Raw genomic sequence first — 57,671 nt, 5'->3', positions numbered from 1 at the left:
ATAGGAATTATCCTTTAATATTTTATTATTTTCCTCCACTTTATTGTACTTCTCTTGTAAAAATAATAATAATTTTATATCATCCATAAATAAGCCTCCTTATATTTAATCAATTATATAAAAAATAGAAATAAGCCAAAAAGCCTATTTCTATTTATACTTATAGGGTGAAACAGCTTCATTAGATATAAGTACATTATTACTATATCCCATGAATCTTATTCTATTTTCTAACCATTTTCCTACAATTTTCATACCAGGCCATTCTGATTCAAAATGCCCTACATCTATAATACTTATACCTTCTTCTTGTAAATCACTAACATAATGATAAGTAGTATCCCCTGTAATAATGCAGTCTGCACCTAATGCTTTAGCTTTCATAAGGAAATCGCTTCCACTACCATTTATTACAGCTACTTTTTTTATAATTTGATGATCTTCTCCTGAATATTTTAACGTACATATTTCAAAAGCTTCTTTTGCCTTTTCACATAATTCTTCAAGGGTAGTTGGATTGGATAAATTTATAATTCTACCAATGCCTACCTGTCTATCCCCAGCATTAATGCTACTTGGCTCTATAACATCATAGTTTTTAAACTCTAACAGTTGCATTGCTAAATCATTAATTCCACAATCAGTTGAATCTAAATTAGTATGACTAGAGTATAGATTTATGCCATTCTTTATTATCTCCATAATTTTTCTTCCCTGAAGAGTTTCTGTAGTTATACTACTTGGTTTTCTAAACAATAAAGGATGGTGAGTTATTATTAAATTACAGTTATTTTCTTCAGCTTCTTCAATTGTCTTCATTGTACAATCCAAGGCTACTAGAATAGACTTAACCTCACACTCTGGATCTCCTATCATAAGCCCTACATTGTCATAACTTTCTTTTAAATTTAAAGGAGCATATTCTTCCATTATCTCGCTTATATCTTTCACTTTTAAAGACATAGTAACAACTCCTTTAATCTATAAATTTTATCTTTCACTTCTCTTCTTCTGTTCCTTGCCAATTTAGTATCTTCACTAATAGCATGACATATTTTTTCATACTTGTCTATCTTTTTTACAACATATTCTTTAATTAATGGATGTTTATTATCTATCAGATATTTGCTTATTTCATAGAAAATAGTATCTACCTTTTGAATTTTATTATTATATTTTATTTTCATTATCTCATAATATTTATTTTCATCTATACATAGGTCTTCCTCTAATATTTCGTAACCCTCTGTATAAATATGTTCTCTTAATATCTCTGGATTTTGTACTGGCTGCACAATAAGATAATCTAAGCTTTTGAATACGTCCTTACTTTCTTCTATAATATCTCTTATAAGATTTCCTCCCATACCTGCAATTATTGCTGAATTTACTTCACCAGGTTTTATGGTAGTTAATCCTCCACCAATCCTACATTGAATAAATTTTTCTAATTCTTCTAACTTTATATTTTTTTTAGCCTTTTCAATAGGACCTTTGTTGATATCTGAAGCTATAACTTTATTGCAAATTTCCTTTTGAATAAGATAAATTGGTATATATCCATGATCTGTACCAATGTCTGCACAACAGTTACACTTTTCAACCATATCTGTAATAGCTTTTAGTCTTATACTTATATCCATACTTTGCCTCCATTCCGATATTCATTACTGGAAATTAAGTAGTACTTTTATTTGCATTATAAAAAATAAGAGTGAGGAAGCTAAAGATACATAAATAAATTTGTAAGCAGATTTTTTATCATATTTTGCATAAAAATAAGAAGCATAATACATACAAAATAAAATAGCCATATTTAATACTCCATAGGTCATTTGCTTGAATGCAAATTGCTTTCCTGTTCCAATCTTTACAGGATTAAAATTAGCATCAAAACTCAAAGGCATCTTCTCTGGCAGCTTATTATATAAATATAACACAAATGGATGTAATGTAAGAATTATAATTATTACTGCTACAACTATCAACGGTATAAAAAACTTCTTATCTTTATATAAATTTATATTTTTATTTGTGGAATAATTCCAACTTCCCTGCTTTATCTTTTTACCATTTAATATATTTATAAATTTATCTCCATCTATGGGAGATATTCCATAGGTTATATCCTGAGTTTTTAAATATATTATATTTTTATTACATGTTACATACATTTTTGCAGTTCCTATTTTATCAATAATAGATTTACCTAATGCAAAATGATCTTTTCCATGTCCATATAATTTTACTCCCTTAATTTCACCTTTACTTTGGGAATAGCCCTCTATATCTTTAAAAAATATTTTTTCTTTCTTCAATCCAAATATACTACTAATTTGAATATATTCATCAGCTATATTGTATTCTAAGGAAATATACATGAAAATATAATGTAATTCATATATATTTATAACTATAAAGGCTATCTTAAATAAATTTGAAAACTCATAAGAATTTATAACAATTACCATTAATATTATAAATAGATTATATAATATGGTTTCTCCAATAATATAAGGTAATCCTTGCCCCTTTATAGACTTAAATTTTTCCATACTATCACCTTCCCCATATATTTATAATTATATATGGTTTTTTTATTATAGAATAAAGCACCAAAAGGTGCTTTTATTAATCTAAATAATCTTTTAATTTTTTACTTCTACTTGGATGTCTAAGTTTTCTTAATGCTTTAGCTTCTATCTGTCTTATTCTTTCTCTTGTAACATTAAATTCCTTACCTACTTCTTCTAAAGTCCTTGCTCTGCCATCGTCTAATCCAAATCTAAGTCTTAATACCTTTTCTTCTCTTGGAGTTAATGTATCTAAAACATTTATAAGTTGCTCCTTTAGCATAGTGAATGCTGCTGCTTCTGCTGGCGCTGGAGCATCATCATCTGGTATGAAATCTCCTAAATGGCTATCTTCTTCTTCTCCAATCGGAGTCTCAAGAGAAACGGGTTCCTGAGCTATCTTCATTATTTCTCTTACTTTATCTACTGGCATTTCCATATGTTTTGCTACTTCTTCTGGTAAAGGCTCTCTACCAAGTTCTTGTAATAACTGTCTTGAAACTCTAATTAACTTATTAATAGTTTCTACCATATGGACTGGTATTCTAATAGTTCTAGCCTGGTCTGCTATCGCTCTTGTTATCGCCTGTCTAATCCACCATGTAGCATATGTACTAAATTTATATCCTTTTCTATAGTCAAACTTTTCTACAGCTTTTATAAGTCCTAAATTTCCTTCTTGTATTAAATCTAGGAATAACATTCCTCTTCCAACATATCTTTTAGCTATACTTACAACTAATCTTAAATTTGCTTCTGCTAATTTCTTTTTAGCCGCTTGCTCTCCCTGTTCTATTCTTTGAGCTAAATCTATTTCTTCTTCTGGGGATAATAGAGGAACTTTTCCTATCTCTTTTAAATACATTCTTACAGGATCATCTATAGCGATTCCTTCAGGAATTGACAAGTCTAACTCTTCTTCTTGTACATCACTGTCTTGCATATCACCAATAACATCAATGCCCATAGATTCAAGTACTTCATAAATTTTTTCTATCTGTTCAGGACTTAAATCTACTTCATCTAATTCATCCATTATTTCTTTATAAGTAAGAGTTCCATTTTTCTTTCCTTTTTCAATGAGCTTCTTTACTAATTGCATTTTTCCATTTTTATCTTTCATATTATTGCCTCCCTCCGCCATTACTACATACCACCTAACTCTTTTTGAATATTTATAAGCTCCTGTGCTAACTTTAATGATTCATTAATTTTTCCTTCAGATTCGTAGTTCTTAATTTCATTCATAATTTTCCTTTTTGTCTCCTCTAACTTATATTTTTTTATTTCCTTTATATAATCATCTACTAAAATTTTATAATCACAGTTCTCACTTATTAATTTAATTTCCACTATATTTATCCATTCTTTTATTATGTCAGCATCCTTGAAATTTACCTCAATCAATTTTCCTATTTCATCTTCACTTGCCTCTAAATTTTCCAATACTAATTCAAATATATCTTTAGATTTTTGTGAAATAAATGTTTCTTCATTTAAAAATTGTAAGGCATAATCTTGTATTTCTTTTTTATTAATAATTAATTTTAACAGTTCTCTTTCTGCCTTTACATATATTGGTTCTACATATAATTTATTCCCAAAAACCTCATCACTATTCATATTTTCATAATTTTTGTCATGTTTTTGCAAATTATTATTCATAAGATCATATAATGCTTGATCCTTGATTCCTGTTTTCTCTGATAACTTTCTTATATAAATATCTTTTTCTACAGGTGTTAACTCTTTAATTATATCTACAGCTGCCTCCGCATATTTAACAATATTTTGAGGATTATTTAAATCTATTCCCTCAGCTGCCTTTTCTATTCTATAATCTATCAATTGAGTAGAACTTTTTACCAGACTAATAAAGGCCTCTTTACCATGACCTCTAATATACTCATCTGGATCTTTGCCATCAGGTATAGTTAGTACTCTTACATCGAAACCCTCTTCCTTTAATATATGAAGTCCTCTTAATGTAGCTTTTTCACCTGCTAAATCTGCATCATAAGAAATTATAACTTTATCTGCATATCTTTTTAGAAGTTTTGCTTGACTAGATGTAAGTGCTGTTCCTAAAGAAGCTACTGCTGAATTTATTCCATTTTGATGTAATGATATACAATCCATGTAACCTTCCACTATAATAAACATTCTATCAGTATTATTTTTAATAGCGAAATTCAATCCATAAAGATTTGTTCCTTTTTTAAAAATGTTTGTTTCAGGAGAATTTAGGTATTTAGGCTTAGAGTCATCTAATACTCTTCCTCCAAATCCTATAACCCTTCCTCTGTAGTCAAAAACAGGGAATATAATTCTATTCCTGAACCTATCATAAAAAGAACCCTTTTTGCTCTTTATAATAAGTCCCGCTTCTAACATATCTAGTTCAGAATATCCTTTTCCTTTTAGAAATCTTAAAAGCCCATCCCAACTATCTAAAGCATAACCTAATCCAAAATTATTTATTGTTTTCTCTGCAATCCCCCTAGCTAATAAATAACTTCTTGATTTCCTATCTTTTCTTAAATTAGAAAAGAAATATCTAGCCGCTTCCACATTTATTTTATATAATTTTTCATTTGGATTCGTACCAAAGCCACTCTTATCCTTATATTTTATATCTATATTAACTCTATCGGCTAGTATTTGTACCGCATCCCCAAATGATACATTTTTAGTTTTCATTACAAAACTTATGACATTTCCAGCTTCACCACATCCGAAACATTTGTATATTTGTTTATCCGGAGTTACAGTAAATGATGGGGTTTTCTCATGATGAAATGGACATAACCCTGTGTAGTATCTACCTGCTCTTTTGAGTCTAACGGTTTCAGAAACTACATCTACAATATTATTCAATTCTTTGACCTTTTGTATGACATCTTCCGATATCAACTAAACATTCCACCTAACTTATTATATTATACTATTAAATTATTATAAATTTAAATAAAATGCGCCTTAATTTTTACTTTTTTTTAACCGAATTAAATATATTCGACAAATATTAATATATTCCTTCTTACATTTTAATTTTTTTATAAAAATTATATTTAACTATAATATATATTCTTTATAAAAACTAAATATCCTTCAAAATTATAATTTTTTATAAGAATATATGCAAATATTATTCTGCCCATATTGCCATGAAAATTATTCTAAATAATATTAATAACCCTCCACTTTCTAAGATATTCTATATTTTAGATATTCTATATTTTAGCTAAAACTCCTTTTTATTCACCGAAATTTTGATTTTGGATGTTTTTTTATAATTATATGTATATTATAAAAACATTTATAATATGATTATAAAGAGATAAACAAGTAAGGAGTGTTAATATGCCTTATGCGGCTGAAACATATAGTCTTAATTTATTATCTGAAGAAAACGTAAAAAAATACGTTCTTCCTCAATATGGTTTGGAAAATTCTTCAGTTAATCAAATAAAATTTAAAAATACAGATAAACAAAGAGCAGTTTATAAGGTTGATTATAATAATAATAGCTTCTGTTTAAAAAAAATATATTTTCCTTTAGATGAACTTCTATTTGTATATTCTTCAATTGAGTGGTTTTACAGATATGGTATAAATGTACCTAGAATATTACCAACCCTAGATAGAAGTAGATATGTTAACTATAGTAACATGTTATTTATCTTGACACCTTGGATTGATGGAATAAAATGTAACTATGACATAGAAGAACATGTATTTCTTTGTGCTGAAAACTTAGCAAAAATGCATTTTTGTTCAAAAAACTTTGTTCCTCTTAAAGGAAGTTCTCACAGAACAGGATTTAATGATCTATATGTATCTACTGAAAAGCACTTTGGTCAATTACTAAATTGTTCAAATTTAGCTTTTAAGCATAAAGACAAATTTTCAAGAAGGTTTTTACAACACTTTGATGAAAATCTAATCATGGCAAGATCAACATTATCAGTAGCTAGTACTATTAATAGCAGTAACCTTAAAAAAGCATTATGTCATTTAGATTATGTTAATAAAAATATTATATTTGATGATAATAAAAATATATGGGTAATAGATTTTGATAAATGCAGAATAGACCATTGTGTCCATGACATTTGCTACTTTATGAGAAGATTATTAAGAAGAGATAAAACTCGTTGGAGCCTTAAATTAGCTGTTGATTGTCTTAACTATTATGAAAAAATAAGGCCACTAAATCTTGATGAATACAAATATATTTTAGTTTATCTATGTTTTCCTCAAAAGTATTGGAAAATATCTAGAGATTATTATAAAAACATAAATAAATGTAACAAATCTTCCTTTATTAAGCTCCTGGATAAAGCTGTAGAGAATGATAACTATCAATTAGATTTTTTGCACAAATTTAGTGAATACATTGAAAATAAATTTGATACAAATTTAAACTTATAAAAAACACCCTGCCTTTTAAGCAGGGTATTTTTTAATTTTATATATATTATTTTCTAGGATTTTTAACTTGTGCTTGTGCTGCTGCAAGTCTTGCCACTGGAACTCTAAATGGTGAACAAGACACATAAGATAATCCTGTATTGTGGAAGAATTCAACTGATGATGGATCTCCACCATGTTCTCCACATATTCCAAGTTTTATATCTGGTCTTGTAGTTTTTCCAAGATCGCAAGCAATTTTAACTAATTTTCCTACTCCATTCTGGTCTAACTTCTGGAATGGATCAAAATCATATATTTTCTTATCATAGTAATCAACTAAGAATTTACCAGCATCATCTCTTGAGAAACCAAAACTCATCTGAGTTAAATCATTAGTTCCAAAGGAGAAGAATTCTGCTTCCTTTGCAATCTCGTCTGCTGTAATAGCAGCTCTTGGTATCTCAATCATAGTACCTACTTTATAAGTTAATTCAGCTCCTGATGCTTCTATTACTTCATTTGCTACACTTACAACTATGTCTTTTACGAATTTTAATTCTTTTAATTCTCCTACAAGAGGAATCATTATTTCTGGTACTATATTGTAGCCTTTTCTCTTCTTAACATCTAAGGCAGCTTCAATTACCGCTCTTGTTTGCATTTCTGCAATTTCTGGGTAAGAAACAGTAAGTCTACATCCCCTATGACCCATCATTGGATTAAATTCATGTAATGATTCTACTGTAGCTTTTAAGTGTTCAAATGTAATTCCCATATCCTTTGCTAATTCAGTTATATCTTCATCTTCTGTTGGTAAGAATTCATGTAGTGGTGGATCTAAGAATCTTATAGTTACTGGTCTTTCTTCCATTGCTTCATATATACCTATAAAGTCTTCTCTTTGCATTGGTAATAGCTTTCTTAATGCTCTTCTTCTCTGTTCTTCTGTTTCAGCTACTATCATTTCTCTTACAGCTGGTATTCTATCTTCATCAAAGAACATGTGCTCAGTTCTGCAAAGTCCTATACCTTCTGCCCCAAATCTAACAGCTTGTTTTGCATCTCTTGGAGTATCTGCATTAGTTCTAACCTTTAGAACTCTTATTTCATCTGCCCAATTCATAAATGTTCCGAAATATCCGCTTATTTCTGGATCTACAGTCTTTATAGCCTGACCGTAAACATATCCTGTACTTCCGTCTAAGGAAATATAATCTCCTTCTTTATAAACTGTTCCGTCTACTTCAAAAACTTTTTTTGCTTCACTTACTTTTATATCTCCACAACCTGCTACACAACAAGTTCCCATTCCTCTTGCTACAACTGCTGCATGAGAAGTCATACCCCCTCTTACAGTAAGTATACCTTCAGCTGCTACCATTCCTTCTATATCTTCTGGTGATGTTTCAAGTCTTACTAAAACAACCTTTTCTCCTAATTCATGATGAGCTTTTGCTTCTTCAGCGGTAAAATATACCTTACCACAAGCTGCTCCTGGAGAAGCTGGAAGCCCTTTTGCTATTACTTCAGCGTTTTTTAATTCTACTGCATCAAAGTTTGGGTGTAATAGTGTATCTAGTTGCTTCGGGTCAACTTTAAGTATTGCCTCTTCCTTAGTTATAAGACCTTCATTTACCATATCTACTGCTATCTTTAAAGCTGCCTGAGCAGTTCTCTTACCATTTCTTGTCTGTAAGAAATAAAGCTTTCCTTGTTCTATAGTAAATTCCATATCTTGCATGTCTTTATAATGTTTTTCTAGCTTTTGTGCTATTGCCATAAATTCATCATAACACTGCGGTAAATCTTCTTTTAATTTTGTTATAGGTTGAGGAGTTCTTATACCTGCAACAACATCTTCTCCTTGAGCATTTATTAAATACTCTCCAAATATATTGTTTTCTCCAGTAGCAGGATTTCTAGTAAATGCTACTCCTGTACCTGAAGTTTCTCCCATATTTCCAAATACCATGCTTTGAACATTTACAGCTGTACCCCAGCTTCCTGGTATATCATTTAATCTTCTATAAACAATGGCTCTTGGATTATCCCAAGATCTAAATACTGCTGTAACAGCTTCAATTAACTGATCAGTTGGTTCCTGTGGGAAATCCTCTCCCATTTCTTTTTTGTATATTGCTTTATATTTTTTAACAACTTCTTTTAAATCTGATGCTTTAAGGTCTGTATCAAACTTTGCTCCTATAGATTCTTTTACTTCGTCTAGTATATCTTCAAACTGTCTCTTATCTATACCCATAACAACATCTGAGAACATTTGGATAAATCTTCTATATGAATCATACGCAAATCTTTCATTGCTTGTTAACTTTGCTACTGCCTCAACTGTATTGTCATTTAAGCCTAGATTTAATATAGTATCCATCATACCTGGCATTGAAACCCTTGCTCCAGATCTTACTGATACTAACAATGGATTTTCTACACTACCAAATTTTTTGTTTGTACTATTTTCTAATTCTTCTAATGCCTTATATATTTGTTCTACTACTTCTTTAGATAGCTTCTTACCGTCTTCATAATATTTTGTACATGCCTCAGTAGTAACCGTAAAGCCTTGTGGAACAGGTATACCTAAATTAGTCATTTCTGCTAAGTTAGCTCCTTTTCCTCCAAGTAAATTTTTCATTGATGCATTACCTTCGTTAAAAAGATATACGTATTTGTTTTTTTCCATAATAACATCCCCTTTGTTATTTATTGTCTCCATTTTTATGTAAAGAGTAAAAACTCATTACTGCGACTTAAGAATTTTCTCCCATTTTCACTAATAACTTAGTGATATTGGTTTTAGAAATTTTTCCTATTATTTTAAAGGCATCCTTTTTATCAGTATCTGGTTCTTTTGTTACTACAGGCAAACTATCTATTTCATGTTCTATAATCTTAATTGCTGCTTCATAAGCACTTTCTTCTCCATCAACAACAACTATATTAGGCATTCTTGTCATGATTATTCCTACTGGAACTTTATGCATATCAGTTCCACCCATGGCAAACTTTAAAAAATCCTTTCTAGAAGTTGCTCCCACTAAAAATCCATTATTCTCAACAAACAATGTTCCAACATCATTTAGAAAAAGATTAAGTATAGCATCATATACAGTGGTAGCCTCGTTAACTACCACAGGTTGAGACATTATATCCTTCACTTTTATCTTTCTAATATAATCATATATCAAGCTATAAGAGGGTTTCTTTGAATATATGTATCCAACCTTTGGCTTAGCCTCTAATATACCCGTCATAGTTAGTATCGCTAAATCAGGTCTAAGTGCAGCCCTAGTAACACTTAATTGTTTTGCTAAATGTTCACTAGTTATAGGTTCCTGCTCTTTTACTAATTTAATAATTTCTTCTTGTCTTTGTGATAGTTTAATTTTCTTCACCCTCTTTCTCAAAAAGACTATTAATTTCTAATTCCTCTTCATTATAGCATCATATTGCACGATATAGTATAGCACTTTTGTCTTTATATGCTTATTTATTTACATTATTCTATTTATATATGTTTTTTTCTTTCTTATACTATATCAACCTTGTTTTTTTGATTTTTGTAACATTATACAATTTTACAAATTAAAATTAGTGCAATATGCCAGCAGTACAAAATATTATAATTACCCTATTAAAAAAATAAATATTTTTAAAAAATTATGTTAATTCCCCTTTATTAAATTTTACCAAATTTCCAATTTTTATTCAATACGTTTTGACTATAACAACCTAAAAGTCAGCAGATACTTTATATCTGCTGACCCAAATATATCGATATACTATTTATTCTCTTCTTTTTCCTTATCTTTATCTTCATCTTTGTCTTCTTCATCAAAATTTACTGTATAAGTAAATGTATTTTCTTCGCTAGTATCAACATTCTTATTTGAGGAAAACTTCTCTTTAACTGAAGAGGTTGTAGTTTGAACCTTTTCTTTAACATCATCTACTGTAGTTTTAATTATTTTATTTACTACTTCTACTGTTCCATCAGCTTTAGTAATTTCTACAGTAACTTGAGTTAATGCTGCAGCAAATAATGCTATAGCTATAACTGGACTAGCAAATAATGCAACTACTGTTACTGCAACACCTGCATTTACAGGTATATCTGCAATCACTTTGTCTTCTTTTTTCACTTTTATTCTAGTTACATTTCCTTTTTTTATTAATTCCTTTATCCAAGCTATGAATTCTTCCTTTGTGGCATATAACTCGTCTGTAGAAGACTTTTTATTTTCTTCAATATATATTAATGCATCTACCACATTTCCATTTGAAATTTCTAAGGCTTCCTTTGCCTCTGCATAGCTGACCTTTGTTCTTTTTCTTATAAGATCAATTTTTTCTAAAGTTATTTCACTCATTTTCTCAACTCCCTTTTAAAAAATTAAGTGTTTCTAGGCTTTTTGGTTTTTTAAAATAATTTTGCGAAATTATTGTGTTTAATACTTTATAAATCTCTTCTTTTAGTCCATCAGGTATAGTAACTCTATAGCTTTTTTCCAAGGGCAGATTATTTAAATATCTAAGTATATTATAAGTCGCATTACTTATATTAATACCATTTATTCTTTCACAATTTTCACAAATCCCCCCCAAATACTGCAAACTCATATAAGTTGATGAATTTAATTTATTTCTGCAAATACAACATTTATCTAAATTTAATCCATATCCAGTAGCATTTAATACCTTTAATTCAAAAATTCTAGATAAAGTTTCTAAATCACCTACTTTATTTTTCATAAAATAAAAAGCTGATATAAAATCTTTAAATAATTCTCTATTACTTTCTTCCTCTGTCATAGCAATATCAATTAATTCGCAAAAATATGATGCATAAGTTATAGTTTCTAAATCATCCAATAAGTTTTGAAAGGAATCTATTATTTCTCCCTCATTTAAAGTATACATACCTTTTCCTTTATATATGACATAATTCCCATAACAAAAAGATAATGTATTTGAAAAAAGTTTACTTCTATTTTTTTTAGCACCCTTTGCTATAACGGAGATTTTTCCTAATTTTTCACTAAAAAGCCATACAATTTTATCAGATTCTTTATAATCCTGAGTTTTTATTACTATTGCTCTAGTATCATAAGTAGCCAGAAAATCATCTCCTAACTTAGCACAAGAATACCCTTACTTATATCCTAATTCCTTTAATAATGAGCTACTATCTCTCCAATCCTTTTTCACTTTAACCCAAACTTTTAAATTCACTTTGCAATCTAAAAACTTTTCAATATCTTCTTTAGCATATTGAGATATCTTTCTTAGCATGGTTCCATTTTTTCCTATTATTATTCCTTTATGAGAATCTTTTTCACATAGCATATCTACATTTATTTCATAGGAACCATTATCTTTTTTCTTCATGGTTATTATGTCTACAGCTATACCATGAGGCACTTCTTCACTTAATAATCTTAAAGCTTTTTCTCTTACTATTTCTGCTACAATAAATCTTTCTTTTTGATCTGTTATCATATCTTCAGGATAATATTTAGGTCCCTCTGGAAGATAATTTTTCATAAGTTCTATTAGAGTATCTACATTTTTACCATTCATAGCTGAAATAGGTATACATTCTTTAAACTGAACTTGATCTGCATAATTCTTTAAAGTTTGAGCTACTCTATCTTGGGTATTCTCATCTATTTTATTTACTACTAAAAATACTGGTACATTTGTATTTTTAAGTTCTTCTAATATATAAATATCTCCTCTACCCTGATTTTCCTCTGGAGTAGTCAAAAATAGTACTAAATCAACATCCTTTAAAGAATCCTCTGCCACTTTAACCATATACTCTCCAAGCTTATGTCTTGGTTTATGTATACCTGGTGTATCAACGAATATTATCTGATAATCTTCTCCTGTTAAAATAGTTTGTATATTATTTCTAGTAGTTTGAGGTCTACTTGATACTATTGATAATTTCTCGTTCATTATTTTATTTAGTAATGTAGATTTTCCTACGTTAGGTCTACCTATTATTGTTACAAATCCTGATTTAAACATATATCCTCCTTATTTTTGCAAATCTTTTTTAGTAAAAGCTGCTGGAAGTATTTCTTCAAGTGTTTTTACTACATATTCATTTTCATTTTTCCCAATTATAATTTTAGTATCCTCAGTGGCAAATTCACTTATTACCTGTCTACAAATGCCACATGGAGCAGTTAAGTCATCCGGACTACCTACCACTGCAATAGCCTTTATTTTAGTTTCTCCTTCAGATACTGCTTTAAATATAGCTGTTCTTTCTGCACAGTTAGTAGCACCATAGGATGCATTTTCAATGTTGCAACCTGTATATAGCTTATCATTGCCTGTAAGAATAGCTGCACCAACTTTAAATTTTGAATATGGCACATATGCCTTTTCTCTTGCGCTTAATGCCATTTTTATCAACTCTTCACAATCCATCTCTTTCATTAATAAACCCTTCCTTTCAAAGAGAGTTTAACCATTTGTCTTGTAAATAAAATTATAACATTAATTTCATGCTTTTCAACCTAATATATTTAAACTTATTATGCAATTATATTCTATCCAAAAATTTTAAATAATAATACTGTAAGTACAGTTCCAAATACAGCACCTGCTATTACCTCTATTATAGAATGAACTTCCGAATCTACCCTGCTTTGTGCTACTATAATAGCTAAAAAATAGCTAAGTATTATTGAAATAGTCTCTTCAGTTAAAAGAGCTATAGTGGTAGCAATACAAAAAGCTATTGCACTATGTCCACTAGGCATACCACCTTTTAGTGGAGTACCTTCACCATATATAGCCTTCACCACTAATGTAGAAATACATACTATAAATAATATTATAAAAATCATATACGGATCTGAATTCTTTATTTTATTCATAACCATAAAATTTATGTACTCTAACCTCTTCCAAAATACAATATATCCTACAGCTAATGCATTTATAGCTGTAATGAGTACTGCAGCTGCTGCTACATTTTTAGCAATTCTAGCTAAAGGGTGATAGTAATTAGTGGTAGTATCAATAGTACACTCTATTGCTGTATTAATAAGTTCTGCAGTTATTACCATGGTAATAGTAATGAGTAATATTAATAATTCCATTTTGCTTATATCATAAAAGAAACAAGCAGTAAGAACCAACAGAGCTGCAATCATATGTATTCTCATATTTCTTTGAGTTCTTACTGCATATACTATTCCTTCTATGGCATAATTAAAACTATCCAATAATTTTTTCATTTTCATAGAAACACCTGCTTTTAATAAAATTATCAAGTGATCCTTAACTTCAGTTAAAGCTAGCTTTCCCTTACAATATGAAATTTACTTAATATATCCTCTTCTCTTTTTCTCATTATACTTTTTTCGTCTTCCTCCATATGATCATACCCTAAAAGATGTAATATAGAATGAACTGTTAAATAGCAAACCTCTCTTAAAAAAGAATGGCCATATTCTTTTCTTTGTTCTTCTGCTCTTTCTAAAGATAGTACTATATCTCCTAAAACTAATTTATCCTCGTCTAAATCCTCTGGTCCAAATTCATAACCTATATAAACATCCTTATATACCTTTCCTTCAGGATACTCTAACATTGGAAATGATAATACGTCTGTAGGTTTATCTATATCCCTATTTTCCCTATTTATATTTCTAATCTCTTCATTATCTACAAATATTACACTGACTTCATAATCTATTTCTACACCTTCTTCTTTAAGAGCATAATCTATTATGTTTTCTATTGTACTTTCTAATTTCTTTGTTATCTCAATATTATTTTGTCTATCATCTATATATATCATTTTTTATTATCATTCCCTTCGCTTTTGTTCTCCCATTTATCTGTTGGATATTCAATCCTCTGATGATATATTCCCATAAGCACTTTAATAAATGCTTCTCTTATTTTATCTAAATCCTTTAATGTTAAGTTACAATTATCTAACTGTCCCTCATTTAATCTAGCCTTAATTATATTATTTACCATTTCCTCTATTTTACCCTTAGTTGGTTCATTTATAGATCTAACAGCTGCCTCTACACTATCAGCTAGCATTATAATAGCAGCTTCTTTAGTTTCTGGTTTAGGTCCTGGATATCTAAAATTCTCTTCATTTACTTCTTCTGGATTATCACTAGAATTTTTCATAGTTATATAAAAATATTTCACTAAAGTAGTACCATGATGCTGCTCTATAATATCTATAATAGATTTAGGAATTTTATATTCCTTCGCTAACTCTACACCATCTTTAACATGAGCAGTTATTATAAGAGTACTTAAATTAGGATTTATTTTACTATGTGGATTATCATTTCCCAGCTGATTTTCCTTAAAGAAATATGGCCTTTTTATTTTACCTACATCATGGTAATAAGAAGCCACCCTTGCAAGTACAGGATTCCCCCCCACTTCTTCTGCTGCAACTTCTGCTAAATTGCCAACCAATACACTATGATGATACGTACCTGGAGCTTCCATTAATATTTTTTTAAGTAATGCATTATTAGGATTAGAAAGTTCCAATAGCTTTATTGTGGTAACTATATCAAATATACTTTCAAAGAAAGGTAAAAATCCTATAGTAAGAACTCCTGAAATTATGCTTCCTAAAAAAGCAAATGATGCTTTTTTAGCTACCTCTATAGTATTATTACTTAATAAAAAACCTGCCGAAAAAGTCATTATTACATTTACTACTGCTATACTTAATGCTGAATATAAAATATCATTTCTCTGTTGCATTCTTTTTAATATTATAGAACCAACCATAGCATTTATTATAGCTAATAAAGTTATTTCCACATTAAACTCAACTGCACAGCTAATTAAAATGCAATTTAGACCATTTATAACTAAAGATACCCTATTATCTATTAGAAGAGTAAATAACATAGGTACACAGGCTAAAGGTATTAAGAACGGTACTATACCTAAAACCCTTGCAAGTAACACCGAAATACAAGTTAAAATATTAATCAGTGTTAACTTACTTGTATCATTATAAATTTCTCTATAATATTTTTTTATATAAAACCACTGTAACGCTAAAATGAAAAGTATCAATGTTCCTAAACTAACATAAATATACCATTCAAATTTGTCTTGTGAATTTAAAAGCCCTAATTTTTCTAAAATATCTATTTGTCCCTTTGTTACAGGTTCTCCTTCTTTTACTATAGTCTGATCCTTTTTTATAAGTACCGGTGCTTTTCTCTTAGCCTCATTTTGAAGTTCCTCAGTTTTTTCTTTGTCATAAAAGAAATTAGGTTTAATTTGACCATATCCTATATTAACAGCTAAATCTTTTAAAGCTTTTTTAGGAAGTTTTGAACTATTAACTTTTAATAATATAAATTCCTGAGCTTTCTTTATATCTTCTGTACTTTTATTTCCAACATTCTCATTAATATTGATGCTTTCATATAATTGTGACATAGTTTCAGTTAAGAAAACATTTAATGTTTTCAAGTCTTCTTTTGAAGAATTCAATAAAATAAGATAATCCTCATCAGATAAGCTTAATTTAGATTCCGCCTTTAATTTATTTACCTTTTCCTTTATGTCTGTAGTAGAATCCTTAATTTCAGATACTTTTTGAAATAAACCATTTATATTATCTATTACATTTATTTTAACCTCAGTGTTTTTATTATATTGAAGAGGTACAGACTCAATAGCTTGCTGTATTCTCGCTTTAGTAGCTACATCATCTACTATTTCACGTGGAGCTTTAATATCAACTTTTGCTATGTCCCCTTCTTTTAAATTAAATTTCTGTGTCACTAAAGAAGTAATTAGTACACAATAAATAAATATAAATGTAATTAAAAATAAAAGTATCTTATTTTTACTATTGTTTTTACACATCTTATCTAAAGTAACTTTTCTCATAAAAATACCATCCTTCTACTCCCTATACTTTAGCTTTGGTTCATTTCTTCTGGAAGCGCTATATTTTCCTCCGCTACTACTAAAACTCTAACTTTAATTTTATCCCCATCTACACTATGATCTATTATTTTATCTATTATTTCTATATTCTTATCAAAACTTAATGCAATATTATCTATTAATTCTTTAGACGTATTATTTATAAGCTTATCTTTATCTAAATTACATACTTTTTCCTTTATCTCATAATAGGTTTCCAGTACTATTGGACCTTTATTATTTTCTATTTTATCATATTTGGTAAATTTATTCATAGATTTTTTTATATATACTTTCTTTTTTCCAAAGTTAATGTAAATATTTTCTAATTTATTCCCTGTTCTTTCTCTTTTCGTTTCTGTAGTTTTAACACTTCTAGTTTCTTCATAAAATGTTCTTGCTATAACATGCCCCTTAGCATGAACTTCATATACACTATCTTCTTTTCCCTGTTCCCCTTTTACTAATAGATCTCCCTTTTTTACTATGTCACCTTTTTTTACTATTGCTGTACCAGCAGTGGTATATACTCTAACTACTTCTCCATCTTTTTTGGCAACTAGGTTACAAGGATCATTTTCCAATATAATATTAGGTGGTGTTTGTCTTTCTGAAGCAACAATTTTAAGTATTGATCCTTCAATTCTTACCCTTATCCACATTATACTATCATTACTTTCCATTAGTTTTTCTTCTAAAGAAAGCACATTTATTTTTTTCTTAGGCATTCCTTCCTTAACTCCATAAGCTAATAGCTCCCTTCTTATTTCATAAGGCGAAAGTGCTTTTTCTGTTTCTATATCTATTTTCCATATATATGTTGAAAGATAATAAAGTATAAATACAAATACAGCTATTCCAAGTACCATAGCCGTTCTTCTTCTTATTTTTAGCATAAAAAATGCTAAACCTTTTCTATTGATTATCTTTATTTTAGCGTCTGTTTTTTTTGCAATTTGTTCTATTTTACCATAATCCCTTAACTTTATATCCATAACAACAGTGGTAAAATCTTTTTTTCTTACATTGGTTACATTAACATTATTTTTCCAAAGCAGATTAATAAATTTTTCAGGCATAAAAGATTGAATTTCTAGGGTTATAATACTTCTTCTATATTTTTTTAAATCTATTTTACTCATTTCCCTCATACACCACCGATTGAAATTTTCCTTTCAAGGTTATTGTACTTCCCCCTAGAAAAAGTATCTCAAACTCTCGCCCATATATAGACACCAAACCTACTCTTGAATTTATTTTAATCTGCTTCTCATCAAAGACAATTATGCCCTTATGATTTTCAATAATTATTTCACTATTACCAGTTATAACTATTTTAGGTAAATCCATCACTACGTCTCTTGGTAAATCTAGCTTTTCTGCTAAATCACTTTTGGCCTTATCTAATTTCTCCTCCAAATTTACACCTTCAAAAAGTACTTTCATACTAATTTATGAATTTACAGCAAAATAAATGACATTGTAAAATGCAAAAAATATATACTGTTAAATAAAAAATAAAAAAAGACTGAGTTGCCTCAGTCTTTTAATTTATTAATCATTATTAATTATTCAAACTTTGTTTTACAATTTGGCTTACAAGTTTCCCATCTGCTCTACCTTTTAATTTAGGTACAACTATAGCCATTACTTTTCCCATATCTTTTATGCTATTCGCGCCCACTTCATTAATTGCCTGACGAACATATTCTGTTATTTCATCTTCTGTTAATTGCTGAGGAAGGTAACTTAACAAGATTTCTATTTCCGCTTGAGCCATCTCAATTAAATCCTGTCTGTTTCCTTTTTCGAATTCAAGCATAGCTTCACGTCTTTGCTTAACTTCCTTAGCCAAAACTTCAATGATTTCTTCATCATCAAGTTTTCTTCCATCAGTTTTTTCTACTAAAAGTACTGCTGCTTTAGCCATACTAATAGTACTTGCTTTCACTTTTTCTCCTGCCTTTAAAGCTTGCTTCCAATCTTCTTGCAGTCTTTCTTTAAGGGCCATAATTCAGTACCTTCTTTCAAACAAAATTTTATTCTTATTTGAATTTTCTCTTTCTTGCAGCTTCAGATTTTTTCTTTCTTTTAACGCTTGGTTTTTCATAGTGTTCTCTTTTTCTTACTTCTGAAAGAACACCAGCTCTAGCGCATTTTTTCTTAAATCTTCTTAATGCGTTTTCTAATGATTCATTTTCTCCAACTCTTATTTCTGACATTGATCTCCCTCCCTCCGCTAGCTCAATTTAATAAATAAATTAAACAGGCAATACTGGGTACATAGCACATAGTTTATTATATAATATTACATTGGATGCTGTCAACAATTTCATTAATTGTTTTACTTTATTTTATTTTAACCTGGTGGCCATTGAAGAGATCTTCCACCTAAAAGGTGGAAATGAATATGAGAAACTGTCTGTCCCCCATCTTCTCCACAATTAGTTACTATTCTATAACCACTATCAGCTATACCTAGCTTTTTCACAATTTCTGTGGCTACCATAAATACATGAGAAATAATCTTCTCATCCTCTTCTTTTAATTCATTTAAAGAAGATATATGCTTTTTAGGTATAATTAGAACATGGGCTGGTGCTTCTGGACTTATATCCTTAAAACTCAACACTAATTCATCTTCATATACCTTTTCAGAAGGTATCTCACCACTTATTATCTTACAGAAAATACAATCGTTCATTATCTCACCTCCTTAAAAGAATATATGTAAAAATTTCCATTAATATATATTCCACAAAACGCACTATTTTCCTTTTAAAATTTATATGTACTATACATATAAGACCTTTTAACATATTGTTAATTTTTACATTGTTCCACTATATTACCTATACTGATTTCTTCTTCTACACCTATTATTTCTGTCTCTAAAATTTTACCTTCTATACTTTCTTTAGAATTGCTCATAACTTTTATATAATTAGGTGTATATCCTTCATAAAATTCTTCTTTATCCCTAACTTTTTCTTCATATAATACCTTTAATTTAGTATTTATAAATCTACTCATAAATTCTTTTTCTAATCTTTTATTTAATTCTATAAGTCTACTACTTCTCTCTTCTTTAATGTTTCCGTCTACCTGCTCTTTCATTTCAGCTGCTTTAGTTCCTTCTCTTGGACTATATTTAAATATGTGCATTTTAGAAAGCTTAATTTTTTCTAAGAATTTATATGTAGTATTAAATTCTTCTTTAGTTTCACCAGGGAATCCTACAATTATGTCTGTAGTTATAGACACATCCTTTACACTATTTCTTAATCCTTCTACTACATTATTATATTCATCTGTAGTATAATGTCTATTCATTCTTTTTAAAGTTTCATCACATCCACTTTGTAATGATAAGTGGAAATGAGGACATAATTTTTTTAATTTAGATATTCTTATTATAACATCTTCTGTAAAAAATTTAGGACTAATAGAGCCTATTCTTACTCTTTCAATACCATCTACCTTATCAACTTCTTCTAATACCTTCATTAAGTCCCAATTGCCTTCTAAATCAACACCATAGGATGAAATATGTATTCCTGATAATATAATTTCTTTAAATCCATGGGAAGCTAATCTATTAACTTCTTCTATTATTTTATCTGGTGATTTTGAACAAACAGCTCCTCTTGCAAAAGGAATTGCACAATAAGAACAAAAACTATTGCATCCATCCTGTATTTTTAAGAAAGCTCTAGTCTTATCCTGATATTCTTCAATATTTAATTCTTCAAACACATTGTTTCTTAATACATCATCTACATGAATTATTTGCTTCTTTTCTCCCATGCATTTTTGTACTAATTCTACAATTTCCCCTTTGTTTCTTGTACCAATAACTACATCAACTCCGGGAATTTTTGCAACCTTTTCTGGTGCAATCTGAGAATAACAACCTGCTACAGCTATAACAGCATTAGGATTGCTTCTCCTAGCTCTTCCTATCATTTGTCGTGATTTTTTATCTCCCATATTAGTAACTGTACAAGTATTTATAACATACACATCTGATTGCTCATCAAAATGCACTACTTCATAACCACTTTTTATAAATTTTTCTGTCATGGCTTCTGTTTCATACTGATTTACTCTGCAACCTAGAGTTGTAAAAGCAACTTTCATTAGATATTTCCTCCTAAATCTCCTAATTCATACATAATTAAAGAAGTACCTACAAATCCTGCAGTTTCTGTTCTTAGAATTCTTGGACCTAATGTAACTATAAATGCTCCCATATTTTTTAATATATGAATTTCTTCTTCTTCAAATCCACCCTCTGGACCTATAATAATTCCTATTTTTTTTATTTTGTCTTTATCAATATTGTTTATCATATTTCTTATTCCAAGACCTTTTTCATTTTCGTAAGGTACTACAATTAAGTCCATGCCTTTTAGCTCTTGTAATAATTCTTCAAATTCTATAGGAGTATTTATCTTTGGTATTATAGTTCTCTTAGATTGTTTGGAAGCTTCTAAAGCAATTCTTGACCATCTATCTATTTTTTTAAATTCTCCTAATTCATTTTTCACTACAACTCTATGAGTTATAACAGGAGTTATTTCTCTAACCCCCAGCTCACAGTTTTTTTGTACTATCAAGTCCATTTTGGCTGATTTAGGTAATCCTTGAAATAAATAAATTTCTATATTGCTTTCATTATTTATATCTAATTTTTCTTTTAATCTTACTTTCACCTGCTTTTTATCTATAGATTGTATTTCTCCTAAAAATTCTTTACCATTGCAGTTATTTATGCTTATAGTAGTGCCTTCTGTAAGTCTTAGAACTTTATATATATGTTTTACATCATCGCCTTCGATTATAGCTTCATCTCCAAAAATACTATCTTGTGAAATAAAAAACTTATGCACCATTCACACTCCTTAACTTAGTTTTGAAACAACACAAACCCATTCACCATCTGTATTTACTTCTACTATCTGGAATCCACATTCCTCTAACTTTTTAACTACATCTTCTTTTCTGTCCTTAATTATTCCTGATGATATAAAATATCCATCCTTTTCTATAAAGTTTTTAACATCTTTAGCTAGTAATATTATTATATCCGCAATAATATTAGCAACTACAATATTAGCCTTGCCTTCTACAACTTCCATCAAGTTACCATGGAATATTTCTATATTATCAAGATCATTAAATCCTATATTTTCCTTTGCTGAAGTAACCGCTACTGGATCCAAATCTACTCCTATAACCTTTTTTGCTTTAAGTTTTGCCGCAGTAATAGCTAAAATTCCTGATCCTGTTCCTATATCAAAAACAGTAGAATCTGGAGTGACATACTTTTCTAATGCCTGCACACACATCCTTGTAGTTTCATGTGTTCCTGTTCCAAATGCCATTCCTGGATCTAATTCTATAACTATTTCATCATCCTTCTTTTCATAGGATTCCCATATAGGTCTTACTACAATTTTTTCACCTATTTTAGTTGGCTTATAATACTTTTTCCAGTTATTTTCCCAATCTTCTTCATTTACCTTGGCAAAAGTAACTAAACCTTCCCCTTTGTCTAATCCAAACTCTTCCAACTTATCTACACTTTCTTTTATGTATTTAAAATATTGTTCAAATTTATCATCTTCTTTAAAATAGCCTTTAATAATGGCTCCTTCTTTTATATTTAATAATGTTTCATCAAAATAATCCCAATCTCCTGGATGTTTCTTTTTAAATTCTATATCTTCTGGATCTTCTATAGATACACCTTGTACTCCTGTATTATATAAAATAGCTGATACAGCTTCTACAGCTTCACTACTGGTAACTATAGTAACCTCTAACCAATCCTTTTCATTATTCATCAAATATACCTCCAAGCCTAAAGTAATGAATTTTTATCTTTTACTGTTCAATTATACATTATACCCTATAAAGTTTAAAACAATCAAACAAAAAGAACTTGTTTCCATAAGGAAACAAATTCTTTTTTACTTAAAGTTTTTCTTTATTTTCTTAAAAAAACCTTCTTTTTCGGAATCTTTAATTTCTCCACTAGCTTCCATATAAGCAATTAAAGCTTCCTTTTCTCTTTGATTTAATGACTTAGGAATGTCTACAATTATATTAACATATTGGTCTCCTCTTCCTCTGCCATTTACATTAGAAACCCCTTTTCCTTTTAATCTAAATATAGTTCCTGGCTGAGTTCCTGCTGGAACATCATATTTTACATCACCATCAATAGTTCTAACCTTAAGCTCAGTTCCTAATGCAGCTTTAGCAAAACTTATATGTGCATCAACATAAATATCAAAGCCTTTTCTCTTAAATAACTTATCTGGAGCTACTCTTATATTAATATATAAATCTCCTGATGGTCCTCCATTAGTTCCAGCTTCTCCTTGCCCTCTCAAAGGAATTATATTTCCATTGTCTACTCCTGCTGGAATATTTACTTTTATCTTTTTCTGCTTTCTTACATTTCCTTTTCCTTTACAATCTGGACAAGGATCTGAAATAACAGTTCCCTTTCCACCACAAGCATCACAAGTATTTACACTTACAAAGCTTCCAAGTGGTGTATTTCTCTGAACTTTAACCTGTCCTGTACCACCACATTTTGAACATGTCTTTGGATGACTACCAGCCTTGGCTCCTGTTCCTCCACAAGTTTCACATTTTTCACTTTTTGTTAAACTTATTTCCTTCTCCACACCAAAAACAGCTTCTTCAAAGGTTAAATTAATTGTATACTCAACATCTGATCCCCTTTGAGGTCCATTTCTTCTTCTGCCTCCGCTAAAGCCGCCACCAAAGAAACTATCAAATATATCCCCAAAACCTCCTAGGTCTGAAAAATCGAATCCACCAAATCCACCATCGAATCCTGCACCATTAAAATCAGTAGTACCAAATTGATCATATTGAGCTCTCTTTTGTGGATCTGAAAGTACTTGATATGCCTCATTTAGTTCCTTAAATTTTTCTTCCGCTTCTTTATCTCCAGGATTTCTATCTGGATGGTATTTTAATGCTGACTTTCTAAATGCCTTTTTTATTTCTTCGTCACTTGCTCCCTTTTCTAATCCAAGAATTTCATAGTAATCCTTTTTTGCCATCCTTTCACCACCTAATTTAATTTAGTTAAAAGTTGACAGTTGACAGTAAATTTATTTAACTATCAATTCTCCACTTTTAACTCTTAACTTAAAATTAAGGGAAGAGTCTTCCTCATCCCTTAATTTCTACATTATCATTATATAATATTTCAAAGAAATTCGTTAATAAATAATTATTAAATTATAATTATGGATTACTTATCGTCTTCTACTTTAAAATCAGCATCTACTACATTGTCATCTTTTGGGCCATTATTTGCGCCTTGGTTTGCTCCCCCCATGTTGTTTGGATCAAATCCTGCGCCTTGAGCTCCTCCAGCTTGCTGATACATTTTTGATGAAATTGCATAGAAAGCTTGAGTTAAATCTTCAGTAGCCTTCTTTATTGCTTCAGTATCTGTTCCTTCTTTAACAGCATTTAAAGCCTTTAATTTTTCTTCTACAGTAGCTTTATCTTCTGCTGATACCTTATCTCCTAGCTCTTTTAATGTCTTTTCAGTTTGGTATGCTATCTGATCAGCATTGTTCTTAACTTCTATAGATTCTTTTCTCTTCTTATCTTCTTCTTCAAATCTCTTAGCTTCATTTACTGCCTTTTCAATTTCATCGTCATTTAAATTAGTTGAAGCAGTAATAGTAATATTAGCTTCTTTTCCTGTTCCCTTATCTTTTGCAGAAACATTAACTATACCATTAGCATCTATATCGAAAGTTACCTCTATCTGTGGAACTCCTCTTGGAGCTGGAGCTATTCCTGATAAAGTAAATCTTCCTAAAGTCTTGTTACCCTCAGCCATCTGTCTTTCACCTTGAACTACGTGAATTTCAACAGAAGTCTGACCATCTGCAGCTGTTGAGAAAACTTGACTCTTTCTTGTTGGAATTGTTGTATTTCTCTGTATTAATGGAGTAGCAACTCCTCCTAAAGTTTCAATACCAAGAGTTAATGGTGTAACGTCAAGAAGTAATACGTCTTTAACATCTCCTGTTAAAACTCCTGCTTGAATTGCAGCACCTACTGCAACACATTCATCTGGGTTAACACCCTTTGAAGGATCTTTTCCAGTAAAGTTCTTAACAGCTTCTTGAACTGCTGGAATTCTTGTAGAACCACCTACTAATAAAATCTTATCTATTTCATTTATTGAAAGTCCTGCATCCTGAAGAGCTTTTTTCATTGGCTCTATAGTAGCTTCTACTAAATCATGAGTTAATTCATTAAATTTAGCTCTTGTTAAATTCATATCTATATGCTTTGGACCTGTAGCATCAGCTGTAATAAATGGTAAATTTATATTTGTCTGCATTGATGATGATAATTCAATTTTAGCTTTTTCAGCAGCTTCTTTTAATCTCTGAAGAGCCATCTTATCATTTCTTAAATCAATACCATTTTCAGCTTTAAATGTATCAGCTATATAATCTATTACTTTCTGGTCAAAGTCATCTCCACCTAATTTTGTATTACCATTTGTAGATTTAACTTCGAATACTCCGTCTCCAAGTTCAAGTATGGATACATCGAAAGTTCCTCCACCTAGGTCATATACAAATATCTTTTGATTAGTATCCATTTTATCCATACCATAGGCAAGAGATGCTGCTGTTGGTTCGTTTATTATTCTTAAAACTTCAAGTCCAGCTATTTTACCAGCATCTTTAGTTGCCTGTCTTTGGCTATCATTAAAATAAGCAGGCACTGTTATTACCGCTTGAGTTACTGTTTCTCCAAGGTAAGCTTCAGCATCAGCCTTTAATTTTTGAAGTACCATAGCTGAAATTTCCTGTGGTGTATATTCTTTTCCATCTATATTTACTTTATGATTTGTTCCCATATGTCTCTTTATTGAAATTATTGTCTTATCTGGGTTTGTTATTGCCTGTCTTTTAGCAACTTGACCTACAAGTCTTTCACCATTTGCCTGGAATGATACAACTGATGGTGTTGTTCTTGCTCCTTCTGAATTTGTAATAACTACAGGTTCTCCACCTTCCATAACTGCTACGCATGAATTTGTAGTACCTAAGTCGATACCTATTACTTTTGACATATAAACTACCTCCTTATAGTTACTTTAACTATATGTTTAATATATATTAAATAGATTTTTTCTATTTAAAGACTAATTAGCAACTTTAACCATACTATATCTTATAACTTTGTCTCCTCTTTTGTATCCTCTTTGGAATACTTCAACAACAACATTTTTTTCGTAACTTTCATCATCTATATGCATAACTGCATTATGGAAATTGGGATCAAATCCATCTTCTACTGAAATTTCTTCAACCCCTAATTTTTCTAAGGAATCATTAAACTGTTTAACAGTCATTTCCACACCCTTTTTCAAATCATCTATACTTCCATCAGCAGCTAATGCCCTTTCTAGATTATCAAGTACAGGAAGCATTTGTTTTAAAACATCTTCACAAGCATCTGTGTAGATTCCCTCCTTTTCTTTAGCTGTTCTTTTCCTATAATTATCATACTCAGCTACAGTTCTTACTAACCTATCTTTTAGAGTTTCTAATTCATTGTTTAATTTTTCATCTTCATTTTTCAAATTTTCATTTTCATTTTTTAATTTTTCATTTTCATTTTTTAAATTTTCCATAGCATTTATGTCATTATCCTCACTATTGATTTTTTCAAATTCTTCATCTTCATTTTTTTCTGCCTGGGCTAAAGTTTCCTCTTCAACTTTTTCATCTCTTAAATCTTTTTCCAGACAATCATTTTTATCTTTTTCCATTTTCTCTATGCCTCCATTCTCGCTTTTATTATTTTTTACCATATTCTTAACCCAACGTTAAAATTCATCATCATATCCGTCATCTAAAACATTATTTATTTCATTAACTATTTCTCCCAATATAGATACAACCTTAGAATATGGCATTCTTGTTGGACCAATAACCCCTATACTTCCAAGAGGCTTATTTTTTAAACTATATACTGCTGATATAACAGTACAGTCCTTAGCATCTTCTACAAAGTTTTCTTCTCCAATTTTTATAGTTATACTATCACTACTATTTATTAGATCATTAACTTTATCTTTGTTATCAACTAATGATAAAAAGTTTTTAGCTCTTTCTATGTCATTGTACTCTGGATAGTTAAATATATTTGTAGTACCTTCTAAATATATATCAAAGGTATCTATACTATTTAAGCTTTCATAAAGTGCTGGTATTATGGCATTAAATATATCTTCATATCCTCTTAGATCATTTTTTAAGTTATTTATAACTTCTAAGTTTATTTCTTCTACAGTTAAATTATTCAATCTTACATTTAAGATATTACTTAATTTAGCTAAGCTATAATTATCTATGCTTTTCTTTGTTCTTATTACATTATTTCTTATAATATTGGTATCGGTTATTATTACAGATAAAATATTATTAACATCAATGTTAATAAGTTGAATTGACTTAATACAACTTTTTTTACCTGAAGGTGATTTAACTATTGAAGTAAGTCCTGTCAATTCTGCAAGAATAGATGTAGCTTGTTTTATAACCCTATCCATTTCATATAATGCTGAATTCAATATATGTGTTTTTATTATGTTCTCTTCTATTGGAGACAATTTATGCAATTGCATAAACTTATCTACATAAAGCCTATATCCCTTATCTGATGGTTTTCTACCAGATGAACTGTGTAGTTGTTCAAGATATCCCATATCTTCTAAATCTGCCATTTCATTTCTAATTGTAGCAGAACTTATGCCTAGATCATACTTTTTTGCTATGGTCCTGGACCCTACAGGCTCAGCTGTATTGATGTAATCTTGTATTATTGCCTGAAGTATTCTTATTTTTCTTTCATCCATTTCCATATAATCACCTCATTTATTAGCACTCACTCTTGTTGAGTGCTAACTACTATGATTAAAAAATATCATTCTATTTTATATTTGTCAAACCTATTTAAATAGTAATATCACTATAATTTATTATTTAAATTTGTTTTATTATACTTTTTTCATAATATCTTACTAATACTCCATATATCTATAGCTTTCTATTTAGATTCCTCTAATATAAAGTCACACATAACACTATTAGAAACCTCTATCCCTCTTGGTGATAAGCATATTCTCCCTTTATCCATTATCAAGAGATTATTTTCTAAATATTTATTTATTGTATTTTTATATACATCAATTATATTTTTATTAAATCTTCTTTTAAACTCATAAGTACTTATGCCTTTTATCTTTCTAAGTCCCATAAACATAAATTCTTCCATGTCTTCTTTTAAAGAATTTTTATGCAAATCCATTTTTATATCTTTATCATTATTCATAGTTTCAATATATTTTTCAACACTTTCTGTGTGCCTATATCTAGTCCCATCAATATAGGAATGTGCTGCTGAACCACATCCAATATACTCTTTTAAATCCCAATATATAAGATTATGCCTACATTCTCTGCCTTCTTTTGAAAAATTGGATATTTCATATTGGCTATAACCCCTATCTTTTAAAAATTTAATACAATATGAATACATATCTCTTTCTATATCTTCTGTTGGAACATTTAATTTTTCTTCATCATATAACTTATTAAAAATAGTTCCCTCTTCTATTATTAAACTATAGCAAGATATATGCTCTGGATTTAATTTAACAACTTTCTCCAAGGTTTCTTTTAAATCTTCCATGGTTTGATCAGGAAGTCCAAACATTATATCTATATTAATATTATCAAAACCCTCTTCTCTAGCTTCATTATAAGCTTCTATAAAATCTTTAATCTCATGTATTCTTCCTAACTTTTTTAGCAATTTATTTTGCCAAGCTTGTAGTCCTATACTTAATCTATTTACTCCCATACTTTTTAAAAATCTTAACTTTTCCTTATCCACAGTACCTGGGTTCATTTCCACAGAAAACTCAATATCCTCCACTTTATTCAATTCTTTAATAGATTCTTTTATTATATTCCATCCTTCCATATTCAAGTATGTAGGTGTACCTCCACCTATAAATATAGTCCCTATTTTCCTATGTGTTATACTTTTTATTTCTTTTGCCAACGCCTTTGCATAATCTAACATTAAACTTTCCTTGCCGCAAAAAGAAGGAAAATCGCAATATAAACATTTTTGCTTACAAAAGGGTATGTGAATATATAACCCAACTTCTTTATTTGTATTTTCACTGTACATTGTTTCACCCCATTTTAAAAAATTGTGATCAATTTTTTAGTAAAAAGTTAATAATGAAGAGTAAAAAGTAGATGATAACTTTTCTCTCTTCACTTTTAAAACTTCTCCTTGAAAAAAGAAGAGTAAAAGAGGCATCCTCTTTACTCTTCAACCTTTTACATTATTCTTCTGTCTTAAGCACAGCCATAAATGCTTCTTGAGGAATTTCTACAGAACCTATTTGTCTCATTCTCTTCTTTCCTTCTTTTTGCTTTTCTAACAGTTTTCTCTTTCTGGATATATCTCCACCATAACATTTTGCTAAAACGTCTTTTCTAAGAGCTTTTATTGTTTCTCTGGCTATTATTTTTGATCCTACAGCTGCCTGTATAGGTATTTCAAACATCTGTCTTGGAATAATTTCCTTTAGTTTTTCTGCCATACCTCTTCCTCTAGCATAGGCTCTTTCATCAGGAACTATCATTGATAAAGCATCAACTATATCTCCATTTAATAATATATCAAGTTTAACAAGTTGAGCTGATTGATATCCCTTAAGTTCATAATCTAAAGAAGCATATCCTCTACTTCTTGATTTTAATGCATCAAAGAAATCATATATAATTTCATTTAAAGGTATGTCATAATTTAAAACTACTCTAGTAGTTTCAATGTATTGCATATCTTTAAAAGTTCCCCTTCTATTTTGACAAAGGTCCATAATAGTACCTACATAATCAGAAGGAGTAATTATTGAAGCCTTTACCACTGGCTCTTCCATATAATCTATTTCTGTTGTATCTGGTAAATTAGTTGGGTTTGTAATTTCTAATATAGTACCATCTGTTTTAGCTATTTTATAAATAACAGATGGAGCTGTAGTAATTATGTCAAGATTAAATTCTCTTTCAATTCTCTCTTGTATTATATCCATGTGTAGAAGTCCTAAGAATCCACATCTAAATCCGAATCCTAATGCTATAGATGTTTCAGGCTCAAATGAAAGTGCAGCATCATTTATCTGCAATTTCTCTAAAGCTTCTTTTAATTCTTCATATTTTGCTCCATCTACAGGGTAAATTCCGCTGAATACCATAGGTACAGCTGGTCTATATCCTGCAAGTGCCTTATCCGCTGGTCTACTAGCCTCAGTTATAGTATCTCCTACACGAGCATCTCTAACATTTTTTATTGAACCTGTAATATATCCAACATCTCCAGCTCTAAGTTCATCAACTTTCATATATTGAGGAACAAATACACCTGTTTCTATAACTTCATAAACCTTTCCCGTAGCCATAAGTTTTATTTTTGTACCAGGTCTTACAGTTCCCTCATTTATTCTTACATAGGAAACTACTCCTTTATAACTATCATAGTAGGAGTCAAATATTAAAGCCTTTAATGGAGCATTTTCATCCCCAGTAGGCGCTGGTACCTTTTGAACTACAGCTTCTAAAACATCCTCTATATTTAAACCAGTTTTTGCTGAAACTAAAGGTGCATCCCCCGCCTCTATTCCTATTACATCTTCTATTTCTTTTTTTATTTCATCAGGTCTGGCACTAGGTAAGTCTATTTTATTTATAACTGGAACTATTTCTAGGTCATGATCTAATGCTAAATAGCAGTTTGCTAAAGTCTGTGCTTGTATCCCCTGAGTAGCATCCACAACAAGTATTGCCCCTTCACAAGCTGCAAGGCTTCTTGAAACCTCATAGTTAAAATCTACATGTCCTGGAGTATCTATCAAATTTAGTATAAATTCTTCTCCATCTTTTCTCTTATATATAAGTCTAGCTGCCTGAGACTTTATAGTAATTCCTCTTTCTTTTTCAAGTTCCATAGTATCTAAAATCTGTTCTTCCATTTCTCTTTGTGTAAGAGTTCCTGTCTTTTCTAATAATCTATCTGCAAGTGTTGATTTACCGTGATCTATATGGGCAACAATAGAAAAATTTCTTATATGCTTTTGTCTTTCGCTCTGCATCCACTTTACCTCCATTGTACAATAATTCAAAGTAAATTATAGCACAATATTACGGGGATATGTCAATATGTTAGTTATATAATAGAATTTTGTTAAATTAAAATTTTCTATATTATGCTTTCCAATCTTTCTTCTAAACTTTTTTCTAAATTCCATTCTCTTCACTTTATATTCTATACTTTAATCTCTTTACTCCATACTTTGTGCTCTGTTCTCTTTACTCTTTGCTCTTCTTAAACTTCTCAACTGTATGATTAATCTTTTCATAAGCCCCATCAATTATATTTCTACTTGCTTTAGATGTACCTTGAACTATATTATTAAAAGTTGAACTCATTCTATCATTAATATTATAAATGGCTTTTTTATTTATATATATTACATATTTATCTGTCTCAAAAGTTAAATCAAAGGGTTTACTAGTATAAAAAATCTTAAATTTAGATTTATTCTTTATAAAATTAGGGAGACTGCTACTCACCTTAATAAATCCAATGGCTATAACAAATAAAAAAATTATAATTACTGATATTACACCTTTTTTTTTCATAAAAAAACACCCCCAAACGCTTAGTTATTCACTATTATAAGGGTGTCCTCTTATATAAATTTTATTCATTTTTTACCATTAAGGTGTTCTCCTATTATTCTAGCTAAATACTTTGCTGAATTTTTTGCTTCATCTAAAGTATTATTATTAGATCCCCACTCTATTAATACTGCATTATTACTCTTATTTTGATTATAATAGCTTATTCCTATATTACGATATAATACCCCTCTACAAAAACCTGGGTAGAGTTTGTCTGATATTTTTACCATTTCATTAACATGTTCCATATTGTTTTTAAAATGGGGATTTTTTCTTGCCATAACAAACATAAACTTAGCAACATTTTCTCCATTTAACTTTGCAGTAACAGCACTTTTATCTACCGAATCTCTATGTAAATCTATAATAAGTTTAAAGTTTCCATATTTCTTTAAATATTTATCCACAGTTACTCCAGCTCTTTGATAACTTTGTGTATATGCTGTAGCATCATGTACTGTCTTATCGTGTATTACAGATATTCCATAATTGTTTTCAAGTTCACTTGCCAATGCATCTCCTACCGCACAAACATTCTTAGTTTCATCCAAAGTTTCCTTATTTTCTGGTTTGTAGGTTTCAGTAGTATGAGTATGATAAATAAACACTTCTGGCTTTGACTTATTTAACTTCTTTTTAAGCTTAGGATCATGTACAACTACAGTTTTATTAGGCAAGTTCTCTGTACTACTATTATCTACATTCACTGATTTATCATTTAACTTAAAAGGATTAAATATTATATCTGCTGGAATATCCGTATCTTCTCCACTTTCCTGCATATTCAAACAAGCTATTTCCTTACCTATTAAAGCTGCTGGCTTTGATGTATTCACATTAAAAAATTTAAATATACTTTTTTCCATTGAAAAACTATTTTCTGCCATATCTTCTTCACTGAAAACTGTAGCCTTAATCAGCGACATTCCATTATTTAATACTTGTACATAAAACATGTTTTCTCTACTGCCTTCACCACTTGAATTCGCCTTTACTACAAAAGGAAGTATTACAAAAAACGTTATTGCTATGGTTAAGATAAAAATTAATATGTTTTTTTTAGAACCCTTTGCATCTTTCCTTATGTGGTAATTTATTCCCTTTTCTTCTTGTTCCTTTAAATTCATAGTACACCCCCTCATATGTTAAACAATTTCACATGTTAATAATTATATGAGGGGATATATTTTTATATACCTTTTTAGCTTATATAGTTACTTATTTCATCTAAGTTAAGAGCTGGTTGTAATGCTATATTTATTCCCGTGGATATTATCCTTGATACTGAGTCTATAACACTGTCAACTTCCTTTGGTGTAACCATAAGGCTACCTACATATGGATTTAAAACTTCCTCTATCATACTTTGTCTTTCATTTCTTTCTAAAGATTTCAACATATTATAAAACTCTCCACCCTTAGTAGCTTGATTTATCATAGCATCTAAAACCATGTCTATAGTGTCATTAGCTATAGTAGCAGCATCTACTACAGTAGGCACCCCAATGGCAATAACCGGTATACCTAAAGTTCTTTCGCTAATTTCCATTCTTTTATTTCCAACTCCGGATCCTGGAGATATACCTGTATCTCCAATTTGTATGGTTCTATTAATTCTATCTAATTTTCTGGATGCAAGAGCATCAATACATATTATTAAATTAGGCTTTATTTTATTTGCAACAGCCTTTATTATTTCTCCTGTTTCAATACCTGTTAATCCTAATACTCCTGGCGCAATGGCGCACACTGGTCTTATTCCCTCATCTATTTGATCAGGAATTAACTCTTTTAAATGTCTTGTTATCATAAGTCCCTCTACTACTTTAGGTCCTAAAGCATCTGGTGTTACATTCCAGTTTCCTAATCCTACTACCAAAGCCGTCATACTATTATCTAGCTTTATTAAAGGAGATAATACCTTTGCTAAAACTTCACTTATCTCTTCCATAGTATCCTTATCATACCCACTTACCTCAGGTATATCTATAGTAATATAGCTACCCTTAGGCTTATTTAGCGCCTTTTCTCCTTCATCATCTACAACTTTAACATTACTAATCTTTATTAAGCCTTCTCTATATTCTTTTACCTCTACTCCTGGAATTTTGCCACTATTTTTCTCCTCATACAGTTCTTTTGCCTCTACTGCTAAATCAGTTCTTACACTTAACATATAGCTTCTTCCCTTCTAAATGTATTTTTATTATAGTTTTTCCAATAATATTTATTCATATTCTTATAAAATTAGAGGTAAATTCTACTTGAAGTAGTTTAAATTTAATGATATAATATCCTTTGTTAATAATTGAGACTCACATGCAGGTTTCCCCAAAACTGCTGAGACCCTATTAAACTACAAGGGGGTGAAATAATGGCAAATATTAAATCAGCTAAGAAAAGAATAAAAGTTATTGAAACTAAGACTTTAAGAAACAGAATGATAAAGTCAGCTTTAAAGACTTCCATAAAGACATTTTTAGCTGCTGTTGCTGGTGGCAATGTTGAAGAATCAAAAGCTGAATATAAGGCAACTGCTAAAGCTTTAGATATGGCTGCTTCAAAAGGAGTATTACATAAAAATAAAGCTGCAAGAGTAAAATCAAGATTAGCAGTAAGATTAAATTCTTTAAACGCTTAATAAATAAACCGGTTTTTATAACCGGTTTTTTATTTTATATTTTATTTAATTTATCCTGCTATAGTGTTTATAATCAATAATTCCATTTCAACTTTTTTATCTACAGAAGACTTTTTCATTTTTTCCTCTGAATTTAAACATATGTTTATAGCTTTTTCTATTTGACTTAAAGTGAACTTTTTACTTTGTCCAATAAGTTTCTCGCATATAAACATTGGAAGCTTTATTTGGCTTACTATAAAGTTTTTATCCTTTCCTTTAGAAAGAAAATTTTTTATTTTATATAATAACTTAAATTGTCTTTCTATCATATACATTATCTCTGGTATTTTATCACCTTTATAAATAAGCTCATTTAATATATCTACTGCCTCTTTTACCTTTTTATCTCCTATCAAATCAACTAAATCAAATATATCGTCTTCTCCTTTTTTAGGATACATGGCATATATATCTTCTTTCTTTATTGGTCTGTCCATTGTATAGCAACACAATTTCTCCACTTCATTTTCTATTATTCCCATATCACTTTGTAGATTTGAACAAAATAATTTTAATTCTATATGTCCTATCTCTTTCTCTTTAATGTTAAATACCTCTTTAACTTTAGCCTCTAATTGCCTACCAAATATTTTATCTGCCTTTACCACTCTGCACTTATTATCTAGCTTTTGTACTTTATAACTTAATTTTTCTCTTTTATTCTTAAATATGTAATAAAATATCAATACAGTAGACGAAGGAATATTTCCTATATATTCTTTTAAACTATTATATAAATTCTTCTTATAATTATCTTCTCCTTCTCCTAAAAAGTTTGCTCTATATACCAGTACAACTTTTTTCTCACTCATAAAAGGAAGAGTTTCACAGGCATTTATTATGTCGTCAAAGCCGTTTAAGTTATCACCATCAAATCTAACATAATTTAAATCTATAAAATTTTTATCTACAACTTTATTTACTAAAGTTCTTATATTCTCTTTTATTAATTCCTCATCTATACCGCAAAATATATAGCAATTATCTAAATTATTTTTTTTTATATTTTCTTCATACTGAATTAAATTTATCATAAATTTCACTCAAAAGAGTGTCATTCACCTCCGTTTATAAACCTTATCGAACATGATTTTATAATAAGCTCTTTCTTTCATATCAATTATATCATAATAAATTAGCTTATCTTTATGTTTTTTTATACTTAAAGTATCTATCTTTTTTCCATCATTAAATAATTCTATTACAATTTTATTTATTTTAATTTTAAAATCATTATTTACATTAGTAACAATTTTATCAGGATTAAATTGTTCTTTTATATTTATAACTTCTCTTCCCTTTTCCAAATCATAGTTACATATCATTAAACAATGAGTATTATATTTTATTATAGCCGCATTAATTCCTGTATTATTTATCAAATATATTTCAGGAAATATAGTAAAATAACTTAAAATCAATGTAATCACAGCCATAATAGGAAGATACTTAAACTTATGTTTTCCATGTTTTATCATCACATAACTAAAGTATATTATAGTTAAGCATATCCCTTCCCTAACCCCTAAATAAGTCATTTTGGGACAAAACTTCAATAAAACATAAATTCCTCCTTGTACTGCTATACAAAGATTTTTTAATACGAAACTAATTAATTTAAATATAAAAGGAATTTTAATAAATAATAAAGCTAAATTTCCAATAACAACTATAGCTCCATATATGGGAACTAAAAACAAGTTACCTAAAATAAATCCTAAGCTAAAATTTTGAAGAGTAAAAGCAATGTATGGTAAGGTAAATATTTGAGCACTTAATGTTATGCTTAATGATTCATTTAATTTACTTGGAAGAACATATAATACTCTTTTTATTCTAGTATTATATAACATAATACCTAAAGTAGAAAGAAAAGAAAGCATAAAACCTATTTCCATAAAAGCATATGGCTTAAATAGTAATATTACCATAAAAGCTAAAGCTAATGAAGATAGTCCATCATAGTTTTTATATACTATTTTAGAAAGCTTTAAAATTACAATCATAATAAATGCTCTTATGGCTGAATACTTTAATCCAGTAAATATCACATAAAAAAGAGATAATAATAAAGCTAATTTTAACCCTGCTATACATTCTACAACTTTATATATGAGCGCTATATGAAATCCTGACACACTTACTGCATGTATTACTCCAAGCTTTGTAAATACATTTTTATCTTCTTTAGATAATAGGCTGGTGTCTCCAAAGCACAAAGACATAACTAAAGCTACCTTATCTTCCTCTAAATATTTATATAATTCCTTTTTTATTGCACTTTTTAACTCATAACACCTATATATAAAATCCTTTTTTAAGCTTTCATACTGCTTTATATAATAAGTGCCTACTATACCTTTTTCATAAATTATATCCTTTTGAAATTTACCCTGAACTTTTATTTTTTCTCCTTCTTCTAATTCCTTTGTATTTCCTTTTAAAAATATATTTCTTCCCTTACATTTCCCAATAATGTAATATTCTCTTTTATCTACTATTCTAATTTGGCCTATACTTTTCTCACAAAAATTAAAATAAGAATTAAAACTAAAAATACCACATAATAAAAAGCATGTAAGAAATACTATAAATATAGTTTTCTCTGTAAAATGGATTATACACAAAAAAGATGCAGCTATTACTGCACCTATAATTGGGTTAATATTAAAGAGGAAAGATGAAAGACACCCTATAAAAAATGAGACTGCATAAAATAGGAGTGGTTTATTAATAGCCATATATGTTTTATAAGTTCTCTATCATATTATGAGAATGTATATTTTTATTCTGTGAATTTAATTCCACGGTTATTTTAACACTATGAGTATCTGGATTTAAGTCTATATCCTTAACCTCCGGCATAACATCTCTTCCTCTATACTTAAAATAATAATCGGCTAAATTTTGAGCAGAATCTAATGATAATGAAGTATATTTTAAAAGGTATTCATCTTCTGGCATATCTAAAAATACTGTATTACTTCCCATTATTATTGTTTCAAATACACTTTCCACCATAAAAAATACACCTCCGTATTACTATTTTGTCCAATAACACGGAGGTTTAAACTGCAAATTTTTTCTTTACATGAATACTTCTTCTTTTTTATTAATAGCCTTAAAACTAAATACAATTATTATATAAGCCAAAATTAGAAGCAAGGAAGTTTTCCATGGTTGTACATTAAATAAACTCATTAAATTATCTTTACAATTCAATATTAGGTATCCAATTTGCAATAATACATTTAATAAAAGAATTATATTTGAAACTTTATTTTTAAATATATAAGCTTCAGAAGAATTAACTGAATAAATTATTAAGTTTAAATTTAATATAAAGCAAGCAATGCTGTTACTTATATCCATTGGAACTTTTTTATTAAAATATAAAGATATAGATGCTATAAAAGCTATAAAAAATCCTTTAAATACAAACTTAATAATATTTTCTTTCAATAAATAGTCATCTATAACATCTGGTCTATAATCAATATTTTCATTTTTATAATCAAGCATTATACTAATAGAAGCTAAAATAACAGTAATACTATTCGTCCAAAGGATATTTAAAGGAGAAAGAATATGATTATATCCAGCCACACTTGTTAACATTATATATGCAAATTGACATATTGAACAAATAAATATATACATAATAATTTTTCTTATACTATTTATGGACTTTCTAGAAAGTTTAATGCTATCTATAATATTTTCAAATCCTCTATCCACTAATATGATATCTGATAATTTCTTTACTATACTACTATTTCCTATGGAAACTCCTACATTAGAAATTCTTAAGTAAGGAAGATCTGTAATCCTTCCACCAGACATAAGAATAGTATGTCCATGTTCCTTATAATACTTAGCAATTTTCACTTTATGTTTTGCAATTATTCTAGAAAATATACTTACATTTTCAACATTTTTTTCGAAATCCTCTTCTGGCATATTGTCTATCTCTACACCAGATAATATCTTTTTATTTCTATTTACTATTCCTATATCTTTTCCAAATGCTTCTGCAGCTATTTTATTATCCTCGGTAACTATAATCGGTTTTATGTACATTGATTGGCATGTCTTTATTAATTCTTTTGTTGAGTAACTAGTAGGATTTTTAAATGCCATTAATCCAACAAAAACTAAATTGCTCTCTATATTTTCTTTAAGACTTGGTTCATAATTAAAACTTCTATAAGCAAAGCCCATTACAGAAAGACCTTGTAATGACATATTTATATCTACATTTTTAATAATTTTTACGTCTTCTTCTGTCATTTCCCTTTCAATGCCATTTTTTATTATATGTGTACATTTATTTAATAAAACATCTACTGCCCCTTTTACATTAGCTCTATAATTTTCTTCTATTTTATTAATGGTAGTCATAATCCTTCTTTGTCTATCAAAAGGAATTTGAGAAACTCTTTCTTTTCCTTGTTCTACTCTTTCCTTACTAATTCCAATATCAAAAGCTCCTTTAGCAATTCCTATTTCAACTAAGTCATTTTTTGAATTAGAAAATTCTCCGTTAGATACTCTTGTATCATTACATAAAAGTCCTATTTGAATTAATCTTTCTATGACACCATTATTATCATTTTTTTCATCTAATAAATTTATGTCCCTATGATCTATAATACTTTCATTTACATATATCTTATCTAAATTCATTGTATTTTGTGAAAATACTCCAACTTTATCATCACATATTAAAGAAACTTGTGATAAATTTTGTATTACAGATAAATTTTTAAAATGTACACCTTTTTCCTTAAAATATTTTAATAATATATAAGATAATATTCCTAATATTAAAAATATGTTTTCAGGTATAAGAGCCATAATTATAGATGCTGTATTATATAATATATAATCTAAATTCTTCTTTCCTATAACATTAAAAGAAGCAATCAAAACAGCAACTACAACTACTCCTATGCTTAAACTATTTACTAATTTATGTACTTTATTTTTTAGTATATGCTTTTCCGTTTTTTCTTCAAAAAGCATACCTATTATGTTAGCTATTTGAGTATTCATTCCTGCAGCTACTACTATACCAGTAGCATTTCCTTCTATTATTACAGAAGATTTAAATAAAATATTTCTCATTTCACTTAAATTTATCTCTGAATCTTCAATTTTAGTATGATATTTTTCTATCGTATATCCTTCTCCTGTAACTGCTCCTTCCTTTACTTTAAGCGAATTACTCTCAATAATTCTAAGGTCTGCTGGAATTATATCTCCTTTATTTAGTATAACTATATCTCCTATAACTAAATCTTCAGAAAGTATTTCTATCTCTTTTCTATTTCTTATTACCCTAGTATAAGGAGACTCCAACTTTTGAAGTTCCATTAAACTCTTTTCCTCATTATATTCAATATTTGATAAGAATATTAAATTAAAAAGTAAAATTGTAAATAACAAAACAAAAACTGTAGTCTCTCCTGCATAGAAAAAAATCGCCAAAGCAATACTTAATAATATTGACCATAACTTAAATAATTGGGAAAAAAATATAGCTGCAAAGTTTTTGCTTTTAGGGACCTTTACCACATTTTTCCCATGTATTTTTTGCAGTTCTTCAATTTGGTTTTGGTCTAATCCCCTATAAATATTACTGTTTAATTTTTTTACCACATCATTCCAACTACTACTATACCATTCATCCATATGTAACTACCTCCGTAAGTTGTACAACCTTCCTTATTTATCATATGAAAATTTTAAGAATAAGTAAATACGTTATTAAATTATTTTTTTATTATTATTTAAAAATAAATATAAAAAGCAGTGATAATTTCACTGCCTTTTATAATATTTCAACAATTTCATCTTCCACCATTGCATCTGTATTGCCTTCAATATAATTCAATACATTTTGTACTACAGTATTAACATGCCTAGTATCATTACTAACATACGCTATTCCTAAAACTATAGATTGATGTATATCCTGATCTTCAATCTCTGCTATGGACACATTAAACTTATTTCTTACCTTTGTTGTTATGCTCTGTACTATCATTCTTTTTTCTTTTAAAGAATGTACCCAACTAGCTCTTAAATAAACTTTTGCTGTACCTATAATCATATTTTTCTCTCCTAAGATTATTACTGTAAATTAATTAATATTTATTATCTAAATCCACTAAATTAATTAATTGTTGTTTATTTTTTATTCTTACCAAATTCTCCATAAATATATCCATAGTTCTTTCTATATAATAAGGAGAACTTCCCGATTGATGAGGAGTGATTATCACATTATCCATAGTCCAAAGAGGACTTTCTTTATCTAAAGGTTCTTTTTGAAATACATCTAAGGAAGCTCCCTTTATTATTCCTTGTTGAAGAGCTTTAATTAGCCCATCTTCTTGAACAATTTTACCCCTACCTATATTAATAAAATAAGAATCTTTTCTCATATAATTAAAAGTTTCAAATGTAAATAATCCTTTTGTCTTGTCTGTTAGTGGTAAAGCTATTACTACTACATGAGCCTTGCTAAGAACCTCTTTTAAATGGTCCATAGAATACATTTCATCTACATATTCTATAGGTAAAGGATTATTTCTTATACCTAAAACTTTCATATGAAAAGCCTTACCCTTTTGGGCAATTTCCTTTCCTATTTTCCCAACACCAATTATAGCCATAATTTTCCCACTAAGTTCTTCTATAGGTTGCTGTCTCCAACATTTATTTAATTGCTGCTTATATAAAACATTTAAATTTTTTTCTAAAAATAAAAGAGTAGCAAATACATGTTCTGATATAGGTATTGCATGTATTCCACTAGAATTAGTAACCTTTATATTTTTTTCTTTTAACTCTTTAAAAGGTAATCTATCCACTCCAGCAGCTAATATATGAATCCATTTTAATTTTTTAGTCATTCTAATTCTTTCTTCTGTAAAATCATCAGTATCTCCCCAGCCTATTAATATATCAGCATCTTCTAATTCTTTATCACCTTTTGGGAAATTATCCTCAGATAAACTTATAACTAAATTCTCACCATTATTTTCAATGTTTTTAATAAACTTTTCATCTAACTTGTGATATGCCAGTATCTTCATCTTTATATCTCCCTAACTAAACTGCTAATTTCTCCATATTAATTTATCGTATAAATCAATATACATATTAGCAGATTTCTTCCAACTATTATCTTCTCTCATAGATTTATTAATTAAATTATTCCATATATCCTTCTTATAGTAAAAATCAATACTTCTCTTTATAGTATACAACATGTCCTGAGCATTATAATTTGCAAATGAAAATCCATTTCCTTCTCCAGTATACTCATTATACGGATGTACTGTATCTTTAAGTCCTCCAGTTTCCCTTACTATAGGGATACTTCCATATCTCATAGCAATTAATTGTCCTATTCCACAAGGTTCAAATTGAGAAGGCATTAAAAAAATATCTGAAGCTGCATATACTTTTTGAGCTAATTCATTACTGAAAAAAATATTAGCAGATACCTTATTTGGGTAAGTGCCAGCGTAATATTTAAACATTTCTTCAAATCTAGACTCTCCTGTTCCTAAAATAACTAACTGAATATCTAAATTTATTAATTCTTCCATAACATTATCTATTAAATCAATACCTTTCTGTCCAACTAGCCTAGATACTATGCCTATCATAGGTATATCTACTTTTTCACATAGTCCTAATCTTTTTTGTAATTGATCTTTATTTTTCAGTTTGTCACTACTACTATTTTCATCATAATTAAAATATATTTCTTTATCATATCTAGGATTAAATAAATCATAATCTATACCATTAGTTATACCATATAGCTTATAACTTATCTCATTTAAAAGTCCATGAAGTCCTTCCCCATAGTAAGATGTTTTTATTTCTTCTGCATAGGTACTGCTTACTGTAGTCACTACATCAGAAAATATTATTCCACCTTTCATAAAAGAAATTCCATCATAATATTTCAACTTGTCTTCTGAAAAATAATTTTCCCCTAAATTTAAAAGTTGTCCCAAAACTTCTTTTCCAAATATACCTTGGTATTTTAAATTGTGTATTGTAAATATAGTTTTTATATTCTTATATATATCATCAAAAATGTAATTTTCCTTAAGCAATACAGGAATTATAGCTGTATGCCAATCATTACAATGAATTATATCTGGTTTGAAATCTCCCATATGCTTAATAGCTTCTAATACCCCATTAGAAAAATATACAAACCTTTCTCCATCATCATAATAACCATATGCTCCTTCATTTCTCTTAAAATAATATTCATTATCTATAAAATAAAAAGGAACTCCATCTTCTTCTAGATATAATAAACCTGCATATTGATTTCTCCAACCCACTGGTACAGTAAATTCACTTACCTTTTGCATTCTTTCTTTATATTTACTAGGTATACTAACATAGTTTGGCATTATAACCCTTATGTCTATTCCAAGTTTTCTTAAAGCTTTAGGAAGAGCATAAGCTACGTCCGCAAGGCCTCCTGTTTTCATAAATGGATACACCTCTGAAACCACAAAAAGCACTTTCATAATTAATCCCCCTTAGCGTATTGTTCTTTTCTCTACAACTACTGGAAACTCATTATCCCCCTTTAATTCTTTTCCACTTTCAATAATATTATTTTTATCAATAATTACATTCTTTAAAATAACATTGTCATCTATATGTGTTCCCTGCATTATAATGCAATTTTCTAATACAGATCCTTTTCCAATACTCACCATTCTCCCAATTATGCTATTTTTTATTGATCCATTTATTATACAACCATTAGCTATTAAAGAATTATGAACCTCTGCATTATCACCATATTTTGTTGGAGCATCGTCTTTTACTTTAGTATAGATCAAACCATTACTATAAAATAAGTCCTTTCTTATTTCCTCATTGAGCATATCCATATTAGCTTTAAAATAAGAATTTACAGAGTTTATGCACTGCATATATCCTTTAATCTCATAGGTATTTACGTTTATTTCCTTAATATTATTTTTTATATAATCCTTAATATTTTTAGCACACCCTGTTTGCAAACAAGTATGTATTATGTCTATAATAAATTTCTTTTCCATAATAAACATTCCTGTTAAAATTTTCAAGTTATCTTCTTTTCCTATATTTTTACCAATACTTATCACATCTTTATTTTTATCTAAATTAATTACATCACACCCAATAAAATTACTCTTACCATTATCCACATTCTTATATATCAGTGTAACATCTTTTCCAGACTCCTCATGACACTTAGCAGCCTCTTTAAAGTCTATATTACAAATCATGTTAGATGAAGCTATTATAACATATTTTTGATTACTTCTTGAAAAATATTCCATATTGTTTCTTAAAGAATCCACATCTCCTTCATAAGAAGCAATGTTACCAAAATTAAATATAAATAATCCATTTATTTTTCTATCCAATTCCCAAGGCTTTCCTGAACCTAAATGATCTAAAAGTGATCTGGATTTAGTCTTTGTAAAAATCCCCACATTTTCTATACCTGCATTGACCATATTAGAAAGTATAAAATCAATAATTCTGTATCTCCCACCTATAGGTATAGACGCTAAAGGTCTACATAAAGTAAGAGGTCTTATATTATCTTCATTTTCGTCTAAATGCAAAATCCCCATATAGTTCTTTAACATAAAATTCACCCCTTTGTATTTATTTCCCCTCACTAATTACAGTTATATTATCATCATTTCCTAAAATGGTATTTCCTGTTATAGTTACTCCCTCTCCAACTACAGATTTTGCAATACACGCATTATCATTTATTATTGAATTAGACATAATTACAGAATCTTTTATTTTTGTATTCTTACCAACAAAGACTCCTGGAAAAATAACAGAATTTATAACCTGTCCATGTATAGTACATCCCGCTGTTATTAAGGAATTTTTTATTATAGCTTCATTTCCTATATACTGAGGAGGTCTTACAGGATTTACAGAGTATATTTTCCAATGCTCATCATATATGTCCAAGTCTTTGGAATCATTTATAAGATCCATACTTGCCTGCCAATAGCTATCTATAGTACCTACATCCTTCCAATAACCTTCAAAAGGATATGCATAAAGCTTTTTTCCCTTACTAATCATACTTGGTATTATATTTTTACCAAAATCATTATTAGATTCATTATTATTTTCATCTTGTTTTAACAATTCTTTGAGAATTTTCCAGTTAAATATATATATACCCATAGAAGCTAAATTACTTTTAGGATTTTTGGGCTTTTCTTCAAATTCGTATATTTCACTTTTTTCATTTGTATTCATTATTCCAAATCTACTTGCCTCGTCTAACGGAACCTCTATAACAGCAATAGTAGCATCTGCTTTTTTATTTTTATGATACTTAAGCATATCCGAATAGTCCATTTTATAAATGTGATCTCCTGATAATATAAGCACATATTCAGGATCAAATTTATCTATAAAATTTATATTTTGATAAATTGCATTTGCTGTACCCTTGTACCAATCTCCACCGCTTTTGGTTTGATATGGCGGTAATAGTGTTACTCCTCCATTTGCTCTATCTAAATCCCATGGAGTTCCTATTCCTATATGGGAACTTAAAATCAAAGGTTGATATTGAGTAAGTATTCCAACAGTATCTATACCTGAATTAGCACAGTTACTCAAAGTAAAGTCTATTATTCTATACTTTCCACCAAAAGGTACTGCTGGCTTAGCATTATATTTAGTAAGTATTCCAAGCCTTGTACCTTGTCCACCAGCTAGTATCATAGCTATTATTTCTTTTTTGTGCATTATAATTCCACCACCTGTCTAATTTTTGTTATTGCGATACTAATTATTATTATATATTTTACCAAATTTATCAAGTCATTTCCATTTTTTTAAATTTATAATTTTTAGCAACAGCATATGTAAAAAATATATGCAGGCTTACGATAATTTATGTAACTAATTATTTATTTTATATCTACATACTTATCATAATTTCTTTCATTATTTAACCAAATTGGATTTATCATATCTATTTAGGATATTTTTGGTGAAAGTTAAGAATCTCTTGATAAATTCTTAAGATATATTTAAGGTTTAGAAAAAAAAATATTAATAAATAAGTATTAAAATAGTTTTATGGTGAAATAATAGTTTTAGGAGGTTACTATGGAAAAAATAAAAAATAACTTTAATCATTTATTATCGTTAATATCAATTCCAATAATAAATATTAGTTATACATTATTAAATAATAATAGTCGAGGAACTTTTAATCTTACTACAGAATTAGATAGAACTACTCCATTTTTAAAGGAGTTTATAATACCTTATTTAGCATGGTATCCTTATATATTTGCTATTTTATTGTACTTATGCTTTACAGATTTAAGCAGTTATTACAAAACACTAGTTAGCATTAATATTGGGTTAGTCATATGCTATATTATTTACTTTTTCTTTCAAACCACAGTACCAAGACCTGATCTTTATGGCACAGATTTATTAACAAGATTAACAAGCTTGGTTTACAAATTTGATAACCCATTTAATTGCTTTCCTAGTATTCATGTATTGACTTGTTACTTGATGATTAAAGGCATACATTTTGAGCACAATTCCAATATATTAAGTAAAATCATTGTTTATTCTTTTTCAAGTGTAATAATATTATCCACTCTCTTTGTAAAACAGCATGTTGTGATGGATTTAATTTCTGCTGTAGTTTTAGGAGAATTAGTATTTCAATTTGTGGATAAAATTATTTGGAAATCATTATTTATACCAGGTACAGAATAAAGCATGGAAGTCTATAAAAGATTTCCATGCTTTATTTTTATTAATAATTATTATATTTTTTTACAAGCATCTTACTTTAAGCCTGTTGAACCGAAGCCACCTTCTCCTCTTTCACTATCTACTAATTCATCACTTTCAAATACTTCTACTTTATATACTGGTTTGATTATCATTTGAGCTATTCTCATATGTTTTTCTACTTTAAAAGAATTCTTTCCATGATTAATTAGTATTATACATATTTCTCCTCTGTAACCCTCATCGATAGTACCAGGCGTATTTAAAACTGTAATAGAATGTTTTAAAGCCAATCCACTTCTAGGTCTTACTTGAGCTTCTGTTTCTTTTGGTAATTGTATGCTTATGCCTGTATGTATTAACTCACTATTTCCAGGTTCTATAGCTTTATCTTCAATTGAATATAAATCCATACCTGCATCACCTTCATGAGCATAACTTGGTATAATTGCATCTTTATTAAGCTTTTTAACAAATAATTTGTACATAATCACTACTCCTTCTATAACATTCATTACAATATAAAAAAAAGTGCGTGGCACTTTTTTAGAGTACAGATTACAGAGCACAGAGTACAGATATGGAGGCCACTCTTAGCGTATAGTTTAGAAACCTCATGTGATAAACAATTTAAAATTTTTGGCAATGACAATGAAGAAAAATTCTACTTATCTGTCCTTTGCACCTTTTGCTCTGTACTCTAAAAAGTTAGAAAGCATTATATATAAATATTGGTTTAAACATAGTGTCATCAGAGGAAAGTATTATTTGTATTGTTTTTTCTATATCAAAGAAAAAGAAACCAACTAGTTCCTCATTATTATATAATCCAAATTTAGTATGTTCCTGATCTGGTGCTTGTTCTTTAAATGCATTTATTTTATTGCATAGTACCATTCCTTCATTATTTCCAACAAAGAAAATTACTCCCATAGGAAAATTAAATTCCATTTCATCTCCAGGCTTATATTCTATGATCTGTTCTGGATCTCCATATTTAAATTCGATTTTTTTACTCATGTAAGTATTCCACCTTTCCACATTTCTACATAAATATATAATAATCTATAAATATTATTCTACAAGGCAAACTGCTCTTCCTTCTTTTTAGCTATAAAATTTAATTTAAATATATAAATTGCCACTATTCTCATCATTTTAAATAGAGAATAAGTGGCACTAATGTTGTAGTTTAAATTGAATTTTCCAAAATACAAAAATAAAGATTTATAGACTTTTATCTTATAAATTTTTATTTTTATTATTATTCTTTTTCATTTCATCTACATGTATAATATCTGGATTAGCACTTTTTTTACTTCCTTTTTTAGCCTTCTTTTTATCTTCTCTATGCATATTGCCACAACTCCCTTCTACAAGTTATTGTTATACATATAATTTTTTTTATTCATGAAGTAAAAGTGAGAATATTATTAGTAAAAATGATACAAAAAAAAACCCCGCTCACACGGGGTAAAAATGAAGAGGTTATCTATACCTTTATTATTACCAATTTTCATATTATTATAATATCTATATAAAAAAATATTATATACAGTTTTTATGTTCTAAAATGCCTTTGTAGTAAATGATAAGAATTGATACTAAAACAAAAAAACCTTGTATTTTCAAGGTTTTTATCTAGTATAGATAATTAATGTTATTAAAATTTATTTATAAATTATTTAATCTTGCTTCTATATCTTAAATAATACATTTTCCATCTTATTTTCTTTTATCTCAGTCATAGATTTTTGTAGAAGTTCTTTCATTTTATTCATATCTGGTTTAAAATAGACTGCGTTATCTATTATTTCCGGAGAATTTATGTTGAAATATTTCGCTATTATATTTATTCTCTTAATAACTTCCTCTGTTTCAAAAGTATCTTTACCTTCTTCGTTAAAACTGGTCAACGCTAATAAAATAAGTAATTTTACCTTATTATCTTTACATTTATTATATGTTTCTAAATTTACAACAATAAGCACAATACTTCTTACTTGCATAAAGTCCAATTGATTGCTTTTAGGGAAACCATTGTCAATATAGTTTTTATATTTAGAAACCTTCTTCTTTTGGAGAAATTCTTCTTTTATGTCATATTCCATCATTAACTTACTCACCTCCACAGTTTCCATATATGTATATATTCTACATCTATAATAAAACTCCTTCTATATTATACATAAATCTGTAAAAAAATAAGCTAATTTTTTCCATACCTTTTTAAAAAAATAAATACTACCTACGCCAGTGTAGTATTGTAATATTTACATATAAGTTTGTCCAACTGTTGACTAACTTCTAAAACTTCCCCAACACTCAAATTATTTTCCTTTAAAACTAACTTATTCAATTTTTCTCTTAATTTTTCAATATATTCCATAAAACACTTCATCTCCACTGTTTTTTTCACACATATGTTATTATATATCACAGTAAAGCGGCAATCAATTAATATAATAATAGTCTGAATATTAAATTAAATTCATTTTTACCCAATTAGTTTTCTTTTTTTACATTTAATCCAAATTTGTTAACTCTTAAATAAATTTTTCACCATATAATGTAAAAAGAAGACTTTAAAAAGCTTATCTTTAAACTTTTTAAAATCTTCCAATCTTTTTGGCGGGAGTATGTGGGGATCGAACCCACCTATGACGGTATTAGCGCCACAACACAGTTTTGAAGACTGGTAAGCACACCAGTGCTTATCTACTCCCATATATTTTGATTATTATCACAATATTATATTAAAACTTTATTTAAGTCAATACTCTTTTATCTTCAACTCTTTTAGTTAATTTTACATAGTCGAAATGCTCAATAAGTGCTACTGCATATTTTCTACTAGTATGAAGTAAATCCCTAAATTCACCTAGTGTAATGCTTCCTTCTTCATCTATATATTTTATTATTATATCTTTCCCTTTATTATAGTTTTCTAATGAAAAAATTATATCCTCATTTATTCTTATAAGTTCACCATTTTGGATTAATGAATCGTAAACCATCCTAAATAACTTTTTATCTTTTTCTTCATTAACTAATTCTTCATATGTTGGAGGCGAAAATTTTCTTTTATTATATATACATATTATTTTTTCTTTTACTTCTTTTTGCTCTTTTGTATAATGTATAGAAAAACTTTTTAAAAATATATAATTTCCATCAATATTTATTATATTTTTTCGGACCAATATCTGTAAAAATTCATCATATATTTTTTGCCTTATTTCCTTCTTAAATGCTTTATTTTTTATTTCTTCTTTATGAATACCATGTCTTAAAGGATTATCTTTATGAAACTGTTCTAATATATTAACTATATCTTGAGTCTTTTCTTCTAAAAAATTCTTATGTATATATATAGGAACGCTATCTCCCTGTAATTCCATTATTTTTCCCTGTGTTTTTAAACTATTTATTTCTTTTTCTATTATATTTTCATTAAATCCTATAGATTTTTCTATTAAAAACTTATCAGGAAATTTTAAACTTATTTTTTCAATAGTATTTTCTAATATTTTCTCTATACTACCACTTTCTCTAACCTTTAATTCTTCAATATGTTTTTCATCAAATCTTTTAGCTTTCTTAGTTATAGGCTGAATTATAATTCCACCACCAATAGTATACATTGGTGAATAATTTCTTATAACAAATCTATCATCTTTTTTACAAACTATAGGATTTTCTAATCTTAATTGTACATAGGCATTCTCACCAGGTTTTATTTCTTCTTTATTAAGTATTACTACCCTACACATTAGTTCTGAAGTACCATGATGAATTCTTACCCTTTGCCTATTCTCCAAAGATTTTACATTACTATTTAAATAATGCAAATTGCAATCTATCATAAAAGAAGGCTCCATGTTATCTATAGATGATATAACATCTCCTCTTTTAATATCTTTTGCTTTTACATTAGATAGATTTAAAGCAGTTCTTTGTCCCGCTTCAGCAAATTTAACTTTTTCATCATGAATTTGTATTCCTCTAACTTTACACTGAATTTTAGAAGGGTAAGTCTCTACTATGTCTCCTTCTTTTACTCTCCCATTTACTATAGTACCAGTAACTATGGTACCAAAGCCACTAACAGAAAAGACCCTATCCACTGGAAGTCTGAAATCCCCTAAGATATCTTTACTTTCCACTTCTTCTGTAATGGAATCTATTAACTTTATAAGACTTTCTAATCCATCTTTAGTTTTAGATGAGACAGCGTGTATTTTAGCATCTTGTAGAAAAGTTCCTTTTACTTCTTCCTTTATTTGTTCTATAACCATTTTTAGCCACTGTTCATCTACTAAATCTATTTTAGTTATAACTATAATGCCTTTTTTTATATTAAGAAGCTTCAATATCTGCAAATGTTCTTTTGTTTGTGACATTACCCCTTCATCTGCAGCTATGACCATAAGCACCATATCTATACTGCTTGCTCCTGCTAACATATTTTTTATAAATTTCTCATGTCCAGGTACGTCTATTATTCCCCCTCTTCTACCTGAGGGCAAATCAAAATAAGTAAATCCTAAATCTATAGATATACCTCTTTCTTTCTCTTCCTTTAAATTATCTGTATCTCTTCCTGTTAAAGCCTTTATAAGAGCTGTCTTACCATGATCTATATGTCCTGCTGTTCCAATAATTATATGTTTCATAATTAATTATTCTCCATTTCACTTTAAACCTTATCTATAGATTTAAAACCTTCAACAATTATATCAAATTCTTCATCTTTTATGGTTCTTAAATCTATTATTACTTCATCTTTATTTATTCTTGTAATTATTGGAATAATATTTTCTCTTAACCTTTTTTCTATTTCCTCTGATTTATATATATCGCTTCTAATTTTTAAAACATAAGTTTCTATTTTTTCTTCAGGCATAGAGCCTCCACCTACCATAGAATAATCCTCATTTAAAGAAATACTAAAGTTACTTAGATTCTTTAATAATTTTCTTTTAAGTCTTCCCGCTCTTTTTTTGTGTATTTCCTTTGAAGTTAATAGCATATAAAGAGTTGGAATAAGCTCTACTACTTTTTCTTCATTTAAATACATCTTTAAAGTTCCCTCAAGAGCTGCCAAGGTCATTTTATCTATTCTAAGCGCTCTTGTTAATTGATTTTTTTTCATTTTTTCAATTAGTACCTTTTTCCCAACAATAATTCCTGCCTGAGGTCCTCCTAGCATTTTATCTCCGCTAAATGTTACTATGTCTACACCTTTTTTTATACTATTTTGTACTGTTGGCTCATAGTTAAATCCATACTTTGAAAAATCTATTAAAGTTCCACTGCCTATATCCTCTATTATTGGTATATTATTTTTGCAACCTAATTTAACTAATTCTTCTAACGAAACTCTTTCTGTAAAACCTATTATTTTAAAATTAGAGCTATGTACCCTTAGTAAAATTCCTGTATTTTCATTAATGTTATTTTCATAATCATATAAATGAGTTCTATTAGTAGTGCCAACTTCAATTAATTCTGCACCACTAAAACTCATTACATCGGGTATTCTAAAAGAACCACCTATTTCAACTAGCTCTCCTCTAGATACTATAGCCTGTTTATCCTTGCATAAAGTATTCAACGCTAATAGCACTGCTGCTGCATTGTTATTAACAACCATAGCAGCCTCGGCTCCTGTTAAAACTTTAATTAATTCTTCTACATGGTCATATCTTGAGCCTCTCATTCCTTTATCCAAGTTATACTCTAAATTACTATAACCTTCTGCAATTTTTACAACGTTTTTTATACTTTCTTTACATAACACCGATCTACCTAGATTTGTATGTATTACAATACCGGTAGCATTTATAACCTTTTTTAGATGCAAATCATTTTTTTTATTTAAGTTAGAAATAATACTTTTTAATATAGTTTCTTTTGAAATGTCATTTATTTTCCCATTAACTATATTATTTCTATACCAGTCTACAGTTTCTCTTATACAATCTAGAATTAAGCCCCTAGAATTTTTCTTTATTGCTTCTTCCATAATTTCTTCTTTTAATATTTCATCAACTTTTGGTAGACTTCTTAATAACTCATTTTTATTCATTAATTATTTCACCCTTATTCAACTATTATGATTTTTTCACCTAAAGGAATTGCTTCCCCTATAATACAGGATTCTAATTCCAGCTGAGATAGCTCTTGCATTACCTTTTCACTATAATCTTTTGATACTGAAAATAAAAGTCCTCCAGATGTTTGAGGATCAAATATTATATCTTCTAACCATTCAGGTACATCTTTGAGAATATATTTTCCCTTTAAATAATCCTTATTTCTATAAGTTCCCTGTGGCACAATTCCCATCTCTGCATACTCTTTAGCCTCTTCTATATAAGGAATTAATTCTTTACAAATTTTAAAACTTACATTAGAAGCAGAGGCCATTTCATAACTATGCCCCATAAGTCCAAAACCTGTTACATCTGTACAAGCTGTTACATTATATTTATTCATAATTTCTCCAGCATATTTATTTAAAGTTGTCATTACCTTTACAGCCTTTTCGCAGCTTTCCTTTGAGGCAATTTCTCCCTTTATAGCTGTATTAATTACTCCAGTGCCAAGAGGCTTCGTTAAAATTAATACATCTCCTAACTGGGATCCAAAATTTCTTAAAATTCTTTTTGGATCTACCTGTCCTGTAACTGATAGACCATATTTGGGCTCATCATCCTCTACGGAATGTCCACCAACTACCACTGCTCCAGCTTCTAATACCTTATCTGCTCCACCTTTTAATATTTCTCCTAAAATCTCTATAGATAAACAGTTAGGGAAACATACTATATTTAATGCCATAATAGGTTTACCTCCCATGGCATATATATCACTTAAAGCATTAGCTGCTGCTATTTGCCCAAATACATAAGGGTCATCTACTATAGGGGTAAAAAAGTCTAAAGTCTGTATAATTGCTGTATCTTCATTTAATTTATAAACTGCCGCATCATCTGATGTTTCTATTCCTACAATTAAATTTTTATTGTCCATTTTAGGTAACCTACCTAATATTTTTGAAAGGGTCTCCGGCCCTATTTTAGCCGCTCATCCTGCTGTTCTGGACATAGAAGTAAGCCTTACCATAAAAAACACCTACTTTCCACTATTTTAGTTGTTATACTAACATTATTATATATTACTCACAAGTTTTTTTAAATACTACTTTGGCATAGAACTAACTACACTTATCTTACATCTATTTTATCTTTTAATTTTTCAAAAGTTTTTTCTCCAATTCTATCTACTTTCTTTATATCTTCTACAGAATTAAACCCATTATTGCTTTCCCTATACTCTATTATTTTTTGCGCTGTTACATCTCCAATACCAGGAACAGACTTTAATTCTTCTTTTGATGCTTCATTAATATTAATTTTTCCACTATTATTTACGCTCTTTTTTCCATCTTCTAAAGAATCATTGTCCTTTTTAATTTTATCTACATATATATAATCTTCATCTTTAATTTTTTTTGCTAAATTTAATTTATGTCTATCTGCATCTTTTGAAAATCCTCCTGCTATTTTAATTGCATCCTCTATTCTTGAATTTTCTTTTAGCTCATATACTCCTGGTTTTTTAACCTCACCATTTACATAAATAATAATATTTGTATTACTACTTTCTTTTTCTATACTTTCAGTAAAAACTTCTTCTTCTTTATACTTATTTCCCCGTAATGATGCAATATATCCCATGCTTATAAAAAAAATAAATACTAATAATATAACTATTGACCCTATTATCTTTTTCTTTTCCTTCAAAATGAATATCACCTATCTTACATATTCTTTATCTGAATTATTGACAATTTTGAAAAATTTATTATCGCAAATTAGAACAATTTTTGGTATAATTATTTTATGATTATTCAAGGAGGATAAAATGAAAAAGTTATATATTTTTTTAATCGCACTATTTTTTGTTTCTATGATAAATCTAAATACGGTAAAAGCCGAATCCGCTCCTCCTCCAAAAGTTTCTGCTGATGGAGCAGTTTTAATGGATGCCACTACTGGTGAAATATTATATGAAAAAAATATAGATAAGCCGTATCCACCTGCCTCTACAACTAAAATAATGACTGCACTACTAACCTTAGAAAAGTGTAAATTGGATGAGGTAGTAACAGTAGGCAAAAAACCTCCTCTAGCAGATGGTAGTAAAATATATATCTATGAAGGTGAAAAGTTAAAAGTAAAAGATTTATTATATGCATTACTTTTATCTTCTGCTAATGATTGTGCTGAAGCTCTAGCAGAGCATATAAGTGGTTCTACAAAAGACTTTGCAAAACTTATGAATGAAAGAGCACAAGAATTGGGTTGCAAAAACACCAATTTTGTAAATCCTAATGGATTATATGATGATAAACATAGAACTACCGCAAGAGATTTAGCGCTTATAATGAGAGAACTTGTAAAGCATCCTGAATACACAGAAATCGCTAAAACACTCTCTTATAAGATTGCTCCTACTAATAAGAGTAAATTAGAGCGTCCTCTTTGGAATGGAAATAAATTAATCCAAAAGGCTTCTATGTATTATTATGCTAACTGTGAAGGCGGAAAAACTGGGTATACTACCCAATCAGATCATTCTTATGTAGCTAGTTCAATTAAAAATGGACAAAGACTTATAGTAGCCTTAATACATGATAAAAAGAAAACTTTTTTTCCGGATTCAATAAATCTTTTTAACTATGGATACAATAATTTTGAATTAGTTAAAATGTATTCTAAAGGTGATATCGTAAGTAATTATCATCAAAACAATCTAAATATTAATTTACTGGCTGCTAATGATTTTTATTATGTTAAAGATAAAAATGATACTTCAAAAGCCACCATTAATTTAGAAAATAAAGATTTAACTTCTATGTCTTTTAAGAAAGCTGATGCTGTTTTAGATGCTTCTATAACTTTAAAAGATAAATCTATAGGGAAACTACAACTTTTAAGTGGTTCTGATCATGTTACGTCTTCTATAAATTACAAACTATTTTCAAATAATATGAGTAGAGTTTTAACTACCGTAATATCTATTACCCTATCTACAATTGTTATAGTTTTTGTAATAATTCGTAAAAAAAAAGTAAGAGCTAATAATTAACTTATAATTATTAGCTCTTATTTTTTAATGCATTAATTAAATTATTAATATCTTCTGGTAATCCACATTCTAAATTAATTATTCTTCCCGTTCTTGGATGAGGAAAAGATAATCTATTGGCATGCAGAGCCTGCCTATTTATATACATGGAGTCATCAAATTGTTCACCATATAATGCATCTCCAAACAAAGGATACCCTAAATGACTTAAATGTACTCTTATTTGATGAGTCCTACCAGTTTCAAGTACAAGACTTACTAATGAAGCATCTGAATAATTTTCCAAAACCTGATAATGAGTTATACTTCTTTGTCCTAGGTTATCAACTACTCTCTTAATACTTCCTTCTCCTGGCCTATAAATAGGTAAGTCTATGGTTCCCTCAGGCTTTTCTATAACACCATGTGTAACTGCTAAATATCCTTTTTCAAATGTATCTTCTGCCATATCCCTTGCTAAAGACATATGGGAAAACTGATTTTTAGCAACTATTATAAGACCTGAAGTATCCATATCCAATCTGCTTACCAACCTTACTATACAATTTTCTCCTTTGCTCTTAAAATAATATAGTAACCCATTAGCTAAAGTTCCACTAGGATGACTTTTAGTTGGATGAACCACCATGCCTGGTCTTTTATTTACTACTATAACATCTTCATCTTCATATACTATATTTAAGTCCATTTTTTCTGGTTCTATATTCTGGCTTTCTTCCTTTTCAACACATACTTCTATTACATCCTCATTCTTTAATGTATATCTAAGTGTTACCCTATTTCCATTAACTTTTATTCTGCCTTCTCTTGCTGCACCTTTTACAAGTCTACCAGAAAGTTTCAAATGGTTTCTTAAAAACTCATTAAGTTTTATTTCTTCTTCTTTATCATATTTAAAGTTTAACCAACTACTCATATGCCACTCCTACAATTATTTATTAAAATCTTCTCCTATTAAAACAGTAATATGGATATCTCCTTCTTTATAGCTTTCAACTTCTACATTATTTATATGGAAATCTCTTTTTATCAAAGGTATAAGTTTTTTGTTTATACCTCTTACAATTATTTTAGATTTGGTGGTTTTCTCTCCATTACCTGTAGTTATATTTGAGTATCCATTTTCCTTTAATTCTGAAGATAATTTTGCTGCTAACCCATTTATATTAGTACCATTTAATATTTGAACTTTTATATTTTGCTTATCAATTTTTGAATTTCCACTACTGCCAGTTGAAACTCCTTGTAAATTTGAAAGTAGTTCCTTATTTTGTTTTTCACTATATATGAAATAAGAAATGCCTCTAATATATTTTGAATCACCTTTTAATGTAGTTATTTTCATATTTTCTTTGTCTACTTTTAGAAAAGTGTAAGCATACTTTATCATTTCCTCTGGCTTCATATTTGTTTCTGCATACTTAGGTAAAGTAGTCATTACGCCTGGAAGCCTTGGTATAATTGCTGGACTTTTAAACTTATCTATAACCTTGTTAATGAATAAATGTTGATTATCTATTCTTCCCAAATCACCCTCTGCTAAACCTGTACCATCATTATTCTTTCTCCATCTAAAAAACTCTTCAGCTTTTTTTCCATCTAAATGTACAGTTTCACCCTTTTTAAAATTTATATGAAGATCTTGAGATGCATCATCATATTTCATATTTTGGGTAATTTCTATATTAACTCCACCAATGCTATCTATAATATTTCTAAAACCATTATAGTCTACTTTTCCATAATAATTTATATCTATATTTAATAACTTTTGTACATTCTTTATAAGACATTCTACCCCGCCTATGGCATGAGCAGCATTTATCTTTTGATTTTTTCCATTTATAGTTACCAAAGTATCTCTCGGAATAGAAACCATATTTATTTCTTCATTAGCCTGATTATAGTTAATTAATATAATAGTATCTGTTCTCTTAGGTTCATTTTGATTTTTAGGATTTCCTATATCTACTCCCATTAATAATATATTTACAGGCTCTCCATCTATAACTTCTCTTCTTTCAGCAGAAGCTAACCCATTTCCCAAACTTGAATTTTTACTAAATCCAAGTAGATAATAGTAAAAAAATCCTCCCAAAAAAGCTATTGCAAACAAACATATTAAAGCAATTAGCCCAGCTTTGCTTTTTCTTTTCTTCTTCTTTTTCATTTTAT

The 57,671-nt window shown here is 28.7% G+C and carries 56 protein-coding genes and 1 tRNA gene (2 of these 57 cut by a window edge); 4 read left to right on the top strand and 53 right to left on the bottom strand.

The window, feature by feature from the left end:
- The 6 genes from T514_RS0112360 to dnaG all read right to left on the bottom strand — a co-directional run.
- Positions 1-87 carry the 5' portion of a zinc ribbon domain-containing protein gene (locus tag T514_RS0112360; RefSeq protein WP_027625059.1) on the bottom strand. It extends 624 nt beyond the left edge of the window, so the window shows 87 of its 711 coding nt (coding positions 1-87); it begins with the start codon at positions 85-87; its stop codon lies off the left edge, out of view.
- A 63-nt stretch (positions 88-150) separates the two neighbouring features.
- A complete protein-coding gene (locus T514_RS0112355) occupies positions 151-963 on the bottom strand; it encodes a Nif3-like dinuclear metal center hexameric protein (RefSeq protein WP_027625058.1) in 813 nt (270 codons plus the stop codon).
- Positions 954-1,643 (bottom strand): tRNA (adenine(22)-N(1))-methyltransferase, encoded by a 690-nt coding sequence (locus tag T514_RS0112350; RefSeq protein WP_027625057.1) that lies wholly within the window; start codon positions 1,641-1,643, stop codon positions 954-956. Before T514_RS0112350 ends, T514_RS0112355 begins: the two co-directional genes overlap by 10 nt.
- A 24-nt stretch (positions 1,644-1,667) precedes the next feature.
- Entirely contained in the window at positions 1,668-2,555 is an 888-nt protein-coding gene (locus T514_RS0112345) for a PH domain-containing protein (RefSeq protein WP_027625056.1), read from the bottom strand.
- 76 nt (positions 2,556-2,631) lie between these two features.
- The gene (rpoD, locus tag T514_RS0112340; RefSeq protein ID WP_027625055.1) at positions 2,632-3,717 is read right to left on the bottom strand and encodes an RNA polymerase sigma factor RpoD; all 1,086 of its coding nucleotides are present in this window, start codon (positions 3,715-3,717) and stop codon (positions 2,632-2,634) included.
- Between the two features lie 2 nt (positions 3,718-3,719).
- Positions 3,720-5,486: a DNA primase gene (dnaG, locus tag T514_RS0112335; RefSeq protein ID WP_027625054.1), complete on the bottom strand. Its 1,767-nt coding sequence runs from the start codon at positions 5,484-5,486 to the stop codon at positions 3,720-3,722.
- Between the two features lie 450 nt (positions 5,487-5,936).
- On the opposite strand from dnaG, the gene T514_RS0112330 reads away from it, so the two are divergent.
- Complete coding sequence (locus tag T514_RS0112330) at positions 5,937-7,007, top strand: CotS family spore coat protein (protein ID WP_027625053.1); 1,071 nt, start codon at positions 5,937-5,939, stop codon at positions 7,005-7,007.
- A 46-nt stretch (positions 7,008-7,053) separates the two neighbouring features.
- On the opposite strand, the gene ppdK is transcribed toward T514_RS0112330, so the two are convergent.
- The 26 genes from ppdK to gpr all read right to left on the bottom strand — a co-directional run bounded on the left by ppdK (position 7,054) and on the right by gpr (position 33,986).
- Positions 7,054-9,687 (bottom strand): pyruvate, phosphate dikinase, encoded by a 2,634-nt coding sequence (gene ppdK, locus T514_RS0112325; RefSeq protein WP_027625052.1) that lies wholly within the window; start codon positions 9,685-9,687, stop codon positions 7,054-7,056.
- 67 nt (positions 9,688-9,754) lie between these two features.
- On the bottom strand, positions 9,755-10,399 hold the full coding sequence (gene ccpN, locus T514_RS0112320; protein ID WP_027625051.1) for a transcriptional regulator CcpN: 645 nt from the start codon (positions 10,397-10,399) through the stop codon (positions 9,755-9,757).
- Between the two features lie 387 nt (positions 10,400-10,786).
- A complete protein-coding gene (locus T514_RS0112315) occupies positions 10,787-11,374 on the bottom strand; it encodes a DUF4342 domain-containing protein (protein WP_027625050.1) in 588 nt (195 codons plus the stop codon).
- A 4-nt stretch (positions 11,375-11,378) separates the two neighbouring features.
- Entirely contained in the window at positions 11,379-12,122 is a 744-nt protein-coding gene (recO, locus tag T514_RS0112310) for a DNA repair protein RecO (protein WP_027625049.1), read from the bottom strand.
- 33 nt (positions 12,123-12,155) lie between these two features.
- On the bottom strand, positions 12,156-13,037 hold the full coding sequence (gene era, locus T514_RS0112305) for a GTPase Era (RefSeq protein WP_027625048.1): 882 nt from the start codon (positions 13,035-13,037) through the stop codon (positions 12,156-12,158).
- 9 nt (positions 13,038-13,046) lie between these two features.
- Complete coding sequence (locus tag T514_RS0112300; protein WP_027625047.1) at positions 13,047-13,445, bottom strand: cytidine deaminase; 399 nt, start codon at positions 13,443-13,445, stop codon at positions 13,047-13,049.
- Positions 13,446-13,567: 122 nt separating this feature from the next.
- Positions 13,568-14,266: a diacylglycerol kinase gene (locus T514_RS0112295; RefSeq protein WP_027625046.1), complete on the bottom strand. Its 699-nt coding sequence runs from the start codon at positions 14,264-14,266 to the stop codon at positions 13,568-13,570.
- Between the two features lie 53 nt (positions 14,267-14,319).
- Positions 14,320-14,826 (bottom strand): rRNA maturation RNase YbeY, encoded by a 507-nt coding sequence (ybeY, locus tag T514_RS0112290; RefSeq protein ID WP_027625045.1) that lies wholly within the window; start codon positions 14,824-14,826, stop codon positions 14,320-14,322.
- Complete coding sequence (locus T514_RS0112285) at positions 14,823-16,919, bottom strand: HD family phosphohydrolase (RefSeq protein ID WP_027625044.1); 2,097 nt, start codon at positions 16,917-16,919, stop codon at positions 14,823-14,825. Before T514_RS0112285 ends, ybeY begins: the two co-directional genes overlap by 4 nt.
- 29 nt (positions 16,920-16,948) lie before the next feature.
- Entirely contained in the window at positions 16,949-18,091 is a 1,143-nt protein-coding gene (gene yqfD / locus T514_RS0112280) for a sporulation protein YqfD (protein ID WP_207640935.1), read from the bottom strand.
- A 1-nt stretch (position 18,092) separates the two neighbouring features.
- Complete coding sequence (gene yqfC, locus T514_RS0112275; protein ID WP_156939904.1) at positions 18,093-18,404, bottom strand: sporulation protein YqfC; 312 nt, start codon at positions 18,402-18,404, stop codon at positions 18,093-18,095.
- Positions 18,405-18,522: 118 nt separating this feature from the next.
- The gene (locus tag T514_RS0112270; RefSeq protein ID WP_027625041.1) at positions 18,523-18,969 is read right to left on the bottom strand and encodes a GatB/YqeY domain-containing protein; all 447 of its coding nucleotides are present in this window, start codon (positions 18,967-18,969) and stop codon (positions 18,523-18,525) included.
- A 34-nt stretch (positions 18,970-19,003) separates the two neighbouring features.
- The gene (rpsU, locus tag T514_RS0112265) at positions 19,004-19,180 is read right to left on the bottom strand and encodes a 30S ribosomal protein S21 (RefSeq protein ID WP_027625040.1); all 177 of its coding nucleotides are present in this window, start codon (positions 19,178-19,180) and stop codon (positions 19,004-19,006) included.
- Positions 19,181-19,317: 137 nt separating this feature from the next.
- Positions 19,318-19,662 (bottom strand): histidine triad nucleotide-binding protein, encoded by a 345-nt coding sequence (locus tag T514_RS0112260; RefSeq protein WP_027625039.1) that lies wholly within the window; start codon positions 19,660-19,662, stop codon positions 19,318-19,320.
- A gap of 119 nt (positions 19,663-19,781) precedes the next feature.
- Complete coding sequence (gene mtaB, locus T514_RS0112255; RefSeq protein ID WP_027625038.1) at positions 19,782-21,098, bottom strand: tRNA (N(6)-L-threonylcarbamoyladenosine(37)-C(2))-methylthiotransferase MtaB; 1,317 nt, start codon at positions 21,096-21,098, stop codon at positions 19,782-19,784.
- A complete protein-coding gene (locus T514_RS0112250; protein WP_027625037.1) occupies positions 21,098-21,850 on the bottom strand; it encodes a 16S rRNA (uracil(1498)-N(3))-methyltransferase in 753 nt (250 codons plus the stop codon). The genes mtaB and T514_RS0112250 overlap by 1 nt, the downstream gene beginning before the upstream one ends.
- A 12-nt stretch (positions 21,851-21,862) precedes the next feature.
- Positions 21,863-22,807 carry a 50S ribosomal protein L11 methyltransferase gene (gene prmA / locus T514_RS0112245; protein ID WP_034869001.1) on the bottom strand — a complete coding sequence of 315 codons (945 nt, stop codon included), beginning with the start codon at positions 22,805-22,807 and terminating at the stop codon, positions 21,863-21,865.
- Positions 22,808-22,933: 126 nt separating this feature from the next.
- Positions 22,934-24,064: a molecular chaperone DnaJ gene (dnaJ, locus tag T514_RS0112240; protein WP_027625035.1), complete on the bottom strand. Its 1,131-nt coding sequence runs from the start codon at positions 24,062-24,064 to the stop codon at positions 22,934-22,936.
- A 194-nt stretch (positions 24,065-24,258) separates the two neighbouring features.
- Positions 24,259-26,115: a molecular chaperone DnaK gene (gene dnaK, locus T514_RS0112235; protein ID WP_027625034.1), complete on the bottom strand. Its 1,857-nt coding sequence runs from the start codon at positions 26,113-26,115 to the stop codon at positions 24,259-24,261.
- 72 nt (positions 26,116-26,187) lie between these two features.
- Positions 26,188-26,817, bottom strand: a complete 630-nt coding sequence (gene grpE, locus T514_RS0112230) for a nucleotide exchange factor GrpE (protein WP_027625033.1) — start codon at positions 26,815-26,817, stop codon at positions 26,188-26,190.
- Positions 26,818-26,874: 57 nt separating this feature from the next.
- Positions 26,875-27,912 carry a heat-inducible transcriptional repressor HrcA gene (gene hrcA, locus T514_RS0112225; protein WP_027625032.1) on the bottom strand — a complete coding sequence of 346 codons (1,038 nt, stop codon included), beginning with the start codon at positions 27,910-27,912 and terminating at the stop codon, positions 26,875-26,877.
- Between the two features lie 185 nt (positions 27,913-28,097).
- The gene (gene hemW / locus T514_RS0112220) at positions 28,098-29,249 is read right to left on the bottom strand and encodes a radical SAM family heme chaperone HemW (RefSeq protein ID WP_027625031.1); all 1,152 of its coding nucleotides are present in this window, start codon (positions 29,247-29,249) and stop codon (positions 28,098-28,100) included.
- A gap of 160 nt (positions 29,250-29,409) precedes the next feature.
- Positions 29,410-31,218: a translation elongation factor 4 gene (gene lepA, locus T514_RS0112215; RefSeq protein WP_027625030.1), complete on the bottom strand. Its 1,809-nt coding sequence runs from the start codon at positions 31,216-31,218 to the stop codon at positions 29,410-29,412.
- A gap of 217 nt (positions 31,219-31,435) precedes the next feature.
- Positions 31,436-31,768: a hypothetical protein gene (locus T514_RS24535; RefSeq protein WP_034868998.1), complete on the bottom strand. Its 333-nt coding sequence runs from the start codon at positions 31,766-31,768 to the stop codon at positions 31,436-31,438.
- 65 nt (positions 31,769-31,833) lie between these two features.
- Entirely contained in the window at positions 31,834-32,907 is a 1,074-nt protein-coding gene (locus T514_RS0112205; RefSeq protein WP_051542033.1) for a stage II sporulation protein P, read from the bottom strand.
- A 104-nt stretch (positions 32,908-33,011) separates the two neighbouring features.
- Positions 33,012-33,986 carry a GPR endopeptidase gene (gene gpr, locus T514_RS0112200; RefSeq protein ID WP_027625028.1) on the bottom strand — a complete coding sequence of 325 codons (975 nt, stop codon included), beginning with the start codon at positions 33,984-33,986 and terminating at the stop codon, positions 33,012-33,014.
- Between the two features lie 198 nt (positions 33,987-34,184).
- On the opposite strand from gpr, the gene rpsT reads away from it, so the two are divergent.
- Positions 34,185-34,451, top strand: a complete 267-nt coding sequence (gene rpsT / locus T514_RS0112195; protein ID WP_027625027.1) for a 30S ribosomal protein S20 — start codon at positions 34,185-34,187, stop codon at positions 34,449-34,451.
- A gap of 50 nt (positions 34,452-34,501) precedes the next feature.
- On the opposite strand, the gene holA is transcribed toward rpsT, so the two are convergent.
- From holA to T514_RS0112150, 9 genes are all read right to left on the bottom strand, one after another.
- Entirely contained in the window at positions 34,502-35,527 is a 1,026-nt protein-coding gene (gene holA / locus T514_RS0112190) for a DNA polymerase III subunit delta (protein WP_027625026.1), read from the bottom strand.
- 24 nt (positions 35,528-35,551) lie between these two features.
- A complete protein-coding gene (locus T514_RS0112185; RefSeq protein ID WP_169735820.1) occupies positions 35,552-37,120 on the bottom strand; it encodes a ComEC/Rec2 family competence protein in 1,569 nt (522 codons plus the stop codon).
- 121 nt (positions 37,121-37,241) lie between these two features.
- Positions 37,242-37,514: a hypothetical protein gene (locus T514_RS24530; protein WP_034868996.1), complete on the bottom strand. Its 273-nt coding sequence runs from the start codon at positions 37,512-37,514 to the stop codon at positions 37,242-37,244.
- A gap of 66 nt (positions 37,515-37,580) precedes the next feature.
- A complete protein-coding gene (locus tag T514_RS0112175; RefSeq protein ID WP_027625024.1) occupies positions 37,581-40,187 on the bottom strand; it encodes a cation-translocating P-type ATPase in 2,607 nt (868 codons plus the stop codon).
- Positions 40,188-40,326: 139 nt separating this feature from the next.
- Entirely contained in the window at positions 40,327-40,608 is a 282-nt protein-coding gene (locus T514_RS0112170; protein ID WP_027625023.1) for a DUF503 domain-containing protein, read from the bottom strand.
- Positions 40,609-40,642: 34 nt separating this feature from the next.
- A complete protein-coding gene (locus T514_RS0112165) occupies positions 40,643-41,596 on the bottom strand; it encodes a D-2-hydroxyacid dehydrogenase (RefSeq protein WP_027625022.1) in 954 nt (317 codons plus the stop codon).
- Positions 41,597-41,620: 24 nt separating this feature from the next.
- A complete protein-coding gene (gene glgA / locus T514_RS0112160; RefSeq protein WP_027625021.1) occupies positions 41,621-43,063 on the bottom strand; it encodes a glycogen synthase GlgA in 1,443 nt (480 codons plus the stop codon).
- A 12-nt stretch (positions 43,064-43,075) separates the two neighbouring features.
- Entirely contained in the window at positions 43,076-44,185 is a 1,110-nt protein-coding gene (glgD, locus tag T514_RS0112155) for a glucose-1-phosphate adenylyltransferase subunit GlgD (protein ID WP_027625020.1), read from the bottom strand.
- 19 nt (positions 44,186-44,204) lie between these two features.
- On the bottom strand, positions 44,205-45,323 hold the full coding sequence (locus T514_RS0112150; RefSeq protein WP_027625019.1) for a glucose-1-phosphate adenylyltransferase: 1,119 nt from the start codon (positions 45,321-45,323) through the stop codon (positions 44,205-44,207).
- A 366-nt stretch (positions 45,324-45,689) separates the two neighbouring features.
- Here T514_RS0112150 and T514_RS24525 point away from each other — a divergent pair, with 366 nt between their 5' ends.
- A complete protein-coding gene (locus tag T514_RS24525; protein WP_051542025.1) occupies positions 45,690-46,319 on the top strand; it encodes a phosphatase PAP2 family protein in 630 nt (209 codons plus the stop codon).
- 71 nt (positions 46,320-46,390) lie between these two features.
- Here T514_RS24525 and dut read toward each other — a convergent pair whose 3' ends face one another.
- The 9 genes from dut to T514_RS0112100 form a co-directional block, all read right to left on the bottom strand.
- The gene (dut, locus tag T514_RS0112140; RefSeq protein WP_027625018.1) at positions 46,391-46,825 is read right to left on the bottom strand and encodes a dUTP diphosphatase; all 435 of its coding nucleotides are present in this window, start codon (positions 46,823-46,825) and stop codon (positions 46,391-46,393) included.
- A gap of 220 nt (positions 46,826-47,045) precedes the next feature.
- Entirely contained in the window at positions 47,046-47,357 is a 312-nt protein-coding gene (locus T514_RS0112135) for a hypothetical protein (protein ID WP_027625017.1), read from the bottom strand.
- 677 nt (positions 47,358-48,034) lie between these two features.
- A complete protein-coding gene (locus T514_RS0112125; RefSeq protein WP_027625016.1) occupies positions 48,035-48,451 on the bottom strand; it encodes a hypothetical protein in 417 nt (138 codons plus the stop codon).
- A 134-nt stretch (positions 48,452-48,585) separates the two neighbouring features.
- Entirely contained in the window at positions 48,586-48,726 is a 141-nt protein-coding gene (locus T514_RS26155) for an aspartyl-phosphate phosphatase Spo0E family protein (RefSeq protein WP_156939900.1), read from the bottom strand.
- Positions 48,727-48,966: 240 nt separating this feature from the next.
- Positions 48,967-49,063, bottom strand: a tRNA-Sec gene (locus T514_RS26650).
- 42 nt (positions 49,064-49,105) lie between these two features.
- The gene (gene selB, locus T514_RS0112115; RefSeq protein WP_027625015.1) at positions 49,106-51,013 is read right to left on the bottom strand and encodes a selenocysteine-specific translation elongation factor; all 1,908 of its coding nucleotides are present in this window, start codon (positions 51,011-51,013) and stop codon (positions 49,106-49,108) included.
- A 23-nt stretch (positions 51,014-51,036) separates the two neighbouring features.
- Positions 51,037-52,428 carry an L-seryl-tRNA(Sec) selenium transferase gene (gene selA, locus T514_RS0112110; RefSeq protein WP_027625014.1) on the bottom strand — a complete coding sequence of 464 codons (1,392 nt, stop codon included), beginning with the start codon at positions 52,426-52,428 and terminating at the stop codon, positions 51,037-51,039.
- Between the two features lie 14 nt (positions 52,429-52,442).
- A complete protein-coding gene (selD, locus tag T514_RS0112105; RefSeq protein ID WP_084284529.1) occupies positions 52,443-53,468 on the bottom strand; it encodes a selenide, water dikinase SelD in 1,026 nt (341 codons plus the stop codon).
- Positions 53,469-53,569: 101 nt separating this feature from the next.
- Positions 53,570-54,148, bottom strand: coding sequence for a helix-hairpin-helix domain-containing protein (locus T514_RS0112100; RefSeq protein WP_027625012.1), 579 nt, complete (start codon positions 54,146-54,148; stop codon positions 53,570-53,572).
- A 121-nt stretch (positions 54,149-54,269) separates the two neighbouring features.
- Between T514_RS0112100 and T514_RS0112095 the strand changes: the two genes are divergently transcribed.
- Complete coding sequence (locus T514_RS0112095; RefSeq protein ID WP_027625011.1) at positions 54,270-55,496, top strand: serine hydrolase; 1,227 nt, start codon at positions 54,270-54,272, stop codon at positions 55,494-55,496.
- Positions 55,497-55,506: 10 nt separating this feature from the next.
- Here T514_RS0112095 and T514_RS0112090 read toward each other — a convergent pair whose 3' ends face one another.
- The 3 genes in view from T514_RS0112090 to yqeK are tightly spaced (at most 15 nt apart) and all read right to left on the bottom strand, a layout consistent with a single transcriptional unit that may run on beyond the window.
- Positions 55,507-56,412: an RluA family pseudouridine synthase gene (locus T514_RS0112090; protein ID WP_027625010.1), complete on the bottom strand. Its 906-nt coding sequence runs from the start codon at positions 56,410-56,412 to the stop codon at positions 55,507-55,509.
- A 15-nt stretch (positions 56,413-56,427) separates the two neighbouring features.
- Positions 56,428-57,666 carry an LCP family protein gene (locus T514_RS0112085; RefSeq protein WP_034868992.1) on the bottom strand — a complete coding sequence of 413 codons (1,239 nt, stop codon included), beginning with the start codon at positions 57,664-57,666 and terminating at the stop codon, positions 56,428-56,430.
- A gap of 1 nt (position 57,667) precedes the next feature.
- Positions 57,668-57,671, bottom strand: partial view of a bis(5'-nucleosyl)-tetraphosphatase (symmetrical) YqeK gene (yqeK, locus tag T514_RS0112080; RefSeq protein ID WP_027625008.1) — the end only. It continues 569 nt past the right edge of the window; the window shows 4 of its 573 coding nt (coding positions 570-573); the start codon falls outside the window, past its right edge; the stop codon is at positions 57,668-57,670.

This window comes from Clostridium lundense DSM 17049 (assembly GCF_000619945.1).
Lineage (GTDB): Bacteria > Bacillota > Clostridia > Clostridiales > Clostridiaceae > Clostridium_AO > Clostridium_AO lundense.
This window is presented reverse-complemented; position numbering and strand designations above follow the sequence as displayed.

What these genes read in the sequence shown, in the direction of transcription:
- rpoD (WP_027625055.1), bottom strand. Translation starts at nt 3,717, where the DNA reads ATGGCGGAGGGAGGCAATAATATGAAAGATAAAAATGGAAAAATGCAA.
- T514_RS0112300 (WP_027625047.1), bottom strand. Translation starts at nt 13,445, where the DNA reads ATGGATTGTGAAGAGTTGATAAAAATGGCATTAAGCGCAAGAGAAAAG.
- T514_RS0112125 (WP_027625016.1), bottom strand. Translation starts at nt 48,451, where the DNA reads ATGATGGAATATGACATAAAAGAAGAATTTCTCCAAAAGAAGAAGGTT.
- holA (WP_027625026.1), bottom strand. Translation starts at nt 35,527, where the DNA reads ATGATAAATTTAATTCAGTATGAAGAAAATATAAAAAAAAATAATTTA.
- T514_RS0112175 (WP_027625024.1), bottom strand. Translation starts at nt 40,187, where the DNA reads ATGGATGAATGGTATAGTAGTAGTTGGAATGATGTGGTAAAAAAATTA.
- T514_RS0112345 (WP_027625056.1), bottom strand. Translation starts at nt 2,555, where the DNA reads ATGGAAAAATTTAAGTCTATAAAGGGGCAAGGATTACCTTATATTATT.
- T514_RS0112260 (WP_027625039.1), bottom strand. Translation starts at nt 19,662, where the DNA reads ATGAACGATTGTATTTTCTGTAAGATAATAAGTGGTGAGATACCTTCT.
- T514_RS0112165 (WP_027625022.1), bottom strand. Translation starts at nt 41,596, where the DNA reads ATGAAGATACTGGCATATCACAAGTTAGATGAAAAGTTTATTAAAAAC.
- T514_RS0112285 (WP_027625044.1), bottom strand. Translation starts at nt 16,919, where the DNA reads ATGAGAAAAGTTACTTTAGATAAGATGTGTAAAAACAATAGTAAAAAT.
- rpsT (WP_027625027.1), top strand. Translation starts at nt 34,185, where the DNA reads ATGGCAAATATTAAATCAGCTAAGAAAAGAATAAAAGTTATTGAAACT.
- T514_RS0112170 (WP_027625023.1), bottom strand. Translation starts at nt 40,608, where the DNA reads ATGATTATAGGTACAGCAAAAGTTTATTTAAGAGCTAGTTGGGTACAT.
- T514_RS0112330 (WP_027625053.1), top strand. Translation starts at nt 5,937, where the DNA reads ATGCCTTATGCGGCTGAAACATATAGTCTTAATTTATTATCTGAAGAA.
- T514_RS0112315 (WP_027625050.1), bottom strand. Translation starts at nt 11,374, where the DNA reads ATGAGTGAAATAACTTTAGAAAAAATTGATCTTATAAGAAAAAGAACA.
- T514_RS24535 (WP_034868998.1), bottom strand. Translation starts at nt 31,768, where the DNA reads ATGAAAAAAAAAGGTGTAATATCAGTAATTATAATTTTTTTATTTGTT.
- dnaJ (WP_027625035.1), bottom strand. Translation starts at nt 24,064, where the DNA reads ATGGCAAAAAAGGATTACTATGAAATTCTTGGATTAGAAAAGGGAGCA.
- hrcA (WP_027625032.1), bottom strand. Translation starts at nt 27,912, where the DNA reads ATGGAAATGGATGAAAGAAAAATAAGAATACTTCAGGCAATAATACAA.
- yqfC (WP_156939904.1), bottom strand. Translation starts at nt 18,404, where the DNA reads ATGAAAGTACTTTTTGAAGGTGTAAATTTGGAGGAGAAATTAGATAAG.
- glgA (WP_027625021.1), bottom strand. Translation starts at nt 43,063, where the DNA reads ATGAAAGTGCTTTTTGTGGTTTCAGAGGTGTATCCATTTATGAAAACA.
- dnaK (WP_027625034.1), bottom strand. Translation starts at nt 26,115, where the DNA reads ATGTCAAAAGTAATAGGTATCGACTTAGGTACTACAAATTCATGCGTA.
- T514_RS0112295 (WP_027625046.1), bottom strand. Translation starts at nt 14,266, where the DNA reads ATGAAAATGAAAAAATTATTGGATAGTTTTAATTATGCCATAGAAGGA.
- T514_RS26155 (WP_156939900.1), bottom strand. Translation starts at nt 48,726, where the DNA reads ATGGAATATATTGAAAAATTAAGAGAAAAATTGAATAAGTTAGTTTTA.
- T514_RS0112090 (WP_027625010.1), bottom strand. Translation starts at nt 56,412, where the DNA reads ATGAGTAGTTGGTTAAACTTTAAATATGATAAAGAAGAAGAAATAAAA.
- T514_RS24525 (WP_051542025.1), top strand. Translation starts at nt 45,690, where the DNA reads ATGGAAAAAATAAAAAATAACTTTAATCATTTATTATCGTTAATATCA.
- selA (WP_027625014.1), bottom strand. Translation starts at nt 52,428, where the DNA reads ATGAATAAAAATGAGTTATTAAGAAGTCTACCAAAAGTTGATGAAATA.
- mtaB (WP_027625038.1), bottom strand. Translation starts at nt 21,098, where the DNA reads ATGAAAGTTGCTTTTACAACTCTAGGTTGCAGAGTAAATCAGTATGAA.
- T514_RS0112135 (WP_027625017.1), bottom strand. Translation starts at nt 47,357, where the DNA reads ATGAGTAAAAAAATCGAATTTAAATATGGAGATCCAGAACAGATCATA.
- hemW (WP_027625031.1), bottom strand. Translation starts at nt 29,249, where the DNA reads ATGTACAGTGAAAATACAAATAAAGAAGTTGGGTTATATATTCACATA.
- dut (WP_027625018.1), bottom strand. Translation starts at nt 46,825, where the DNA reads ATGTACAAATTATTTGTTAAAAAGCTTAATAAAGATGCAATTATACCA.
- T514_RS0112355 (WP_027625058.1), bottom strand. Translation starts at nt 963, where the DNA reads ATGTCTTTAAAAGTGAAAGATATAAGCGAGATAATGGAAGAATATGCT.
- T514_RS0112350 (WP_027625057.1), bottom strand. Translation starts at nt 1,643, where the DNA reads ATGGATATAAGTATAAGACTAAAAGCTATTACAGATATGGTTGAAAAG.
- selB (WP_027625015.1), bottom strand. Translation starts at nt 51,013, where the DNA reads ATGAAACATATAATTATTGGAACAGCAGGACATATAGATCATGGTAAG.
- glgD (WP_027625020.1), bottom strand. Translation starts at nt 44,185, where the DNA reads ATGTTAAAGAACTATATGGGGATTTTGCATTTAGACGAAAATGAAGAT.
- T514_RS0112095 (WP_027625011.1), top strand. Translation starts at nt 54,270, where the DNA reads ATGAAAAAGTTATATATTTTTTTAATCGCACTATTTTTTGTTTCTATG.
- T514_RS24530 (WP_034868996.1), bottom strand. Translation starts at nt 37,514, where the DNA reads ATGGTGGAAAGTGTATTTGAAACAATAATAATGGGAAGTAATACAGTA.
- T514_RS0112085 (WP_034868992.1), bottom strand. Translation starts at nt 57,666, where the DNA reads ATGAAAAAGAAGAAGAAAAGAAAAAGCAAAGCTGGGCTAATTGCTTTA.
- lepA (WP_027625030.1), bottom strand. Translation starts at nt 31,218, where the DNA reads ATGCAGAGCGAAAGACAAAAGCATATAAGAAATTTTTCTATTGTTGCC.
- ppdK (WP_027625052.1), bottom strand. Translation starts at nt 9,687, where the DNA reads ATGGAAAAAAACAAATACGTATATCTTTTTAACGAAGGTAATGCATCA.
- era (WP_027625048.1), bottom strand. Translation starts at nt 13,037, where the DNA reads ATGTTTAAATCAGGATTTGTAACAATAATAGGTAGACCTAACGTAGGA.
- gpr (WP_027625028.1), bottom strand. Translation starts at nt 33,986, where the DNA reads ATGTTAAGTGTAAGAACTGATTTAGCAGTAGAGGCAAAAGAACTGTAT.
- ybeY (WP_027625045.1), bottom strand. Translation starts at nt 14,826, where the DNA reads ATGATATATATAGATGATAGACAAAATAATATTGAGATAACAAAGAAA.
- rpsU (WP_027625040.1), bottom strand. Translation starts at nt 19,180, where the DNA reads ATGTCAGAAATAAGAGTTGGAGAAAATGAATCATTAGAAAACGCATTA.
- prmA (WP_034869001.1), bottom strand. Translation starts at nt 22,807, where the DNA reads ATGAATAATGAAAAGGATTGGTTAGAGGTTACTATAGTTACCAGTAGT.
- grpE (WP_027625033.1), bottom strand. Translation starts at nt 26,817, where the DNA reads ATGGAAAAAGATAAAAATGATTGTCTGGAAAAAGATTTAAGAGATGAA.
- T514_RS0112270 (WP_027625041.1), bottom strand. Translation starts at nt 18,969, where the DNA reads ATGGCCCTTAAAGAAAGACTGCAAGAAGATTGGAAGCAAGCTTTAAAG.
- T514_RS0112150 (WP_027625019.1), bottom strand. Translation starts at nt 45,323, where the DNA reads ATGCACAAAAAAGAAATAATAGCTATGATACTAGCTGGTGGACAAGGT.